Raw genomic sequence first — 57,338 nt, forward strand, 5'->3', positions numbered from 1 at the left:
CGCCTGGAACACGGCCGGCCCTACCGCCTCACCGCCGACGGCCCCGAGATCGTCCACGACGTCACCGACCCCGACCCCACCCGCGCCTTCGCCCTCTCCCGGCTGAACGAACCCACCCCCATCGGCGTCCTGCGCGCCGTCGAGCGGCCGGCGTACGACCACCAGCTCAACGCACAGGTGCAGCAGGCCGTCGACGAGCGCGGCCAGGGCGATCTGTCGGCCCTGCTGACCGGCTCCGACGCGTGGACGGTCCACGCCTGAATGCTCCGATGAAATCGATTGTCTCGCGTGCGAATTGGCGCGCTATTATCCCTGGCTGCTCCGTGAAGCTCCGGCAGGAGCGTCACTGGTCACGCGAATGGGGATGAAATGCGCGCGAGCAATTCAGGCAGACCGAGAGAAACACCAGGGAATCGGGGGATATCCGCGCCGGGCGGTGTGCGGCCCGGCGGGATCGTGGTCCTCCTGCTGGCCATGGTGCTCGCTCTCCTCGGGCAGACCACCATGGCGAGCGCCGCCACCGGGGTGGCCGGACAGGCGTCCCCGGTGGCGAAGGCGGCGCCGGCCTCGGCCAAGAGCCCCTCGGCCAAGAGCCCCTCGGCCAAGCGCCCCTCGGCCAAGCCGCTCACGCTGCCCAAGCCGCGCGTGCCCGTCACGCTCCTGACCAAGCCGGTGCCGCCGGCCAGGACGCACCTCCCCGCTCGTCCGAGCACGGGTGCGTCGGCGCGTGAGCGTGTGGCTGCGGTGCGCGCCGCCCTTGCCCACGCCCGTACGTCGGCGAGCGTCTGCTCCGGTGCCGTGACCCCCGACACCGTGTACTCCTGCACGACCCCCTCGGCCACCGGCACGGACAGCTACACGCTGACTCTGAGCCAGGCTCCGGACCTGCTGCTGATCCGGGCACAGGGCACCGGGGGCACGGCACTGGCGACCACGGTCACCGCCCCGGACGGCACGGCGCTCAACTGCCAGGCGTCCAGCTGGTTCCAGCTTCCGCAGTGCCACACCGGCCAGACCGGCACCTACACCGTGCAGGTGCAGAACGGCGGTGGCGCCTACACCTTGTCCTACCTGCCGCTGCTTTCCGACGCGGGGTGCACGGTCGCGGACCCGTCGTTCTCGACGCCGACCCTCCAGGGCAGCCTGGCCGCCGGTGCCGCGGGTGCCTGCTACAGCCTGGCCATGCCGTCAGGGCACGTGCTGCACGCCAACTCGTTCTCGGCCACCGGCCAGAACCTGCTCATCACGGTCTACGACGCGACCGGAACGCAGGTCTGCTTCGACGACACGGGTGACTGCCCGCTCACCGGCACCGCCCCCTACCGTGTCCTGGCCGACGACGAGTACGGCAACGCCGACCCCTATGCTCTGCAACTGAACGACATCACCCAGCCGCAGGGCTGTCTGGCCGCCGAGCAGGGGACCTACGGCTCGGACCCGGACGGCAGCTCGACCGACCGTTGCCGCACGCTGCAGGTCGCCACGGCCGGCCAGTACCAGGTGTACGCGGCGAGCCTCGACCAGAGCGGGCTCGCCGGAACGCTGTACGCCGCCGACGGCTCCGTGGCCTGCGCCAACTCCGGGCCCACCTGCCGGCTGACTGCCGGGACCTACGAGTTCGTCGCCAGCCCGTGGCTCGGCTCCGTCGCCCACTTCGCGCTGGTCTTCATCGCCGCGAACGAGAGCCGCGGCTGCACCGCGACCACGGACACCGGCTTCTCCGCCGGCCCCGCGACCGGCACGTTCACCGGCGTCGGCGAGGAGATCTGCCGGACCCTGCCCACCGCCTCGGGCAAGGCCGACTACGTCTTCGACCAGCCCACGGCCGACGGTTCGGCGCCGCAGGCCCAGATCGTCGACGCGACCGGCGCCCAGCAGTGCCCGAACGCCTCGTTCACCTACGCCACCTGCGCCCTGTCCGGCACCGCCCCGTTCCGGGTGATCCTCTTCGGGCAGGCGCCGAAGGGCGGCTACCGGCTGCTGTCCCAGCGCACCGACTCGCAGGCGGGCTGCGGCGTCTGGCCCCAGTCCGGCTTCGGGGGCTCCTGGGGTGCGACGGTCACGCTGACCCCCTCCTCGGACGTCGCCTGCCTCGCGATCCCGGCCAAGCAGCACTCGACCGGCGAGATGATCGACTACGTGAACAACGCCAACGTGGTCGACGGGGCGACGTACGTCAACGACCCCACGGGCACCCAGGTCTGTGTCGGCAACAGCGCCAGTGTCTGCAGCTACCGGACAGGCGTCGCCTACACCGCGCTGGTGATCACGGTCGCTCCCAAGGGAGACACCTACCACCTGGTCCGCCGTGACGTCTCGCGTACGGCGTCCTGTGCGACGCCCGCGTCCCTCGTCCCTGGTGGGCCGTCCACGACGCTGCTGCTCACGTCCGCGCTCGACGCCCGCTGTCTGCGGGTGACCGGTGCCACGGCGGACAAGTACGCCTTCGGCGTCCGGGCGCTCGCGCCGGGGCAGGCCGGAGCCGTACTTCAGGTCGCCGACCAGAACGGCGCCATCGTCTGCTGGCAGTCCGGCCCGTCGTGCAAGGTGACGGGCTCGACCTCCTACCAGGTGCTGGTGGTGGCCGCGGGCTACCAGGGCGTCGCGATCACCGCGCGCGTCGACACCTGGAGGGTGGGCACCGCCGCAGGCTGGGCCCCGCAGTGCACCGCCCACCAGTTGAACGGCGCCACGGGGTGGAAGCCGTTCACGGTGTCGATGTCGGAGTCCGCCGCAGGCTACTGCGCGGTGGTGACGGTCCAGCCGAACGAGGAGTTCTGGCTCGACACGACCGCCCCGTCGAACGGCGGCACACCCGAGTTCGGCATGGAGTCCGCGGCCCACTGGGGCAACTGGCCGATCTCGATGGGTCTGTGCAACGTGTTCGGCGGCTCCGGCTCCGGCTGCCTGATCCCCTCGTCGGACCCGGCCGGGCAGGACCTGATGCTGGTCAACCCGTACCAGGCGCCGCTGCCGCTGTCGTTCTCCGTCCAGGGTGTGTGCAGCCAGGAGTGCTCGTCGACCCCGCCGCCCGCTGTGGTCACCGGGATCTCGCCCGCCGCCGGCCCCTCGGGCAGTCTGAACCTCGTCGTCGTGCACGGCACCAACCTGACGCTCGCGACGCGGATCGACCTGGCCCAGAACGGCATGAACGCCGCCAACTACGCGATCACGTACCCGGTCTCGCTCAGTGCGGACGCCACCGCGCTGACGGTGCGGCTCGACACCCGAGCCATCGCTCCCGGCACCTATGACGTCGTCGAGGACGGCTACGGCTACAGCGTCGGCACTCCGTCCACGGGTTACCTGCCGGGCGCGTACCGGGTGACCGCCGGTCCGGCCGCGCCGCAGAGCGGCACCCTTGTTCCGCTCGGCCCGACGCGGGTGCTCGACACCCGCACCGGGCTCGGCGCGCCGAAGGCCCACGTGCTGCCCGGGCGTTCCGTCCGGCTGCAGGTGCTGGGCGGTGCGGCGAAGGTGCCCACCAAGGGGGTCACCGCGGTCGTCCTGTCCGTCACGGCGGTCGGTCCGACCAGGTCCGGCGCGGTGACGGTCTACCCGGACGGCACGGCCCGCCCGTCCGTCACCGACGTCTCCTTCGGTGCCGGTCAGACGGCCACGTCCGAGGTCACCGTTCCGGTCGTCAACGGCCGGGTGGACCTGGCCAACGACTCGAGCGGTGACCTCGACCTCACCGCCGACCTGGCCGGGTACGTCACCGGCGTCGGGACCCACGCCGGGTTCAACCCGGTCGGGTCGGCCCGGATCCTCAACACCTGGACGGGACTCGGCGCTCCGAAGGCACGCGTCGGCGCGGGCCGGACGGTGCCGGTCACCGTCGACGGTCGCGGCGGCGTTCCCCGCAGCGGTGTCAGCGCCGTCGTGCTGAACCTCACCGCGCTGGCGCCCACGCGGGCCGGGGCCCTGACCGCCTTCGGCTACGGGGCCCGTCGGCCGAACGTCACGCAGCTCTCGTTCACCGCGGGGGTGTCGACCTCGGGCCTGGTCACCGTTCCGGTCGTCAACGGCAGGATCGACCTGTACAACGGGTCGACCGGTACGGTCGGCCTGACCGCCGACGTGGTGGGTTACTACGCGTCCACCGGTTCGTCCTTCGTCGGCGCCGGCCCCGTCCACGTGCTCGACACGCGTACGGGCCTGGGTGGTTCGGGGGAGTCGGTCCTGCCGCACGCCGCAGCGCTGCTCAACGTCAGCAACCTGCCGGGCTGCCCCGGCACGGTCACAGCGGTGGTGCTCAGCGTGACGGTCACCGGTGCCAGGTCTGGCGGTGCGCTGACGGTACTGCCGGACGGGCAGCTCCTCGGCACGGGGGCCATGGCGCCGTTCGCGGCAGGCCGGACCACGACCGCGCAGGTGGTCGTGCCGGTGGTGAACGGCGTGGTCGACCTCTACAACGGCTCGTCCGGCACGGTCCAGGTCACGGCCGACCTGGAGGGCTACTACGCCTCGTGACCCGGAGGTGAACAACGGAACGGGAACGGGCCCCGATCGTCGGACGATCGGGGCCCGTTCCCGTTCCGGGTGGGCGGAGGGCGATCAGAAGAAGTCGCCGTCGTCCCCGTTGTCGAAGCCGCCGCCGAAGTCGTTGCCGCCGCCGAAGCCGCCGTTGTCGAAGTCGCGGCGCTCCTCGTACTCGCGCCCCTCCTCGAAGCCCTCGCGGCGCTCGCGGTCGCCGTCGTCGTCGCTCAGCATCTCGCCGATGAGCGCGCCGCCGATCAGGCCCGCGACACCGGCGCCGACCACGGCGCCGGTGCTGTGGCCCTGGCGGGGCTGCTGCGGGTAGCCGGGCTGCCCGTAGCCCTGCTGGGGGTAGCCCGGCTCCGCGTAGCCGGGCTGGGCGTAGCCCTGCTGCGGGTAGCCGCCGGGGACGTAGCCGCCCTGCTGCGGGTAACCGGCGGCCTGCGGCGGCGTGTAGAACGGCGGGGGCGTGGTCTGGATGCGCTGGGCGCAGGACTGGCAGGTCTGCACCGGACGCGGGACACCCCACTGCGGCTGCCAGACCACGTTGACCGCGCCGTAGCCGTGCGAGGGGTCGAAGAAGCAGGTCACTGAAACTCCCAAGGCCGAACGTTGCACGCCGGTCCGTCAGGAAACGCGGGTACCGGCCAAGGGGGATACGCGTGAACCCCCCGCCATGGTTCCCGGGCGCCCGTCTGTCGTTCTCAGCGGGCGGCGTGGGCGCCGCGACGCGTGGTCAGCAGCCCCTCCAGCGCACCGGTTCGCAGTCGGGCCACCCCCGGCTGCGCCACCCGGCCGAGCACCTTGCTGACCAGGTAGGCCACCGGTACCGCGAGGACGACGGCGCCGAGCACGTCGTGCGGGTAGTGGTCGCCGAGGTAGACCCGGCTGAAGCCCTCCAGCAGCGCGAAGCCGATCGCGATCTTCGCCAGCTGCCGGTCCAGCAGCCACAGCGCCGCGACGGTGGCGGCGGCCGTGGTGGTGTGGCCGCTCGGGAAGGCGTAGTCGGTGCGGACCGGGCAGGCGTCGACGAAGTAGGCGTGCGGCACGGAGTAGCACGGCCGGACCTCGGCCACCAGCTTCTTCGCCACCTCGGCCACGGCGAAGGCCCCCACCACGGCGACGGGTGCGGCCAGCGCCAGCGTCATCGCTGCGGTGTCCCGGCGGCGGGCGCGCAGGAAGCCGAGCACCATGAGCACGGCGAAGACCACCAGGCCGGCGTTGGTCCACAGGTGCATCGGGGTGTTCAGCCACTTCGTGTCCCGGGCGATGCCGGTGATCGTGCCGAAGAGGCCGCCGTCGATGCCGGAGCCGTCGAAGGCCAGGTACTGGTGCATGGGGATGCGGGCTCTCTCGTGTCCGTGGTGTCCGTGGTGTCCGTGGGCAGGCCGTGGCAGACTCTGGCTGCACGAAGTTCTACAGGACCGTAGCAGGTGAAGGGAAGATGGCCGGAAGATGAACGAGAGGCGGCAGATGGGCGCGCTGGAGGCGGAGGTCCTGGAGCTGCTCCAGTCCGCCGCGCCCGAGGCGCTCACCCCCGGCCACGTCCTGGAACGCCTCGGCGGCACCCTCGCCTACAGCACCGTCGTCACCGTGCTGACCCGGATGCACGACAAGGGCCTGCTCAGCCGGGTCAAGCAGGGCCGTGCCTTCGCCTACAGCCCGGTCACCGACCGGCACGGCCTGACCGCCCGTCGGATGCGTCAGGTCCTGGACGCGGACCCGGACCGCCAGGCCGTCCTCGCCCGCTTCGTCGGCGACCTCACCCTCGGCGACGAGGAGATCCTGCGCGGCCTGCTGGCCTCCGGGCTCCCGCCCCGGCAGGACTGAGGGGACGCCGAACATGCCGCACCTCACCCACAGCCTGGACAGCCTGGACGCGCTGCACCTCTTCTTCTACCTGCCGCTGGTCCTGCCCGGCCTGCTGGGCCTGGCCGCGCCACGCCTCGCCGACCGGCTCGAACCGCGCGTCGCCACCTGGCTGCTGGCCGGCTCCGCGGTCGTGCTCGCGGCCGGCAGCACGATCGCGCTCGGCGTCCTGGTCCTGGCCGGGCTGATCCGGGTGCCGCTGGCGGCGTTCTTCGGCCACTGGTCGCTCAGCGCGGTCCGACAGGCCGATCCCGTCTCCAAGGTGGAGGCGGTCCTGGCGGCGGTGGTGCTGGCCGTCGTGCTGGTCACCGCGCTGCGGCTGGCCCGGCGCAGGGTCCGCGCGCTGGTCGCCGCCGGGTTCGAGGCGGCGTGCCTGCCCGGTGCGGGGGAGTACGTCGTCGTCGACGACCCGGCCCCCGAGGCGTACGCCCTCCCGGGGCACCCCGGCCGTCCCGGCCGGATCGTAGTCTCCTCCGGGATGCTGGCCGCGCTCGACGAGCACGAGCGGGAGGTGCTGATCGCCCACGAGCGCACCCACCTCCGGGCCCACCACTACGCCTTCGTCGCCGCCGCGCACCTGGCCGCGGCGGCCAACCCGCTGCTGCGCCCGGTGGGCGCGGCCGTGGCCTACACCGTCGAACGCTGGGCGGACGAGTCCGCAGCCACGGCCTGCGGCGATCGGCGCCGTGCGGCGCAGGCCGTCGGCAAGGCCGCGCTCGCGGCGAAGCACGCACCGCTCCGCAACCCGGCGACGGCGCTCGGCATCGGCGGGGGTGTGCGCCGCGCAGGCCCGGTGCCCCGGCGTGTGGCCGCGCTGCTGGCCCCGCCACTGCGCTCCCACCGCGGGCTGCCCTGGGCACTGCCCTGGGGTGTCCCGTGGCTCCCGGTCCTGTCGACGGGCCTCCTCCTCGCCACCAGCGCGCTCTGCGCGTTCACGGCGGCGCACGACATCCACCTCCTGCTCGACCCGAGGTAGTCGCGCCCGGGGGGAGCGCTGGTCGGGCACCTCAGGAGGTGTCGGTCGCGTGTGCCGGCTTGACGCGCTTTCCCCACGTCAACCGAACTCGGGGGCGGGGGCGCCTTGCGACGCGTCACGACACGTGCGGCGGCGCGACCGCGCAGCAGCAGCCGCTCGGTCAGGTGCTCCGCGACGGTCAGTGCGCCGTCGAGATCGTTCACCCCGGCGCCGAGAGCGACGACCCGTTGCACCCCAACCCGCCTACGACGGGCGGGCCAGGCCCGCGTCGTAGGCGATGATCACCGCCTGGACGCGGTCGCGGGCGCCCAGTTTGGAGAGGACGCGGCTGACGTGCGTCTTCACGGTGGACTCCGAGAGCACCAGACGCGTCGCGATCTCGCTGTTCGTCAGACCCTGCGCCACCGCCTCGAGGACCTCCCGCTCCCGCGTCGACAGCAGCGCGATGCGCGGGTCGGTGTCGGGCTCGCGGGCGGGGACGCCGGAGGTGAAGGCGTCCAGGAGGCGGCGGGTCATGGCCGGGGCGACGACCGCGTCGCCCGCCGCGACCGCGCGGATGCCGGAGAGGAGCTCGTCGGGACGGGCGTCCTTGAGCAGGAAGCCGCTCGCGCCCGCCCGCAGCGCGCCGTAGGCGTACTCGTCGAGGTCGAAGGTGGTGAGCACGAGCACCCGGGAGCGATCGCCGGCGGCGACGATCCGGCGGGTCGCCTCGATGCCGTCCATGCCGGGCATGCGGATGTCCATCAGCACCACGTCCGGCCGCAGCTCGGCCGTCAGCCGGACGGCCTCCGCGCCGTGGCCCGCCTCCCCGACGACGGAGGTCTCGGGGCTGCTCTCCAGCAGCATGCGGAAGCCGAGCCGTTGCAGCGGCTGGTCGTCCACGATCAGCACCGTCGTCACCGGTCGTTCTCGCCTTCTGCTCGCACATCGGGAAGCGGCAGCGTCGCGGCGACCGACCAGCCGCCGCCGGGTCGCGGTCCCGCCGTGACGCCGCCCCCGGCCAGCGCCGCGCGTTCACGCAGCCCGATCAACCCGTGCCCCTGGCCGCCGGGCGCCGGGTGGACGGACGCCTCTCCGCCGCCGCTGTCGTCGACGCGGACCCGCACCTCCCCGGCGCGGACGTCCGCCGCCACCGAGACACGGACGTCGGTGTGCGGACCGGCGTGCTTGAGGCTGTTGGTCAACGCCTCCTGGACGATCCGGTACACGGCCAGCTGTAGGCCGGGAGGGAGCGCGGCGGTATGGCCGGAGGCGGTGTAGGTGACGGTCGGGCCGGCCGCGCGCAGCCGCTCGCACAGCGCGCCGAGGTCAGCCGTTCCGGGCTGGGGATGGAGCTCGACGCCCAGCTGGACCGCCGGGACGTGTGCGGCGCCGTCGCCCGGCCCCTCCGGCGACTCCGGCACCTCCGCCCGCAGCGCGCCGAGCGTGCGCCGCAGCTCGCCCAGCGACTCGCGACCCGTCTCGGCGATGATCCGCAGCACCTCGGGCCCGCGCTCGGGGCGCAGCTCCGCCTGGGCGGCGCCGCCGTCAGCGAGGCCGATGATGACGGCCAGCGAGTGGCCGACGATGTCGTGGAGCTCGCGAGAGACCCGGGCGCGCTCGTCGGCCGTCGCGAGGCGCTCACGCTGCTCGCGCTCGACCTCCAGCGTCGCGGCCCGGTCCGCGAGCGCGGCGAGCTGGCCCTGCCGGATCCGCGCGGCAAGTCCCAGCGCGGCGGCGGCGGTGGCCGCGCAGGCGACGAAGAAGAGGCCCGTCCAGGGCCGGCGGGCCAGCGGTTCGACCCGCCACGCCAGCACCGCGATGCACGGCAGCACGGCCGCCGCCACCCACGAGAGCCGACGCGGCGGCGCGTACCGGGCGACCCCGTACAGGGCGATCATCAGGCTGATGTCGCTGCGCAGCGCGACGCCGATCGCCCACTGGAAGCCGCACACGCCCAGCACCGTCCAGAACACGGTGAGCGGCGCGCGGCGCCGCCACGCGAGCGGCAGCGCCTGCGCGGCGGCGGTCAGGGCGATCACCCACGCCGGAGCGGAGTTCAGCCCGAAGAGGGTCCGGTGCTCGCCGTCGTGGAACAGGTCGGCGAGCCCGATGAGCAGCACGAACAGCGCGATGAGCGAGTCCAGCACCTGGGGGTGCGCGCGGTCCGCCGAGCGCGCGCGGAGCCAGCCGCGGGCCAGGGGGTGGTCCGCGAGGTGGGCCCACAGGGGGTCGGGCGTCGGGTTCGTGCCGCTCATCCGGAGAACTGCCTGTTGCTCGCTGCTAGCTGTCGGAACGCAGCAAACGGTACGCCGCGCCGATCAGTGCCGCCGCCACCCACGCGCACAGGACGGCCAGGCCGGCCCCCGGGCTGAGGGTGCCCGGCTCGGTGTGCAGGGCGATGATCGACCCGCCCGCGCCGCCCTCCAGGCCCGGCAGGTACGGGGAGACGTCCGGCTTCCAGGCGCTGGGCAGGATGTCCAGGAAGACCGGCAGCAGCATCAGCAGGACCACCAGCAGCGAGATGCCGCCGGCGACCGAACGGACCAGCATGCCGAGCGCCGCGCCGAGCACCACGATCAGCGCCAGGTACAGGCCCGCGCCGAACAGGCAGCGCAGCACACCCGAGGAGGCGAGGGTCAGCGCGATGGGCTTGCCGTGCAGGAACGGCTCACCGCCCAGGAACGAGGCGAACGCGCCCGCGGTGGCCAGCACGATGACGACGCCGAAGTAGACCAGCACCTTGGCGGCCAGCACCGGCCAGCGCTTGGGCACGGCGGTCAGGGTGGAGCGGATCAGGCCGGTGGTGTACTCGCCGGCCGTGGCCAGCACGCCCAGCACGCCGAGAGCCAGCTGGGCCAGCTCGGTGCTGCGCAGCGCGAGCGTCACGGCGTCGTGCGCGTCGGCGCTGGGCCCGCGCAGGGCCGTCGGGTCGTAGCGGTAGGCCGACATGACGCCGATGCCGACCAGGAACAGGACGGCGATGCCGAGCGTGATCCAGGTCGAGCGCAGCGAGAGGAACTTCGACCACTCGCTGCGCACCACGCGCCCGAAGCCCACCTTGTAGGCGGCCTTCGGCGCGGGGGCGGCGACGCTCCCGGGGGTCGCGGTCAGAGTGGCGCTCATGCGGCCACGCTCCCTTCCGACGCGGCGCTGTCCGTCGCGGTGCCGGCGTTGCTGCGGTACTCGACGGTGTCCCCGGTCAGCGTCATGAACGCCTCCTCCAGGGAGACCGCCTGCGGGGTCAGTTCGAAGACGGCGATGCCGGCGTCGGCGGCCGTCTGGCCGATCGCGCGGGCGCTTCGGCCGGAGACGGCGAGCGTCTCGGACCCGGCCTCGCCGGTGACGGTGACGTCCGGGCCGAGCAGCAGCTCGCGCAGGCGCGAGGCGTCGGAGGAGACGACCTTGACGCTGTCGCCGCCGGCCTGCTCGATGAAGTCCGCGACGGTGGTGTCGGCGAGCAGGCGACCGCGGCCGATGATGACCAGGTTGGTCGCGGTCAGCGCCATCTCGCTCATCAGGTGCGAGGAGACGAAGACGGTGCGGCCCTGGGCGGCGAGATCGGTCAGGAGCGTGCGGATCCACAGCACGCCCTCCGGGTCGAGGCCGTTGACCGGCTCGTCCAGCATGATCGTCTGCGGGTCGCCGAGGAGCGCGGCCGCGATGCCGAGACGCTGGCCCATGCCGAGCGAGAACGCTCCGGCGCGCTTCTTGGCCACCTTGCCCAGACCGGTCAGCTCGATGACCTCGTCGACCCGGCGGCGCGGGATGCCGTGGGTCAGCGCGAGCGCGAGCAGGTGGTTGTAGGCGGAGCGCCCGGGGTGGATGGAACGGGCCTCCAGCAGCGCGCCGACCTCCTGGAGGGGCGAGGCGTGCTGGGCGTAGTGCTTGCCGTTCACGGTGACGCTGCCGCTGGTGGGCGCGTCCAGGCCGACGATCATGCGCATGGTGGTGGACTTGCCGGCCCCGTTGGGGCCGAGGAAGCCGGTCACCACGCCGGGCTTGACGGTGAAGTGCAGGTCGTCGACGGCGGTCTTGTCGCCGTACCGCTTGACCAGATGCTGGAGTTCGATCACACACGACACGCTAGGGGCGGTGTCCTTCGCCGGACCCGGCACGCGGGGACCGTTCCCCGACGGTGGGTGGTACCGCGGTACCACCCACCCCTCAGCCGCGAGAGGTAGCCCGCAGCAGCCGCCTCAGTGCCGCGGGCACCCCGGCACCCGGTTGGCGGGGCGGCATGACCGGTGGGAACACGGGTGGCAGGGGCCGCACTCCGGCAGGCTCTGCGGTGTCGGACGGAGCGTCAACTGATAACGCCGACTGGCGCGATGCGTGCATGCGCGCACGCTAGCACTCAGGGAAGCCGCACTCTCCAGAGCCCCGCGTCCCTGGGGAGTGCAACGGAGCCTGCGCCCTAAAGGAGCTCTTCGACGTAGTTCGGCTGGTCCACCGGGAGCGCCCCTTCGGGGCGGTAGCGGAGGGTGCTCGCCTCCCAGGAGAAGTAGCCGCGCATCCAGTCGCCCATGCCGTCGACGTAGCGCAGGACCGCCGCGCCCTCGTCGCGGCCGAGGCCGAGGGAGACGCAGATCCCCGGGATCAGCCCGGCCAGGCGGAAGAACTCGTCCACCATGGCCTGCGCCTCGCCGCGCACCTGTGCGAACGCCGCCTCGCGGGACAGGCCCTGCTCGCGCTGGGCGATGACCGCGAGGTTGTAGACGTCCCCGCGCGGAGCCTCCTTGGCGTAGGAGTAGACGTCGTTGTTGACCGCGGGGGCGTCCCCGGCGAGCGAGCGCATCAGGGTCAGCTGCGGGTTGTGGAAGGCGGCCGCCGGCACCTCGCCGAGGATGCGTTCGGCCAGGTCCAGGACGGTGTCGACGCCGGACGCACCGCGGCGCAGCACCAGGTAGGCGCTGCGGTCGGGGGAGGTGCCGCCGCCCGCGCGGCCCAGAGCCTCGCTGGGGTGGGCCATGAAGTAGCCCTCCCAGTGGTGGGCCGCCCGGGCCCGCCAGCGGGCGGACATGCCCTGGCTGCCGCGCCGCCACAGGTCGGCGAAGGCGGACTCCACGGGGGAGGGGTCCTCCGGCGCGCGACCGGTGTGCAGGGTGGTGAGCAGAGGTTCGCAGATGCGGGTGACCTCGGCCGGCCGCACACCACGCGCGCCGTCGAACTGGTCGTCGAAGAGGAAGTAGAACGCGCACTGGTCGACCGCGAGGCACAGGTCGGCGAGGTCCGCGTCGGGGAAGCTGGTCGCCGCGAGGGTGGGGATCGACCAGCGGTCGTAGAGGTGGCGGGCGCGTTCCTCGCGCAACATGCCGTGCGCGCGCAGCCACTGGAGGTTGTGCCGGGCAGCGGTGTCCAGCAGCGGGTTGCTGCGGACCGGTCCCGGGATGCGTATGACGTCGTCTGTGTGCGTGGGCCCGTGCATGAGCTCGTGCATCAGCTCGTCCTCCTCTGCCCTGGTGCGGTGGCTCGGTGGTCCCCCCGAACGAACCGATTACGACGCTAGCCGAACCGATCAATCCTGTTTAGATAGTGGTCGGTCATATGCTCAATTATCAACCAGAGTTGGCCAAAGCGATCCGTCATGGGCAATACAAAGGGATCCTCCGTTCCACCGGCGCCGCGTCCCCGCGCTGACTAACCTCGAAGTGGGAGCGCCCTCGTGAGGGCGCGACCGGCGGGGCGGGATCAGAGAACGGGCAGGAGCGGAGCGAGCCGTGGACGAGCGTCACCAGCTCTACGAGCGCGAGGAACTGATCGGTCTGGGCGCAAGGGCCCTCGACCGGCTGCGGGCGGATGCCGCGGTGGGCGACAACAGTCCGGGCGGACTGCTGCTCTACCGGGGCGCGGCGGGCTTCGGCAAGACCAGTCTGCTCAACCGCCTGCGCAACGCCGCCAGCGCCGAACGCGACGCGCAGATCCTGCTCTCCGCCCGTGCCACCGAGCAGTTGCAGGGCGCGCCGTTCCACGTCGCCCGAAGCCTGCTGCAGCCCAAGCTGGCCCAGATGCAGGAGGACGACCGCCGGGCGATGTTCGGCGGCTGGTACGACATCGCGGCGCCCGCCCTCGGTCTCACTCCCGCCCAGTCCGGCAACCCGGCCGACCCGGCCGGTGTCCAGGAGGCGCTGAGCTGGGTGATGACCCAGCTGGCGGTGCGTCAGGGCCCGCTGCTCGTCGTGGTCGACGACCTCCACTGGGCCGACCCGGAGTCGGTGCAGTGGCTCGCGGGCTACATCGGCCAGATTCAGCACTTGCAGATGCTGGTCGCCCTCGCCTATCGCGGCGACGAGCTCGACCCCGCCCTGGAGGACGTGCTGCTGCGCCAGGTCGGCGACCTCGGCACCCGCGGTCACACCGTCGACTTGCAGAAGCTCTCCCCGAACGCGGTCGAGGCGATGGTCCGCGGCCGCCTGGGCGAGGACGCGGACGACGTCTTCTGCCGCACCTGCTGGTCGATCACCAACGGCAACCCGTTCTTCGTCACCAGCCTCATCGACCGCCTCGTCGAGCAGAAGGTCGACCCGGTCGAGGAGAACCAGGACCAACTGCGCGCGCTCGCCGCGCTCAGCGGTGCCCGCGACATCGGCCGCCGCCTGGAGCGGCTCGGCACCGACGTGCAGCGCACCGCGTTCGCCGCCGCCGTCCTGGACAGCTCCTTCGACGTGGAGCTGATCTCCCGGGTGGCGGGGCTGCCGTTCAACCAGGCGCAGACCGCCGTCGACAAGCTCGTCGGCGACCAGATCCTCGGCCGCACCGGCCACGAGTTCGCCTTCGCGCACCCGACGGTCGCCAGCGCCGTGTACCAGTCGATCACCTTCCCGGCGATGCGGACCAGCATCCACAGCAAGGCCGCGGACGAGGTGATCGCCTCCGGCAAGGGCGGCATGGCCGCCGCCTCCCGGCACCTGATCGAGCTCTACCCCGACGACAACCCCGTCGTGGTCCAGCAGTTGCGGCAGGCCGCCCACGAGCACCTCGCCATGGGCGCCCCCGACGCGGCCAAGCGCTGCCTGGAACGCGCGCTGCGCGAGCCCCCGGCCGAGGAGGACGTGGCGGACGTCCGTTACGAGCTGGGCTGCGCCGTGATGCTGCGCGACCCGGAGCTCACCGTCCGCCAGCTCAGGCTGGCCCTCGACGAGATCCCCGGCCTGGAGCCGGAGCGGCGGCTGCAGGCCGTGCTCCGGCTCGGTCAGGCGCTCACCCACAGCAACCGCGTCACCGAGGCGGTCGAGCTGACCCGCGACGAGGTGGCCCGGATGCCCGAGGGCCCCGCGCGGACCCGCCTCCAGGCGGCGTCCTTCATGTGGCGCCTGCTGCGCCGCAACGACCCGGACGGCCGGGAGACCTCCCGGCAGCTCGCCGAGCTGGTCCAGCAGCAGCGCGGCCGCCGCGACCCGGAGGCCCGCTCCGTCCAGGTCCTGCTGGCGTGGGACCTCACCCTGCGCGGCGAGAGCTCCACCGACGCCCTGGCCCTGGCCGACGTCAACACCGAGGCCGGCCGCCCGGTCGACGGGCTCGGCTGGACCAACACCGTGCTCGGCTTCGAGATCCCGGTCATGCTCGGCTTCACCTACATCTACAACGACCGTCTCGACCGCGCCCGGAGCCTCTTCATGGACGCGGCCTACGAGTTCGAGATGATGGGCTGGTCCGGCGGCCATCTGGGCTTCGCCAACTTCTTCCAGGCCCTGGTGATGTTCCGCCAGGGCAAGCTCGTCGACGCGGAGAAGGCGCTGCGCCCGACACTGCTGCGCAAGGCCGAGCGGCTCGGCCCCGGCAACCCGCTGCTGTGGGACGTGGTCGCCACGCTCTGCGACGTCCTGCTCGCCAAGGGCGAGATCGACGAGGCGGTCAAGCTCGCCGAGGACCACGGCATCCGCCCCGGCCAGTACCCGACGGCGGCGGTCATGCCGGACGCGCCCACCCTCGTCGCCCGCCTGCTGCTGGCGCAGGGCCGCACCGAGGAGGCGGTGGCCGAGCTGGAGCGGCACGGCCACGAGCTCGACGAGCGCGGTTGGGAGCACCCCGTCTGGGCGCCGTGGCTCAGCACGCTCGCCCTGGCGCTGGCCGGCACCGACCCGGAACGGGCCCGCAAGCTCGCCCGCGACGCGTACGCGCGCGCGCCCTGCGCGCCGGGACGAACTCCGCGGAGGGCGTCGCCCTGCACGCGTGGGCGCAGGTCGCCGAGCCCGAGAAGGAGCTGGAGCTCCTCAAGGGCGCGGTCAAGGCGCTCGGGCAGTCGCCTGCCGCCTACGAGCACGCCTCGGCCCTGGTCGACTACGGCGCGGCGCTGCGCCGCGAGGGCCGCCTGCGCGACGCGGTGGCGGCCCTGGAGCAGGGCCTGGACATCGCCCGCGACTCGGGCGCGCTGGGCCTCGCGGAACGCGCCCGCCGCGAGCTGAAGGCCGCCGGCGTCAGCCCCCACCGGCTGCGTCCGCAGCCCTCCCGAGACCTCACCGCGCTGCAGCTGCGCGCCGCGCAGCTGACGGCCGCGGGCCGCGACCGTCACGAGGTGGCGGAGTCCCTCTCGGTGAGCCCGGCCCGCGTGGACGAACTCCTCGCGGCGGTCTACCGCACCCTCGGTACCGACGCCAAGGGCCTCCCGGAGACCCTCAACGAGGACGACTAGTCGCACTACCCCAGGAGGCGCAGCCTCCAGGGGCGCGGGGAACTGCGCGAGAAACCACCCTGTGCGGATGGCCCTGCTCGATGAGGACCATCTGCTCATCAGTGGCTTGTCGCGCAGTTCCCCGCGCCCCTAGCGTGCTGCAACTGGCTCGCCGGAATAGCGTGAGGGTCGTCTCCGTTCTGAGGACAGGCCGGGAAGCGGCCGGAAAGCAGGGAGCAGGGCATGGCCACCGTTGAGCTGACCAAGGACAACTTCAACGAAATCGTCGAGCAGAACGACTTCGTTCTGATCGACTTCTGGGCGTCCTGGTGCGGTCCGTGCCGGCAGTTCGCGCCCGTCTACGACAAGGCCGCCGAGGAGAACCCGGACGTGGTCTTCGCCAAGGTCGACACCGAGGCGCAGCAGGAGCTGGCCGCCGCGTTCGACATCCGGTCGATCCCCACGCTGATGGTGATCCGCGACCGCACGGTGATCTTCGCGCAGCCCGGCGCGCTCCCCGCGCCCGCCCTCGCCGAGGTGATCAGCCAGTCGCGCGCCGTGGACATGGACGAGGTCCGTGCCAAGGTGGCCGAGCAGCAGGCGCAGCAGCAGGCCGACGAGGCCTGAGCCCGTAGCGGGCGACTACCGGCCGCGCGCGGCGACGCTGCGGCGCGGCCGGTACTCCATGAGGGTGAGCGCCAGCTCGACGTGCCGGTCGACCAGCGCGTCGAGCGTGAGCGGGCCGTCGGGCCGGTACCACTGGGCGACGGCGTTGCACATCGCGATGACCGCGCGGCGCGCCTCGTCGGGGTAGTGCGTGTGGAACTCGCCGGAGGCGATGCCGGCCTCTATCGGGTCGCGGAACAGGTTCGTGGCCTCGGCCTGGCGGCGGCTGTAGTCCTCCAGCCGCTCCGGTTCCAGGCTGCGCTCCTCCAGCAGCAGGATGTTGCTGCGCGCCGCGTGCTCCGCGCGGAACCGCGTGGTCGCGGAGACCACCGCGCCGAGGCGGGCGGCGGGGTCGGCGCTCTGGCCGCCGACGGCCTCGAGCTCCGCGTCGACCGAGGCGAAGTACCGGTCCATGCCCTCGTCCAGGAGCGCGTGCAGCAGCTCCTGCTTGCCCGAGTAGTAGTGGTACATCGCGGAGAGGCTCATCCCCGCCCGCGCGGCGATGTTCCGGATCGAGGCGCTGCCGAAGCCCCGCTCGGAGAACTCCTGCCGTGCGGCTTCGAGCAGAGCGTTCTGTCCGGCAGGGCGCATCGAGCCTGTCCTCACTGCATCACTGAGCGATCGTTCGGGGATTCTACCCGGATCGCGCTCCGCCGGCCCACTGGACAGCAGCGCCATTCGCCTCTAGCTTAACGATCGTTCGTGAAGGTTGGAGGAGGCAACTGATGGCGGGCGTCACGACCACCGATCCGGCCGAGGTCTACCGCGACGGGCTGGCCCACGGCGAGCTGCGCTACCAGCGGTGCCAGTGGTGTGCCACGCGGTTCTCCCAGGTCAGTCTGCTCTGTGCGACCTGCGGCGGGACCGACTTCGTGTGGGAGCGCAGCAGCGGGCACGGCCGTATCCACGCTCTGCCGCGCACCGCCGCCCCCGCCGACTGGCAGGAGTGCGCCGCCGTGGTCGAGCTCGACGAGGGCTTCCGGATGCAGGCGCGGCTCGCGCCCACGGCCGCCCACCGGATCTGGCGGGGCGCCCCCGTGCAACTGGAGGTCGCCGAGACCCACGACGGATCGCTGCGCCCGCTCTTTCGCCCCGTGGCCGCCTGACCGCCGGCCCCCTGGCCATCTCCAGGCCGTCTCCTGGCCGTCTCCCGACCGTCGTCCGACCCCCCCGGCGACCCCCGGTCGAACGCCTGACTACCGACCTTCGGCCGGTTGTACCGGCCCCCTCGGATCTGTCACTCTCGGCACGCCCGGCGCGTCCCGAAGCAGACGCGCCAGGAGCATCATCAGTCTGTGACGGATCGAGGATCGTCATGTCCGCACGCCGCGTCTCCGCGCTCATCGCCGCCTCCGCCCTGGCGGCCACCGGTCTCGCGGTCTCGGCCGCCGCGCCGGCCTTCGCCAAGTCGTCGATCGGGCTCCACAGCAGTGTCCGCAGTGTGGCGGCGGGGGAGCGGGTCGTGCTGACCGCCTCCGGCGCCTCCGACGACTTCGGGGGGTCTCCCGTCCGCCTCTGTGTCGAGGAGCACGTGGGCGGCGCCTGGCGCGTCGTCACCTGCGGCCGGGAGGGGACGGTCCGCGCCGACGTCCGCGCCCGCGAGGCCGGGACGCTGGCCTTCCGCGCGCAGCTCGTCGCCCGCAACGGCCACGGACGTCTCGTCGTCGACCGCACCTCCCCGGTGGTCACGGTGCACGTGCGCTGAGGCCGCTCCCGCCGGTCGGAGGGGGCCCGTGCGAGGCCCTCTTGATGACGCTAGTAAGGTATGCCTAAGCTAACCACCGAGGGGTGGTCGGCTGTTGCTGCTGCCGTACGTGTGCGTCCGGGCGAATGGCCCCGGGAGAGGGGCCATGGATGTGGAACGACGCGTTCCCTAGCTTTCTGATCGGGCTACGGGAAGGGCTGGAGGCCGGCCTGGTCGTGTCCATCCTGGTCGCGACCCTCGTCCGCGGGGACGAGAAGGGCCGGCTGCCCCAGGTCTGGACGGGCGTCCTGGCCGCCGTCGGCCTCTCCTTCAGCTTCGGCGCCGTGCTGACCTTCACCTCGGCGAATCTCTCGGCCAAGGCGCAGGAGGCGTTCGGCGGCTGTCTCAGCGTCATCGCGGTGGCCTTCGTCACGGCGATGGTGTTCTGGATGCGCCGCAACGCCCGCAACCTCTCCGGCGAGATCAAGGAGAAGGTGACGGCAGCCCTGGCCATGGGCTCGGGGATGCTGATCGTCACCAGCTTCCTGGCCGTCGGCCGCGAGGGGCTGGAGACCGCGCTCTTCATCTGGACCACCGCGCAGACGGCCGGCGAGTCCACCGGCCCGCTGATCGGCGCCGCGATCGGACTCGTGCTGGCGTCGGGGCTGTGCTGGGGCCTGTACCGGCGCGTGCTGAAGATCAACCTGACGAAGTTCTTCACCTGGACCGGTGCCGGCCTGATCGTCATCGCCGCGGGCGTCCTCGCCTACGGCCTGCGCGACCTTCAGGAGGGCGGCCTCCTTCCCGGCGCCACCGCCTACGCCGTGGACCTGAGCGGCAGCATCGACCAGAACTCCTGGTACGCGACGCTGGTCCAGGGCGTCTTCAACCTCACCACGCAGATGACCTGGCTCCAGGTCGCCGCCTACGTGCTCTACCTCGGCGTCGTCATGACGCTCTTCGTCCGCGGTCTGCGCGCCCCGAACCCCCGGCCCGTCGCCCCGAAGCCCGCCCCCGTCGTGGAGGCGGCGACGGAGGAGGCCACGGAGGAGGCGCCCGCCGAGGCCCCCGCGCCGCGCAACCGGCGCTGGCTGGCCCCCGTTGCTGTCGTCGCCGTACCGGCGGTCGTCGCCGGAGCCGTCATCGTCTCCTCCGACGGCAAGCAGGCCGCCGCCGCGACCGTCTCCGTCTCGCCGACCGAGTGCGGCAAGGGCTTCACCGCCCCGCAGCCGGGTCAGCAGACCTTCCAGATGCACAACACCGGCCCGCAGACCTCCGAGGTCTACCTGGTCAACCCGGCCACCAACGCCGTCTACGGCGAGATCGAGGGCCTGGCCCCGGGGACCACCCGGGCGCTGGTCGCCACCATCGGTTCGGGCCAGTACGCCTGGCGCTGCGTGCCGACCGGCGGAAAGGCCGTCACCTCCGCGGCCGTCAGCGTCACCGGCGGCGGCACCGTCTCCGCCGTGCTGCCCGTCTCCGAGCAGGACCTTTCCGGGCCGCTGGCCCAGTACAAGAGCTACGTCGACGCGGGCCTCGCCACGCTGCAGACGCAGACCGCCAAGCTCGCCGCCGACCTGCACACCGGTGACCTGAACGCCGCCAAGGCGGACTGGCTGACCGCCCACGTGCAGTACTCCTCGCTCGGCGCCGCCTACGGCACCTTCCAGGACTTCGACAAGCGGATCAACGGACGCGCCGACGGCCTGCCCCAGGGTGTGAACGACCCGGACTTCCACGGCTTCCACCGCATCGAGTACGGCCTGTGGCACGGTCAGTCGGCGGCGACGCTCGCGCCGATCGCCGACCAGCTCGCCACGGACGTCACCGGGCTGCGCAAGGCCTTCCCGAGCCAGGACTTCGATCCCACCGACCTGCCGCTGCGCACCCACGAGATCCTGGAGAACACCCTCCAGTTCGAGCTCACCGCCGACACCGACGAGGGCAGCGGCACCAACCTGGCGACCGCGCAGGCCAACGTGGCCGGGACGCAGGAGCTGCTCACGCTGCTCCGCCCGCTGATCGCCAAGCGCAGCCCGCAGCTGCTCGGCACCGTCGACGCCGATCTGACCCGCTTCTCGGGCCTGCTGACGCAGGCCCAGCAGCCGAACGGCACCTGGACGCCGGTGCAGCAGCTCGACCCGACGCTGCGCGCCCAGCTCAACGGCTCCCTCGGCCAGCTGCTCGAAGACCTCTCGCCCATTCCCGACCTGCTCGAGATCCGGAAGTCCGCCTGATGAGCGACATGACCGACCACCAGACTGTGACCGGCTCCTGCCCGTTCGGCTACACGGCCTCGGACCACTCGGGCGCCTCCCGCCGGAGCTTCGTCAAGACCGCCCTCGGAGCGGGCGCGGTCGGTGCCGCGATCGCGGGCGGCGCGCTGACGCTGACCGGAGCCGCCGCCACCCCGGCCGCCGCCGACTCCTCCGACGGATTCAGCACCGGCACCGTCACGTTCCAGGGCGCGCACCAGGCCGGCATCACCACCGCCGCACCGGCCTTCGCCGCTTTCCTGTCGCTGACCGTCATCGCCCAGGACAAGGCCGGGCTGGAGCAGCTCCTCCGCACCCTCACCGACCGCATCCGCTTCCTGACCTCCGGCGGTACCCCGCCGGACCTGGGCGTGGGCGCGCCGCCGTCCGACAACGGCATCCTCGGCCCGGAGGTCCCCGCCGACGACCTCACCGTCACCGTCGGCGTCGGCGCCTCGCTCTTCGACGCCCGCTACGGCCTGGCCAAGCAGCGCCCGGCCAAGCTGACGCCGATGCGGACCTTCCCCAACGACAACCTGAACCCGGCCGAGTGCCACGGCGACCTCAGCCTGCAGATCTGCGCCTCGCGCCAGGACACCGTGCTGCACGCGATGCGCGACATCGCCAAGCACACCCGCGGTCTGATGCAGGTCAAGTGGCGCATCGACGGCTTCCAGTCGGCGCCGCGCCCCACCGGCGCGCAGCGCAACCTGCTCGGCTTCAAGGACGGCATCGCCAACCCGGACGTGGCCTCCGGCCGCGAGATGGACCACCTGGTGTGGGTGCAGCCGGGCTCCGGCGAGCCCGCCTGGGCGGTCGGCGGCAGCTACCAGGTGATCCGGATCATCCGGATGCTGGTCGAGTTCTGGGACCGGGTCTCGCTGACCGAGCAGGAGAAGATGTTCGGCCGCCGCAAGGACACCGGCGCCCCGCTGGACGGCGTGGGCGAGACCGACATCCCCGACTACGCCAAGGATCCGCAGGGCAACGCGATCCCGCTGGACGCCCACATCCGCCTGGCCAACCCGCGCACCGCCAAGACCGACGACTCCCGCATCCTGCGGCGCGGCTTCAACTACGACCGCGGCGTCGACAACGTGGGCAACCTCGACATGGGCCTCGCCTTCTGCTGCTACCAGCAGGACGTGATCCGCCAGTTCGAGGCCACCCAGACGCGGCTGATCGACGAGCCGCTGGTCGACTACATCTCCCCGACCGGCGGCGGCTACTTCTTCGCCCTGCCGGGCGTGAAGGACGACAAGGACTGGCTCGGCCGCGGTCTGCTCACCGCCTGAAAGCCGCCCCGAGCCGACCTGACGGCACGGAGTGTGCGTCTCCCCTCGTGATCAGGCAAGGTAAGAGCCAGAAGTACGAGGGGAGCGGTAGTGCCCGAGGGCGTGCGGCCAGGAGTGCCGGAGCAGGATCCCGACGAGCGGGCCGAGGAGGAGCGGACGGTCACTCCCGGGCTGCTCGGTCCCTCCGGTCCGGTCGGCACCACGCCCGCCTCCCTGGAGGCGCAGGAGGAGGACGCGGACTTCGACGACGAGAGCTGGGCGCGCTTCGGCTACACCCCGACCACCGGCATTCCCGTCGAGGCGCTCCGCCGCGACCTGCGCCGCGGCGCGCCGGGCGAGGCGCCGTGGCCGGACCGGATGCGGACGCTGCTGCGCACCCCGATGTCCGAGCGGCCCGCCTTCGAGCGCACCGAGACCGAGGAGCGCGCGGCCGAGGTCAGCCCGCCCAAGATCGCCCGCGTGCTCGACCTGACGCTGCGCATCGGCGAGCTGCTGCTCGCCAGCGGCGAGGCCGCCGAGGACGTCGAGGCGGCCATGCTCGGCGTCTCGCACGCGCTCGGCCTGGACCGCTGCGAACCGCAGGTCACCTTCACGCTGATCTCCATCACCTACCAGCCCTCGCTGGTCGAGCCGCCGGTCACCTCCGCCCGCGTGGTGCGCCGGCGCGGTTCCGACTACACCCGGCTGGCCTCCGTCTACCGGCTGGTGGCCGACATAACGTCGGAGAAGGTCGGCGTCGAGGAGGCCTACGGCCGCCTCGCCGAGATCCGCCGCAACCGGCACCCCTACCCGACCTGGCTCCTCTCGCTGGCCACCGGCGCCCTCGCGGGCGCCGCGACGCTGCTGGTCGGCGGCAAGGTCGACGGGCAGGCGTGGCTGGTGCTGCTGTGCGCGTTCGTCGCCTCCGTCATCGGCGACCGGCTCGCCTGGCTGATCTCCACCCGCGGCCTGCCGGAGTTCTACCAGTTCGTCGTCGCCGCCACCCCGGCGGCGGCGCTCGGCGTCGGCCTCACCCTGATCGGCTCCGGTCTGCGCGGCTCCGTCGTCATCACCGGTGGCCTGTACGCGCTGCTGCCGGGACGCGCGCTCGTCGCCGCCGTCGCCGACGGGCTGACCGGCTTCTACATCACCGCGGCGGCCCGGCTGCTCGAAGTCCTCTACCTCGTCGTCGGCATCGTGCTCGGCGTCACGCTGGTGCTCTACATCGGCGTGAACTTCGGCGCCAGCCTGCACCCCGAGCAGACCTTCGCGCAGAAGGACGCCCCGCTGGTCCAGCTCCCCGCGGCGATGGCGCTGACGCTCTGCTTCGCCGTGCTGCTCCAGACCTCGCGCCGGGTCCTGCCGGTCGTCACCGTGCTGGGTGGCGTCGGCTGGACCAGCTTCGGCGTGCTGCGGGAGGCGGGCATCTCCGCGATCGTCGCCACGGCGGTGGCGGCCACCCTGGTCGGCCTCTTCGGCCAGATGGCGTCCCGCTACCGCTACGCCTCCTCCCTCCCGTACGTCACCGCCGCGCTCGGCCCGCTGCTGCCGGGCTCGGTGATCTACATCGGCCTGCTCTCCTTCACCCAGAACGAGCCGATCCCCGGCCTGCTCTCGGTCATCCGCGCGGCGGCGCTGGCGCTGGCCCTGGCCGTCGGCGTCAACCTCGGCGGCGAGCTGGCCCGGCTCTTCCTGAAGGTCCCGCAGGGCGAGGGCCCGAAGCCGGTCCGCGGCGCGGCCAAGCGGACCAGAGGCTTCTGAGATGGGCTTCGCGGTGATGCGCGGTCACGGGTGGAGCTACTACGTCCACCACATCCAGGACCCGGGCAAGCAGCCGCTCTTCCTGCTGCTGGTCGGGTTCATCGCCTCGTTCCTGTTCATCCGCTTCAGCGTGCGGATGATCCGGCGGGGTGTGCGGTGGTGGCCCGGCAACGTCACGCCCGGCGGGCTGCACATCCACCACGTGGTCTTCGGCGTCTTCTTCCTGCTGGTCGCGGGGTTCACCGTGTTCGCCACGGACGGTACCCATCCGTGGATCGACGCGGCCGGGCTGCTGTTCGGCATGGGCTGCGGGCTGGTCCTGGACGAGTTCGCGCTGCTGCTGCACCTGGAGGACGTCTACTGGAGCGAGCAGGGCCGCAAGTCCGTCGACGCGGTGATCATCGGCATTCTCTTCGCGGGGCTGCTGCTGGTCGGGTACCTGCCGCTGGGCGTCACCCCGGGCACGCCGATCCGCTGGGGCGCGATCGGGGTCATCTCGGTGAACGCGTGCTTCACGGTGGTGGCGCTGCTCAAGGGCAAGTTCTGGAGCGGGATGCTCGGCATCATGGTGCCGGGTCTGTCCTGGATCGCGGCGGTCCGGCTGGCGCGCCCGCGCAGCCCCTGGGCGCGGTGGCGCTACACCCGCCGCCCCCGCAAGTTCGCTCGCGCGAGGCGCCGGGAGGCCCGCTGGCACCGCCGTTACGACGTGGCCCGCACGTGGTTCTTCGACCTCATCGCCGGCAAGCCCACGCAACCGGGCCAGACGCCCTCCCGTGCCCACCTCTTCGCCGAACGCTGGGCCCACCGGGTGGCAGCCCGCCTGGAGCACGCGGCGTACGCCCCCCTGGACCAGGCCCGCGTCCAGAAGCTCGCCCACCTCAACCGCCTCGCCGCGAAACGCGGGCCCAAGCCCGCGACCGGCACCGCGGAGTCCGCCCGCCGCCGCGCGGCCGCGAAGCGCAGACGCGCGGTCGCGGCGGGGCGCTCGAAGGGTCACCTGTAGGCGAGAGCTGTGGTTGCACCCCCAGGGGCGCGAGGACTGCGCGACAAGCCACCCACGACGGTCGGATCCCGAGCGCGCAGGGCCATCTTCCCGGGGTGGGTTTCTCGCGCAGTTCCTCGCGCCCCTGGGGGTGCAACCGCCTGTGGGAGCATCGCTGACCCTGTCGCGCCCCGCCCCCTGGGGGAGTGCAGCTGACCCACCGTCACTCAGGTGGGCGTCTTGGCGGTGCGACTTTCTGACGGGCGGCCAGACTGGAGAGTGTGAACCGCCGTACCACCTCCCTCGCCGCCGCGACGGTCCTGCTCGCCGCGCTTCTCGCCGCGCCGCAGGCGCTCGCGGACAACCTGCCCGGCCCCTCGGCCGGCCAGTTGAACGCCGCCCAGGGCGCAGCCCGCTCCGCGCAGGCGCAGGTCGACGCCGTCGAGACGCAGCTCCTTGCCGCGCGGGCGACCGAACAGGCGATGAACGTCCGCGTCGAGAGCGCCGTCGAGGCGTACAACGGCGCCGTGCTCGCGCAGCAGCGCGCCGCCGAGCAGGCCACGGCGACCGCCGCGGCCGCCGCGCACGCGGACGCGGCGGAGGCGGCGGCCCGGGAGGCCGTGGGGGAGCTGGCCGCCCAGCAGTACCGGGCCGGGGGTCCCCTGCAACTGGCCGGATTCGCCGGCCTCCTCTCCGCGCGGAACCCCCGCGCGGCCGCGCTCGCGGCCCAGGCGGAGGAGGGCGCGGCGCAGGACGCGGGCGACGCGCTCCGGCAGGCCGCGGCGAGCGCGGCCCAGGCCGCGCGCGCGGACGCGGCGGCCCAGCGGGCGAACGTCGCGGCGGCGGCCGCGACGGCGGAGGTCACCACGGCCCGCACGGCGGCGCAGCAGCAGCTCACCGCGCAGCAGGCCCAGGTCGCCGCGCTGGACGCGCAGCACACCGCCCTGCTCACGGGCCTTGCCGAGGCGCAGCGCGTGGCCCTGCAACTGGAGGAGGCCCACGCCCAGGCGCTGGCCGCGGAGGCGGCCCGCCTGGCCGCGCTCGCCAAGCAGCAGCCGCCCGCGCCCCCCGTGCCCACGCCGGGCGACACCCGCGGCGTCCTCTCCTTCGCCCGCGCGGCCCTCGGCCTCCCGTACGTCTGGGGCGGCGCGGGCCCGCAGGACTACGACTGCTCCGGCCTGACCATGCGCGCCTGGCAGCGCGCGGGCGTCCAGCTCCCGCACTACGCCGCGGACCAGTACGCGCAGTCCCACCCGGTGACGTACCGCCAGCTCCAGCCGGGCGACCTGGTCTTCTGGTCCCACGACGGCAGCCCGCAGGGCATCTACCACGTGGCCCTCTACACCGGCGACGACACGGTCATCGAGGCTCCGCGCACGGGCGACGTCGTCAAGACCGCCTCCCTCTGGATCATGGGCACCCCGGACTTCTACGCCCGCCCCTGAGTACCGGGGCGGGCGCGGCGTCGAGACGGGTGCGGATCGAGTGCTCCGCACCGACGGCTCCCGCCTACCGGGCCAGGCCCAGTGCGCGGAAGGTGACGCGCTGGTCGTACCAGAGCAGGCCGACCGTGGTGGCGGTCATCACGGCCGCCATCGCCAGGTGGCCCGCCGTGCCCTCGACCTGGGTGCCCAGGAGGGCGAGCAGACCGTGGACGCCCACCCGCAGGGCGATCAGGCCGAAGAGGATCTTGCGGCTGCGGCCGTTCTTCAGCATCGCCCGCACCAGCTTGCGGCGCTTCCCCAGGACGGTGAAGCCGACGACCATGTTGACCAGGCCCAGGCCCGACAGCACCATCCACGCGTCCGGGTGGAGCTTGGCCACGTCGTAGGCCGCGCCCATCAGCCCCTCGAAGGCGAAGAACCAGGGGGAGAGCGGCTGGATCTCCTCCTGCCGCAGCGGCTCCCGCGGCGTGCGCTTGAACGGAAGGGCGGTGGTGAGGCTGAGTGCCATGGTGACGGTCCCCCTGAGAGCGATCGGCTCGAACGATGTCGAGCCTCTCGCGCCCAGGGGGTCGCCCGGCAGAATCATCGATCCCGTCTCGGGCAGGACATTTGTCATACCCGAGTCGTGACAGGACCGCTCAGCGGGCGATCAGCAACAGGACCCGCACGTGGGCGAAGTCCTGAGCCTCCTTCACCCGGTAGTGCCCCGCCAGCAGATCGCGGACGGCGGCCGGCATCTGGTCGAAGCTGTGCCCCTGCGCGGTCGTGGAGAAGAGCCAGATGCGGCCGACGCCCGCCGCGCACACCGCGGGGACCTGGCAGTTCGACGGGTCGAACCAGCCCTTGGACTGCGCGCTCTGCGCGGCGAAGACGTCCCGGGGCGGGGTCGCGTCGTGGCGCAGCTGGTAGGCGAGGGCGAGGCGTGGCTCCCGGTAGCCGTTGAAGGCGATGCCGTCGCCCGGGGTGACGTGCTTCAGCATCCAGGCGGTCGCCCCCTGCCAGTCCGGCTCGCCGGGGAGGGGGTTGGCGCGGACGGCGCTCACGTCGCCGAGGGTGCCGAGGGCGAGCGCCGCGGCGGCCAGGGCGGCCGCGAGCGGTACCCGCCAGGCCACCGACGAAGCCCCGGCCGCCGACGTGCGGAAGCCGGGCAGCCTGGCGAGCAGCGCGCACAGCGCCGCCCCGGCCAGCAGCGCCCACGCGGGCAGCGTGAACAGCAGGTACCGGCTGATGAAGAGGTTCAGCACGCTCTGCGTGGCGGCGAGCAGCACCGGCGGCAGCACCGCCCAGCACAGCAGCACGACCGTGGTGGCACCCGCGCCGCGGCGGGCGAACAGCAGGCCGACCAGGCCCAGGCCCATGACCGCCCACGCGGCGACCCCCGAGTGGAACAGGTCGGAGGGGTAGCCCGGCAGTGTCTCCTGCCCGCCCTTGATCCAGGCGATCTGGTCGCTCTGCGCGTGCCCGAGCACCAGCAGCGGCAGCACGGGCAGCAGTCCGACGAGGACCGCGCCCGCCCAGGACAGCAGGCGACGCGTCCCGCCGTGCGTGGTGAGCACGAGCGCCAGGTGGGCGGCGAGGATCGTCAGGGTGACCAGGTGGACGGCGCCCATGCAGGTCACCAGCGCCGCGTAGCCGGCCCATCGGGCCACGGAGGAGCGGTCCAGCGCGCGGTACAGCAGCAGCGTCGCGCCCAGGGCGGCCAGGACGGCGAAGGCGTAGGGGCGGACCTCCTGCGCGTACCGGGTCACCATGGGGATCACGGCGAACAGCAGCCCGGCCGCGAGGCCGACCCGCTTGTCGAACATCCGGCGTCCGAGGGCGACGAGCAGTCCGGCGGCGCCCGCCATCGCCAGTACCGAGGGGATCCGCATCGCGGCCGCGGAGTCGCCGAACGCGGAGATCCACAGGTGCAGCAGGACGTAGTACGGCGCCAGCACGATGTCGACGTTGCCGAGCAGGTGGCCCAGGTCGCTCCAGGAGAGCGTGGCCGCCCACCAGCTGGCGTACTCGTCCTCCCAGGGCTGCCGGTGACCGACGCCGATCAGGCCGAGGGTGAGCGTGAGCACCGCCGGTGCGAGCCAGTAGGCCGTCGGCAGGGGCTCACACACGGGCTCGTCCGTGTGCCCGCGGCGCCGTGAGGGGGGACGGACCACGACCTCGTCCATCAGCTCGTGGTCCCACGCGTGGGTCTCGGCCATCAGGGCGTCCCCTGCCCCGCGCCCGCGTGCGGCCACGCCGTCGTGGGCGGGACGAGGCGGGACACGTCGGCCTTGATGCCGGCCCGGAACGCCCGAAGGCTCGCCGGGTCGGCGTCGAAGCGCCAGTTGCCGGTGCCGCCCGACGAGGGGTCCTTCTCGAACCAGATGAAGCCGATGACGTCCTTGTTCTTCGGCAGCCAGGACAGGAAGTCGGCGATCCACCGGGCCTTCACGGCCGGCAGCGCACCGGTCTCGCTGATCAGGATCGGCTTGTGCGGGGCGACCTTGCGAAGCTGCGTCAGCGTGGCGCCGAAGGTGGCCTGGGCCTTGGTCTCGGAGCCGTAGCCCACCAGCCCGACCCAGTCGACGTAGGCGTTCCCCGGGTAGAGCGGCGCGAGCTTGACGTTCGGCAGCGCGCGGACGATGTTCGGGCTCCAGAGCCAGATCACGTTGTCGGCGCCGGCCTGGGCGAACAGGTCGTGCACGTGGCGCCAGGCCTTCACGTAGTCGCCGCGCTGGTTGCCGTTGGTCTGCTCCGACCACGGGTACCAGTTGCCGTTCATCTCGTGGGCGAAGCGCAGCACCACCGGCATCCTGCTCGCGGCCACCGCGCGGGCGAAGCGGGTGACGTAGGCGTCGTAGGAGCCGTCCGCGATGCGCGCGAGGCGGTAGGCGGGCTGGTCGGTGTCGAACGACGGGGTGCCCTTCCTGCCGCGCTTCGTGGCCGGCAGTCCCTTCCACGGTTCCCAGCTCAGCACCGGCACGGTGCCGTGGCGGTAGGCCGACGCGACGGCCGCCGGATCGAAGTCCTGCGTCCACTTGACGAAGTACTCGGTCATGTCCGGCGCGGCGCCGCTCTCGGTGGTCACCTTCTTCACCTCGGCGCCCGACCAGGGGGCGCTCGGGGTGGCCACGCCGTAGTACAGGCCGCCGGGGTCGAGCAGCTGCTCTTTGGTGGGGATGGCCGACACCGGGGCGGGGTGGGCCGCCTTGGCGCTGTGCCCGGCCGGCACCGCGTCCGAGCTGCCGCCGGGCTGCCCGGCGGCAGCCGAGTGGGTGACCGCGACGGAGACCAGGTAGCAGATCACCGCCAGCGCGGTGATGTTGACGACCATCCACAGCCGGAGCCGGACGCCGTTGCCGCGCCGGAAGGGCGCCCACACCCTGCGGTGCGTCAGGTTCTGCTCAGACACTCATCATCACCGAGCCCGCCAGCATCAGCGCTCCGATCACGTAGGGGACGGCGACCAGGGGGCTGCGGGACCGTTCGCCGGCGAAGCTGTCGGCACGGGTGCCCCAGCCGGCGTTGTGCGCGCAGCGGAAGAAGCCGAAGAGCCGCACCGGGAGCAGCAGCAGCGTGTTGATCACCATGAAGACCGGCAGGAAGACCATGTCCCTGGGCCGGTAGGCGAAGTGGCGACCGAACCGGATGGCGATCGACAGCAACGACATCACGGCCGCGAGGCCGACGATGACCAGGCCCGCCTGCCAGGGGGTGTGCGGCAGCGGCAGCTGGTCGTACAGGCCGGGGCGCGAGCCCTGGAAGAAGGCGGCGATCCAGGCGCCGAAGGTGCCCAGCAGCACGAACGGCACGGCGATGTCGGCCACGTAGAACAGGCAGAGCATGCGGGCGTGCACGAGCATCCAGCCGAGCATGCGCAGGGTGTTGTACTGCGAGCCGCGGGCCCAGCGGTACTGCTGCTTCGTCAGCTTCTTCAGCTGGAGCGGCGCGTCGGTGTAGACCAGCGAGGTGGACTGGTAGACCGTCTTGTACCCGGCCATCAGCGTGTAGTTGGTGAGCGTACGGTCGTCGCTGACCTCGAGGAAGACGCCGAGGAACTTCTCGGTGAGGAAGCGGTCCATGCAGTCGGCCAGGATCGAGCTGCGGAAGGCGATGGTGCGGCCGGGCAGGCAGCCCACCGTGCCCAGCGCGCTCATGGCGGGCATCGAGTACTGGCAGCGGACGCTCTCCAGCCAGTCGGCCCAGCGGGTCAGCACCGAGCGGCCTGGGTCGAGGATGCGCTGACGCGTCGTCACGCCGCCGACCTCGGGGTCACGGAACGGCTTGACCAGCTCGGAGAGCGTGTTCGCGGTCCACACCGTGTCGGAGTCGACCAGCACGGCGATCTCTCCGGTGGACGCCGCGAGGCCCACCTTCAGCGCGTTGCGCTTGCCGGGGATCTCGGTCCAGCTCCAGAAGACGCCGAGGTCGTCGCAGATCCGCTCCAGGTTGGGATTGCGCGGGCCGTTGATGACCACGATGACCTCGGTGGGCCGTTGCGCGCTGATCCGGCCCAGCACGTCGCGGAAGAGGTCCTCCGGCTCGTCCACCACGGGGATGATGACCGAGGTCGTCGTCTCGTAGGGCCGCAGCCATGGCCGGTACCGCCGGGCCAGGATGATGCGGACCACCCAGAGCACCCATATCGAGGCCATGAAGACGGCGAAGGGGTAGACCGTCCCCACCCGCCACCACTGTCGGCACTCCAACAAGAAAGCCAGCAAGTGCTATCACCTGATCGCTGAAGGATCGGCAGAGTGCTCGATCGAGCGCCGATGGCGACCGATGCTAGCGATCAGCTGTGGGGGATGAACGGGATCAAATAGTGCCGAACCTGACATCCATGAGGAGTTGTTATGCATGTGTGACAAGGTCTGGTGAAGGTCATTTCACGTTTTGTTCACGACCTGGCAGGATGCGCCCACCCCGCTGTCACTCGAAGGAACGCGCATGAGGGTCACCGTCATAGGCACCGGCTACCTGGGCGCCACCCATGCCGCCTGCATGGCCGAACTCGGCCACGAGGTGCTCGGTCTGGATGTCGACCCGGACCGGATCGCGGCGCTGGCGGCCGGTCGGCTGCCCTTCTACGAGCCCGGCCTGGACGAACTGATCACCACTCATGTCGCCTCCGGCAGACTCCGGTTCACCACCTCCTATGCCGAGGTCGCCGCCTTCGGTGAGATCCACTTCTCCTGTGTCGGCACCCCGCAGCAGCCCGGCTCCCAGGCCGCGGACCTGCGCTACGTCGAGGCCGTCGTCGAGTCCCTCGCGCCCCACCTGGACCGGCCCACCCTCGTCGTCGGCAAGTCCACCGTCCCGGTCGGCACGGCCGCACGACTCGCCCGTCGCCTCGCCGGGCTCGCGCCTGTGGGCGCGCAGGCGCGCCTCGCCTGGAACCCCGAGTTCCTGCGCGAGGGCTTCGCCGTCGAGGACACCCTCCGTCCCGACCGGCTCGTCTTCGGCCTGGCCGACACCGGCGGGCCCGCCGAGGAGCTGCTGCGTCGCGTCTACGCGCCGGTGCTGGACGCGGGCGTCCCGCTGGTCAGCACCGACTTCCCGACCGCCGAGCTGGTCAAGACGGCCGCCAACGCCTTCCTGGCGACCAAGATCTCGTTCATCAACGCCATGGCCGAGGTGTGCGAGGCGTCCGGCGCGGACGTCACCCTGCTCTCGCAGGCGCTCGCCCACGACGCCCGCATCGGCGGCCGGTTCCTCGCCGCCGGTCTCGGCTTCGGCGGCGGCTGCCTGCCCAAGGACATCCGCGCCTTCGCCGCGCGCGCCGAGGAGATCGGCGCCGGTCCGGCGCTCGGCTTCCTGCGCGAGGTCGACGCGATCAACCTCCGGCGCCGCGACCGGACCGTGGGGCTCGCCCGTGAGCTGGCCGGCGGCAGCCTCGCGGGACGCCGGATCGCGGTGTGGGGCGCGGCGTTCAAGCCGAACTCCGACGACATCCGCGACTCCCCGGCCCTCGACGTGGCGGCCCGGCTGCACCGCGAGGGCGCCGACGTCACCGTCTACGACCCGCAGGCGCTCGACAACGCCCGCAAGGCCCACCCCGTCCTCGGCTTCGCCGCCTCCGCGGTGGACGCCGCGACCGGCGCCGACCTGGTGCTCCATCTGACCGAGTGGGCCGAGTTCCGCGCGGTCGACCCCGCCGAGCTCGCCCGCGTCGTCGCGCGGCCGTGCGTGGTGGACGGCCGCAACGCTCTCGACGCCGACGCCTGGCGGGCCGCCGGCTGGACCTACCGCGCCCTCGGCCGGCCCTGACCGCCCGCCCGGAAGAACGCGAACCGTTCGTCAGACGAGCGTGCGCGCGACACGGAAGCCCACGTCGTCGACCTGGAAGGTCGGGTGGCTGCGGCGTCGCGCGGAGGCCCGGCAACTCCAGTGCTCATCGAACCAACCGCCGCCGCGGAGCACCCGGTAGCTGCCGTAGACCTCGGCGTCGTAGACGTCCCAGCACCAGTCCCAGACGTTGCCGAGCATGTCGTGAAGACCCCACGGATTGGGGCGCTTGCCGCCCACGGCGTGGATCCGCTCCTGCGAGTTGCCGCGGTACCAGGCGATCGTGTCGAGCGGCGCGTACTGCGGCCCGGTCGTGCCGGCACGGCAGGCGTGCTCCCACTCGGCCTCGGTCGGCAGCCGGTACCCGTCAGCAGACGCGTCCCACTCGATGCCTTCGCCGCCCTCGCCGCCCTCGCCGCCCTCGCCGCCCTCGCCGTCGGCATGGAGGCGGTAGGCGGGCGGCAGGCCGTCGTGCAGCGACAGGGCGTTGCAGAACCGCGCCGCGTCCCACCAGGAGACGCTCTCGACAGGCAGTCGGTCCCCGTGGGCGGCGCTCGGCCTCTGACCGGTGATCTGCGCGTACAGCGCCTGGGTGACCGGGAAGGCCGCGAGCTGGTAGGGAGCGAGCTCGACCGACCAGCTGCGCTGCGTGCGCCGGTCCGACAGCGTGACCTGCCCCGGCGGAATGGTGACCATCTCGTTTCCCGTGACCACGTCCATGATCAGGAGAGCCTACCGAGACGTCCCAGAACGCGGTCCCAGAACGCGGGAGCCCAGCGGACTCACGTCCGCCGGGCTCCTGTGCCGCCGCCGTCCGGTGCGGAGGGACGGCGGTGCCGGTCGTGCCTGTTGCCGCTGGTCAGTGGCTTCGGTGGGTCTCGCCGGAGTCGGCGAGACGCTTGATGGAGTTGGTGATCTCCTCCTCGGCCTCCTGGCGACCGACCCAGTGCGCGCCCTCGACGGACTTGCCGGGCTCGAGGTCCTTGTAGACCTCGAAGAAGTGCTGGATCTCGAGGCGGTCGAACTCCGAGACGTGGTGGATGTCGCGCAGGTGCTCCCAGCGCGGGTCCGAGGCCGGGACGCAGAGCAGCTTGTCGTCGCCGCCCGCCTCGTCGGTCATGTGGAACATCCCGATGGCGCGGCACTTGATGACGCAGCCGGGGAAGGTGGGCTCCTCCAGGATGACGAGCGCGTCCAGCGGGTCGCCGTCCTCGCCGAGCGTGCCGTCGACGAAGCCGTAGTCGGCCGGGTAGCGGGTCGAGGTGAAGAGCATGCGGTCGAGGTAGATGCGACCAGTCTCGTGGTCGACCTCGTACTTGTTCCGCGAACCCTTCGGGATCTCGATCGTGACGTCGAACTCCACAGCTCTCCTCCAATATCAGTGCTTGCAGCCAATAGTGTCTCCTACGGCGTGGAGTGCTCTGGAATGGGGAAGGGCCGGATGGGCAACTGGGCGGACCGGGGGACCCGGGCGGTCGCTGCGGCAAGACGGTACGCGGCGCAGACCGCACGGCAGGCGGCGCAGCGGACGGCGCCCGCGCGGCAGTGGACGACGCAGGTGGCGCGGCGTGGCGTCGAGCGGACGGCGCCCGCGCGGCAGTGGACGACGCAGGTGGCGCGGCGCGGTGTCGAGCGGACGGCGCCCGCGCGGGCGTCCGCGTTGCGCTCGGCCAGGCGGGCCGGCCGTGCCTACGCGTACGCGCCGACCCGCTGGGTCGTCGGGGTCGCCGCCGGCAGCGGGCTCGTGCTCGCCGTCGCGTCGATCGCCGCGACCGGCCCGTGGCAGGGCGGCCAGCGTACGCGCGACGCCGCGCTGGCGGCCCGCGGCAACGCCGTCGCCGGAACCGGCCACCACGCCAAGCCGCCCGAGCCGAAGCCCGCGGGCCCGGCCTGGCACAACGCGGCCGACGTGCTCGCCCCGGCGGGTGCCGCCGGGACCCTGCCGACCACGTCGGGCCTCTCCGGCGCGCTGATCGGCCCGATGGGCGCGACCGCGCTCGGCCGGGTCACCGCCTCCGTGGTCGACGTCGGCGACGGCCGCGTCCTGTACGGCGTCGGCGCGGACCAGGACCAGCAGCCGGCCTCCACCAACAAGATCGCCACGGCGACGGCGGCGCTGAGCCTGCTCGGCCCCGACCACCGTTTCACCACCAAGGTCGTCGGGGACGCCGCGACCGGCCTCACCCTGGTCGGCGGCGGCGACCCCACCGTCACCGCCTCCACCGGCCCGGACAGCCTCTCCGCGCTCGCGGCGGCGACCGCGACCGCGCTCAAGACAGCGGCGGCCGCGGCGACCGGAACGGCGGCGCCGACGAGCGGGCACCGCGTCGCACTGCACTACGACCTGTCGCTGTTCTCCGCGCCCGCGCTTCACCCGATAGGCCTCAACGACAACATCGCCCTCGTCCAGGCCCTGACCGTCGACGAGGGCCGCCGCGACCCGACCTCGACGGAGAACGCCCCCCGCTACAGCGACCCGGCCGCGCAAGCCGCCATCGTCTTCGCGGCGGACCTCGCCGCGCACGGCGTGAACGTCGACACCTCCCCGTCCACGGGCACCGCCCCGGCGGGCGCGGCGACGGTCGCACAGATCCAGAGCGCCCCGCTGAGCGACATCGTCGAGCGGATGCTGACCAACAGTGACAACGACATCGCCGAGGCCCTCGGCCACGCCGTTGCCATCGCCGCGGGCAGGCCGGCCACCTTCACCGACGGCGCGGCGGCGGTCACCGCGCAGCTCACCAGGCTCGGCATCCACCTCGGCGCGACCCACCTCGCCGACTCCAGCGGCCTGAGCGGCGCGGACGAGATGCCCGCGGCGGTCCTCACCCAGCTCCTGGTCCTCGACTCCTCCGCGGCCCACCCGGAGCTGCGCAGCGTCCTCAGCGGACTGCCGATCGCCGGTTTCACCGGCACCCTCGACAACCGTTACGGCGGTACGGGCAGTGAGGCCGGTCTCGGCGTGGTCCGCGCGAAGACGGGCTCACTTCAGACGGTCAACACGCTGGCGGGGTTGGTGGTCGACCGCAGCGGCCGGCTGCTCGCCTTCGCCTTCATGTCCAACGGCAGCGGCAACCAGGACGCGGCCCGCGCTGCTCTGGATGTTCTGGCGTCCAGGCTGGCTGCCTGTGGGTGCGACTAGCCAGGCGTCGCACCATCCAGGGCCGCGGGGCACCGCGCGGCAATCCCCGGCCTCCGGCCAGGGGGACCCGCCTCCCACGGTCTTGCGATCCCGAACGCGCGGGGCCGTCCGCCCCGGGTGGGTTTCTCGCGCAGTTCCTCGCGCCCCTGGATGGTGCAACGTACGGTTGAGCGCATGACGAGCGCCAGCGGTAGCAGCGGCAACGGCAATGGCACGGACATGATCGACTGGGACCTCGCGGTCGCCACGGCGACCCGCTTCGTGCGGCCGGGACCGGAGGTGACGCGGGACGAGGCCCGCGCCGTCGTCGCCGAGCTGCGCGAGCACGCGAAGGAGGCCGAGGGCCACGTGCGCGAGTACACGCGCATGGGCGCGCCCGCCGGTGGCACGCCGGTGCTGGTCGTGGACCGGCCGGGGTGGATCAAGGCGAACGTGGCCGGCTTCCGCACCGTCATCAGCCCGCTCACCAGCAAGCTGGCCTCCCGCCGGGCCAATGTCCCGGGTAGCGCCGCCATGAGCGCGGTCGGCAGCAAGATGACGGGGGTCGAGCTCGGTCTCGTCCTCTCCTTCCTCTCCACCAAGGTGCTCGGCCAGTACGAGACCTTCGCCCCGGCCGAGGTCCCGGCCGACCTCTCCGAGATGGGCAAGCCCGCCACCCCGCCGGGACGGCTGCTGCTCGTCGCGCCGAACATCGTCTCCGTCGAGCGGGAGCTGGACGTGGACCCGCACGACTTCCGGCTCTGGGTGTGCCTGCACGAGGAGACCCACCGGACCCAGTTCACCGCCGTGCCGTGGCTGCGGGACCACATCGAGGGGGAGATCCAGGCCTTCCTCGCCGAGACCGAGATCGACCCGGCCACCCTCTTCGAGCGCCTGCGCGAGGCCGTGACCGGCGGCGGGGCCTCCCCCGAGAACATCGTCGAGGTCGTCCAGTCGCCGACCCAGCGGGAGATCCTGGGCCGGCTCACCGCGGTGATGTCGCTGCTCGAGGGCCACGCCGACGTGGTGATGGACGGGGTCGGCCCGCAGGTGGTGCCGTCCGTGGCGGAGATCAGGGAGAAGTTCCAGCAGCGCCGGGCCAAGGGCGCGAGCCGGATGGACCAGCTGCTGCGCCGCCTGCTCGGCATGGACGCGAAGCTGCGTCAGTACCAGGACGGGGCCGTCTTCGTGAACGCGGTGCTGGACTCCGTCGGCATGGAGGGCCTCAACAAGGTCTGGACGTCCCCGAACACGCTCCCCACCAAGGAGGAGATCCACAACCCGGCCGCCTGGGTGGCCCGGATGCACCGCTGACGCGGAGGGTGCCGCGACATTCACCCGTCCGATGGACCGGCTGCCGCGGGACGACGAAGTACCCGCGTGTCGCCCGTGACTTCTGCGACGATGTGCGACCTGGCCGTCACTCTGAGTATGAGACGATGCGGCAGTCCACCCGCCCTGAGGAGTGATCGGTCATGGGCCCCCATCCCGCGGTAGCGGCGATACGCCTGGCGGTGCGCCGGGCGCTCGCCGAGTTCTCCGACGAGGTTCCGGCGACGTTTGCGCAAAACGACGCCGCCGTCCCCCCGCAGTTCATCCGCTCCGTCGGCGACGTCGACCCGCGGCACGCGAAGTACCGCAGGCCGCGCCTGCGGCCGGCCCCCTCCGCGCCCCTCGTGCTGGTGGCCTGTTCCGGCGGGGCCGACTCGATGGCCCTGGCCGCCGCCACCGTCTTCGAGGCCGCCAAGCTGGGCATCCGCGCCGGTGCCGTCACCGTCGATCACGGCCTGCAGAACGGTTCCACCGCCCGCGCGGTGGAGGTCGCCACCCGGCTGCGCGAGCTCGGCCTCGACCCGGTCGACGCGCTCGGCGTGAACGTTCCTGCCGCCCGTGGACACGGCGGCCCGGAGGCCGCCGCCCGGGACGCGCGCTACGCCGCGCTGGAGGCCGCCGCCGAGCGTCACGGCGCCCGCGCCGTGTTCCTCGGCCACACCCGCGACGACCAGGCCGAGACGGTCCTGCTCGGGCTCGCCCGCGGCAGCGGCACCCGCTCGCTGAGCGGGATGCCCGCCACCGCGGGGCGCTACCGGCGGCCCTTCCTGGAGCTGGACCGGGCCACCACCCGCGCCGCCTGTCACGTGCTCGACCTGCCCGTCTGGGACGACCCGCACAACACCGACCCCGCCTACACCCGCGCCCGCGTCCGCCACGAGGTGCTGCCGGTGCTGGAGAAGCACCTCGGCGGCGGCGTGGTCGAGGCCCTGGCCCGCACCGCCCGTCTCTTCCGCGACGACGCCGACGCCCTCGACGTCTGGGCCGCGCAGGTGGAGACGGAGGTCACCCACCCCGACGGCCTCGACCCCGCCCGCCTGGCCGAACTGCCCGCCGCCGTCCGCCGCCGGGTGCTGCGCCGCGCCGCACTGGCCGCGGGATCGCCTGGTGGGGAGCTGTTCGCCCGCCACGTCGAGGCGATGGACCAACTCGTCACCGCCTGGCACGGCCAGGGCCCGGTGCACCTTCCCGGCAATGTCCGGATGCGCCGTCAGGCGGGCCGCGTCGCGTTCCGGCGGGCTTGACCGGGCCTGACCTGGTCGCGCCTCCCGTAAGGTTGAGGAACGCACGCGCAGGGACGACGGACGACGACTCTGCGGGAATCCAGCTTCGAGGAAGTAGCGCGGGTGGACGAGAAGGACATGGGCACCGACCTTGCCAAGGTGCTCATCAGCAAGGACGAGATCGACGCCAAGCTGGCCGAGCTCGGCGCGCAGATCGACCGCGACTACGCGGGCGAGGATCTGCTCATCGTGGGCGTGCTGAAGGGCGCCGTCATGGTGATGGCCGACCTGGCCCGGACCCTGCACTCCGACGTGACCATGGACTGGATGGCGGTCTCCTCCTACGGGATGGGCACCAAGTCCTCCGGCGTGGTCCGCATCCTCAAGGACCTGGACACCGACATCTCCGGTCGCCACGTGCTGATCGTCGAGGACATCATCGACTCCGGTCTGACGCTGTCCTGGCTGCTCAGCAACCTGCAGTCGCGCAACCCGGCCTCGCTCGAGGTCTGCACGCTGCTGCGCAAGCCGGACGCGGCCAAGGTGTCGATCGACGTGCGCTACGTCGGTTTCGACATCCCCAACGAGTTCGTCGTCGGCTACGGGCTGGACTACGCGGAGAAGTACCGCAACCTGCCTTTCGTCGGCACGCTCGCCCCGCACGTCTACGGCGGCTGATTGCTCCGGTCCGGTGGGAACAGTGCTCGGTTTCCCTCCGTTGGACCCTGGGAAGAGCCGTTTGACACGGGAACGCAACCGTTCACATGGAGAATGGCTGCGGTACCGTCCAATTATTCGCTGTTCCTATCGGGACGGTCGAGGACAAACACAGACATAGGACGCACCGCCGGTCGCGAGGCCGTAGGTGCCGCACTTAGTGGCAGGAGGGACGGGGCGGCCGTGGTCGCCCCGCATGGATGGACGTGAAGCGATACTTCCGTGCGCCGGTGATGTGGATTGTGCTCGCCGTCCTCGCCATCGTCGTGCTGATGCAGGTGGTGTCTTCGGCCCAGGGCTACAAGACCGAGGACACCAGCGCGGTCATCAGCGCGATCAACGCGAGCAAGGCCCAGTCAGTCCAGGTCACGACCGGCGACAGCCAGATGATCAAGGTTCAGCTGAAGACCGGCCAGACCGTCGACGGCACGGACATGATCCAGGCTCCCTACGCCTCCGACCAGTTCGCGGCGACGCTGCAGACCGATCTCCAGACGGCCGTCAACGACGGCAAGCTGGGCAGCTACACCGTCAAGGTGGACAAGCAGAACGCGTTCTTCAGCATTCTGATCTCGCTGCTGCCGTTCGTTCTGATCGTCGGTGTGTTCCTGCTGCTGATGAACCAGATGCAGGGCGGCGGCTCCCGGGTGATGCAGTTCGGCAAGTCCAAGGCCAAGCTGATCACCAAGGACACCCCGAAGACGACCTTCGCGGACGTCGCGGGCGCTGACGAGGCGGTGGAGGAGCTCCAGGAGATCAAGGAGTTCCTGCAGGAGCCGGCCAAGTTCCAGGCCGTCGGGGCCAAGATCCCCAAGGGTGTGCTGCTCTACGGCCCGCCCGGAACCGGTAAGACCCTGCTGGCCCGTGCCGTGGCCGGCGAGGCGGGTGTGCCGTTCTACTCGATCTCGGGCTCCGACTTCGTCGAGATGTTCGTGGGTGTCGGCGCCAGCCGTGTCCGCGACCTGTTCGAGCAGGCCAAGGCGAACGCCCCGGCCATCGTCTTCGTCGACGAGATCGACGCGGTCGGCCGCCACCGCGGCGCCGGCCTCGGCGGCGGTCACGACGAGCGCGAGCAGACCCTCAACCAGCTGCTGGTCGAGATGGACGGCTTCGACGTGAAGGGCGGCGTGATCCTGATCGCGGCGACCAACCGTCCCGACATCCTCGACCCGGCGCTGCTGCGCCCGGGCCGTTTCGACCGGCAGATCGCCGTCGACCGTCCCGACCTGGTCGGCCGTCTGGAGATCCTGAAGGTCCACCAGAAGGGCAAGCCGGTCGCCCCGGACGTCGACCTGATGGCCGTCGCCCGTCGCACCCCCGGCTTCACCGGTGCCGACCTCAGCAACGTCCTGAACGAGGCCGCACTGCTCACCGCCCGCGGTGACAAGAAGCTGATCGACAACAACACCCTGGACGAGGCGATCGACCGCGTCGTGGCGGGTCCGCAGAAGCGCACGCGGATCATGTCCGACAAGGAGAAGAAGATCACCGCGTACCACGAGGGCGGTCACGCCCTGGTCGCGGCGGCCTCGCCGAACAGCGACCCGGTGCACAAGGTCACGATCCTCTCCCGCGGCCGCGCCCTCGGTTACACGATGGTGCTGCCGGACGAGGACAAGTACTCGACCACCCGCAACGAGATGCTCGACCAGCTCGGCTACATGATGGGCGGACGCGCGGCGGAGGAGCTGGTCTTCCACGACCCGACCACCGGCGCGTCGAACGACATCGAGAAGGCGACCGCCACGGCCCGGGCCATGGTCACGCAGTACGGCATGACCGAGCGCCTCGGCGCGATCAAGTTCGGGACCGACGCCTCCGAGCCCTTCCTGGGCCGCGAGATGGGCCACCAGCGCGACTACTCGGAAGAGGTCGCCGCCCTGGTGGACGAGGAGGTCAAGAAGCTGATCGAGAACGCCCACAACGAGGCGTGGGAGATCCTGGTCGAGAACCGCGACGTGCTGGACAACCTGGTCCTGGAGCTCCTCGACAAGGAGACCCTGAACAAGGAGCAGCTCGCCGAGATCTTCGCCCCGATCGTCAAGCGCCCGCCGCGTCCCGCGTGGACCGGCTCGCCGCGACGGACCCCGTCCACCCGCCCGCCGGTGCAGTCGCCGCGCGAGCTGGCGCTGACCAACGGTGTCTCCGACACCGTGGGCCCGCTGGACGTCTCGCCGTCCCCGCTGGACCAGCCGGAGCTGTGATCAACTGACGCGTTGATCGGATGAAGGACGCTGCCTCGAGGCTTTAGCCTGGGGGCAGCGTTCTTTTGCTTTTGTCGTACTCGCTGCTGAGGAGCTCTTCACATGATCGATCCGGTGACCGTCGAGGGTTCGGCCGGAGCCGTCCGCGAGTTCGACCAGAAGCGTGCGGAGGACGCGGTTCGCGAGCTCCTCATCGCGGTCGGGGAGGACCCGGAGCGCGAGGGCCTGCGCGACACCCCGGCGCGCGTGGCGCGCGCGTACCGGGAGATCTTCGCCGGCCTCTACCAGCAGCCGGAGGACGTCCTCACCACCGTCTTCGACCTCGGCCACGACGAGCTGGTCCTGGTCAAGGACATCGAGCTGGTCTCCTGCTGCGAGCACCACCTGCTCCCGTTCCACGGCGTGGCGCACGTCGGCTACATCCCGGCCGAGAACGGCAAGATCACCGGCCTGTCGAAGCTGGCCCGCCTGGTGGACGTGTTCGCGCGGCGGCCGCAGGTGCAGGAGCGTCTGACGACGCAGATCGCGGACTCGCTGATGCGGATCCTCGAGGCGCGCGGCGTGATCGTCGTGGTCGAGGCGGAGCACATGTGCATGTCGGTGCGCGGCATCCGCAAGCCCGGCGCCAAGACCATGACCTCCGCGGTCCGCGGCCAACTCCGCGACGGCAAGACCCGCGCCGAGGCCATGTCCTTGATCATCGGGCGGTAGTTGCACCTCCAGGGGCGCGAGGAACTGCGCGAGAAACCACCCTGTGCGGATGGCCCTGTTCAGTGGGGACCATCCGCACGCCGGTGGCTTGTCGCGCAGTTCCTCGCGGCCCTGAGGTGGTGCCACAGGGCGTCAGTGCGACAGCTGGGCGCTGATCCATTCCAGCATCGGGCCCTGTTCCACGGCCCAGGTGCCGAAATTGTGGCCGCCGGTCCGCAGGAGCAGGGGGGTCGCGCGCAGGGGCGCGCGGACCTCGGAGAGGAAACGCTTCGTCGCCGGGTAGTCGCGGTCCTTGACCGCGGTGCCCAGCAGCACGCGGATCGCGGGCTGAGGCAGGTGGGTGAGGCGCCAGCCGAAGTCCGCCTCCTGGAGCAGGCGGTCGCGGTCGGGCCCGGGAGGGCCGAAGAGCGTGCCCGTCTGCCGGTTCTCGTAGAGGCCGTAGTCGCCGCCCAGATCGGCGACCACGCCGTAGACGGACGGGTGCCGCAGGCCGAATGCCAGGGCGCACGTGCCGCCCTCGGAGTAGCCCTCCACCGCCCAGGCGTCCGGGTCCGGCGAGAGCCGGTACGCGCCGCGCAGAGCGGTCGGCAGTTCCTCGGTGAAGAACGTCTCCACCTGCGGCCCGCCCACCGCGTCGACGCAGTTGGTGTCGCGCGGGAGCGCGACGTTCTGGGAGACCAGGACGAGCACCGTCGGCTGCATCCGTCCCTCGGCGATCAGGCGTGCGGCCTGCCGGGGTGGGTCGAGCCGGCCCAGCGTGGTCGCGATGGTGCCGGGAAAGCCGGTCATCATCACCAGCACCGGGAAGCGGGTGCGCGCGTACGCCGGCTGGAAGTACTGCGGGGGCAGGTAGACGTAGGCCTGCTGGTGCAGGCCCGTGCGCGGGCCCAGGACGCGGACGCTGGTGAGGGAGCCGACGGACGTGCGGGCGCCCGGCAGGAACGCGGGGGAGGGGCCGTCGGGGCGCACCAGGCGCGAGCCCGAGGGCGACGCCGGGAGCGCGTCCGCCGCGCCGCCCGTGGGGGTGCCGAAGGTGACCTGCTGGTCGCTGCCGAGCAGGTCGTCCCAGGTGGGGTAGAAGTCGCCGTAGCCGTTGATCAGCAGTGCCGCGACGAGCACCGTGCCGACCTGCGCCGTCAGCAGCACGCCCAGCCGGGCCAGGAGGCGCAGCCAGCCGTTCCCGGCCAGGCGCGGCCACAGCCACGCCGTCGCCCCCGTGACCAGCACGGTGAGTGAGACCACCGTCCAGAGCAGCGCCCCGCTGGTCAGCTCCATCCGCCCGATCCCCGTTCCCGTTCCGCCCGACCGTCGTCCGGTTCAACGACGGACGGTGGGGAACGGGAGCGGCGTCACGCGTTCGCGTTGCCGGGGACGCTCAGCTTGCTCGCGACCCAGGGCAGCGCCAGCGGCGTCTCCTGGTTCCAGGTGTTGAAGTTGTGGCCGCCGCTCTGCAGGTAGAGCGAGGAGATCTGGAACGGCGGCTTGGACTCGACCGCCTTGATGAAGGCCTGGGTGGCCTTGTAGTCGGCCTCCGTCTTGCTGCTGGTGACCAGCAGCGAGACCGGGACGGCCGGGAGGTTCTTGACCCGCCACATCAGGTCGGCCTGGTTGCGCAGGTCCTGGCTGCCGCCGAACAGGTCACCGGTGGTGGAGTCCTCGGCGGCCTTGTAGTAGCCGGAGAGGGAGGCCGCCGCACCGAAGGAGTTCGGCTCGCGCATGGCCAGCGAGAGCGCGCAGTAGCCGCCGGTGGAGTCGCCGATGACGCCCCACGCCTTGCCGTCGGTGGAGATGTTGTAGGCCGAGGCCATGGCGTTCGGCAGGTCCTTGGAGAAGAAGGTCTGCGCCTGCGGGCCGCCGGGTATGTCCTGGCACTCGTTGTCCCGCGGCATCGCCACGGAGGGCCGCAGCAGCACCATGACCGTGGGCGGCATCTTCTTCTGGTAGATCGACTGCGCGGCGATCGTCGGGTACTTCATCCGTGAGATCAGGTTCTCCGGCGTGCCCGGGTACCCGGTGAACACCACCACCACCGGGAACTTCTTGTTCTTGTACGCCGGGTCCTTGTAGGCCGCCGGGAGGTAGACGTAGCCGTCCTCGGTCAGGTTGGTCGTGCCACCGTGGATGGTGACCTCCGAGACGGTGCCGCCGCTCGCGCCCGCCGCGCCGCCGCCCAGCTGAAGGGCCACCGGCTTGGTGTTCTGGATGCTGACGCTGCCGCCGCCGTGGCCGTCCGAGGTCGGCTTGGTGTGGTCGACGATGCTCGGGGTCGGGCCCTGGTCGGTGCCGAAGAGGTCGCTGAAGGAGCTGTAGAACCCGCCCCAGTTGTTCGCGACCAGCGCCAGCGCCATCAGGCTCAGCACCTGGCTCAGCAGCAGCGTGCCCACGCGCCCGAGGACGGACTTCCAGTTCCGCCCGCTCAGCCGCGGCCAGAGGTAGACCGTGCCGACGAAGCTCGCGAGCGCCAGGAGCGCGATGAGCAGCTCCAGTTTCTTGCTGGTGAGTCCCATTCCCCGTTGCCTATGCCTTCGTGCCTGCGTCCCGCTCCGGGGTACCGGCGCGGGCGGGCCCGAGGGTGGTGGCCCGGGTCCGACCTACCAGCATGCCTGAGCGTTACCTGAGAAGCAGCATCAAAAGTCGTATGTGTGATCCATTCATGCCCGGTTCATCACTGGGGGCCGCACGGGTGGGACCAAGTCCTTACCAGTGCGTCTACGCTGTCCTCCCATGAGTGAACCCGTGGCCACCGAGCGACCGACGACCCGCAAGGGCCTGCCGATCCCGAAGGTCTCCCGCCCATGGGTGCCACGAGCTGTCGGCTACGCCACCGCGCTGATCGGCCTGTTCGACATCGTCGCCGGTGTCGCCCCGCACATCCGCGACAGCAAGATGCACCAGCTCGCCTCACTGCTGCCGGGCACCGTCACCACCGTGGCGACCGCGCTCTCCATCGTCATCGGCATCGTCCTGATCATGCTGGCGCACGCGCTGCGCCGGCGTAAGGCGCGCGCCTTCCGTGCGGTCGCGGTGCTGCTGCCGATCGGCTTCGCGGTGGAACTGCTGCGCTGGCACCACACCCCCACCGCGGTGATCACCCTCGTGGTGTGGATCGTGCTGCTGCTCAACCACCGCGAGTTCTACGCCCTCTCCGACCCGCGCACCCGCTGGCGCGCGGCAGCCAACTTCGTGGTGATGCTCACGCTGAGCTTCGGCCTCGGCATGATCATCGTGAGTGCCCACGCGAAGACCACCGTCGGCAACCCGTCGCTGCGCGAGCGGTTCTGGGAGGTCTTCTGGGGCCTGGTCGGCATCGGCGGCCCGATCCACTACAGCACCCCCCGCACCGGCGACCTGGTCTACTACTCGCTGGCCGGCCTCGGCTTCTTCACCGCCGTCAGCACGATCTGGCTGGCGCTGCGCCCGTCCAAGCCGTTCGCGGTGCTGGACGCCTCCGAGGAGCAGCGCGTGCGCGAGCTGCTGAGCAAGCACGGGGCCCGTGACTCCCTCGGCTACTTCGCGCTGCGCCGCGACAAGAGCGTGCTCTTCTCGCCGACCGGCAAGGCGGCCATCGCCTACCGCGTCGTCTCGGGCGTGATGCTCGCCTCCGGCGACCCGATCGGCGACGTCGAGGCCTGGCCCGGTGCGATCAAGGTCTTCATGGAGGAGGCCCACAAGCACGCCTGGGTCCCGGCCGTCATGGGTTGCAGCGAGCAGGGCGGCGAGGTCTGGACCCGCGAGGCCGGCCTGGACGCGCTGGAGATCGGCGACGAGGCGATCGTCGAGGTCGCGGACTTCACCCTGGAGGGCCGCGCGATGCGCAACGTCCGCCAGATGGTCAAGCGCATCGAGCGGGCCGGCTACGAGTGCCGCGTGCGGCGTGTCGAGGACCTCGATGCGCGCGAGCGCGACGCGATCCGCAACGCTGCGGACGCCTGGCGCGGCACCGAGACCGAGCGCGGCTTCTCCATGGCGCTGGGCCGCTTCGGCGACATCCGCGACGAGGGCTGCGTGGTCGTGACCGCCCACAAGGCGATCGAGGGCGCCCCCGAGGGGACCTCGGACATCCGCGCGGTGCTGCACTTCGTGCCGTGGGGCAAGGACGGCATCTCGCTGGACCTGATGCGCCGCGACCGCGACGCCGACCCGGGCCTGAACGAGCTGCTGATCGTCAAGGCGCTGCAGGCCTGCCCCGAGCTGGGTGTGAACCGCGTCTCGCTGAACTTCGCGATGTTCCGCTCGGCGCTGGCGCGCGGCGAGCGCATCGGCGCGGGGCCGGTGCTGCGCGCGTGGCGCGGACTGCTGGTCTTCCTGTCGCGGTGGTTCCAGATCGAGTCGCTGTACAAGTTCAACGCGAAGTTCCGGCCGATCTGGGAGCCGCGGTTCCTGGTCTACCCGAGCAGCACCGATCTGCCGCGCATCGGGATCGCGGCGCTGCAGGCGGAGGCGTTCCTGGTGATGGAGCTCCCGAAGGCGCTGCGCCGCTTCCAGAAGGCGGCTCCGGAGCCGAACGCGCCGATCACGATTCCGGCGCAGGGGTAACCCCGGGGGGCGCGGGGCTCTGGGCGGTTTCTCCCCCAGCCTTCGGCCCGGAGATGCCCCCGCCCACGCAGGGAGAGCCCCGAACGCGCAGGGCCATCCGGTCGTCAGTGGTTGCCCGCGCCCCGCGGCGGAGCCGCTGATCCGCGGAGTCCCGCGCCCCTGGGGTGGTGTGACTTCCCCCGGCGGGATAATCGGGCCATGGAGACTCCGCACCGACACCTTCCCGGACTGCCCGACTGGGGCCGCTGCGGGGTCATGGGCATCGTGAACGTGACCCCCGACTCCTTCTCGGACGGCGGCCTGTGGCTCGACCCCGACAAGGCCATCGCGCACGGCATCGAGCTCACGCGTCAGGGCGCGGACCTGGTCGACGTGGGCGGGGAGTCCACCCGGCCGGGGGCCAGGCGGGTCACCGAGGAGGAGGAGCTCCGGCGCGTCATCCCGGTGATCACCGGTCTCACCGCCGCCGGCGTGGTCGTGAGCGTGGACACGATGCGGGCCGCCGTCGCCGAGGCGTCCGTCGCCGCCGGGGCGAGGGTGATCAACGACGTGAGCGGCGGCCGGGCCGACGCGAACATGGTCAAGGTGGCGGCCGAGACGGGTGTCCCCTTTGTGGTGATGCACTGGCGCGGCCAGTCGACGGAGATGGACGCGCTCGCCCGCTACGAGGACGTGGTCCGCGAGGTCGTCGCCGAGGTCGAGGCGCAGACCGAGGCCGTGGTCACGGCGGGCGTCCGGCCCGGACAGCTGATCGTCGACCCGGGGCTCGGCTTCGCCAAGACGCGCGAGGACGACTGGGCGCTGCTGGCCCGTCTGGACGCGTGGAGCCGGCTCGGGCACCCGCTCCTGGTCGCCGCCTCGCGCAAGCGCTTCCTCGGCACGCTGCTGGCCGACGAGCGCACCGGCGAGCTGCGTCCGGCGCGCGAGCGCGACGCCGCGACGGCCGCGGTCTCCGCGCTGGCCGCCTCGGCCGGGGCCTGGGCCGTGCGGGTGCACGAGGTGGGCGCCACGGCGGACGCCGTCCGCGTCGAGGCGGCGCTGCGCGGCGCGCGGGGCGAGCGGTGACGGGCGTGCCGCGCGGCGGCGAGGCCGAGACCGCCGCGGTCCTGGAAGCCAACGGCGCCCTGTACGCGGCCCTGGAGGCGGGCGACCTGGACGCGCTCACCGACGCGTGGGTCTCCGGCGCCGACGCGGACGACGTGCACGGCTGCGTCTGCGTGCACCCGGGCTGGCCGGTGCTGCGCGGCCGGGCCTCGGTGCTGCGCTCCTACGCGCTGATCATGGCCCACACCGACTACATCCAGTTCTTCCTCACCGACGTCGAGGTCGAGGTCCTCGGGGACGTGGCGCTCGTCACCTGCACCGAGAACATCCTCTCCAGCGGCGACGCCGAGGAGGAGGGGGAGCTCGGTCCCCTGGTCGGGGGAAAGGTGGTCGCCACGAACCTGTTCCGGCGGACGGGTGACGGCTGGCGGCTCTGGTCGCACCACGGCTCACCGGTGCTGACCGGCGGTGACGACGAGGAAGGGTGATCTTTTCGGGCACATCCGGTGAAGGTGTGGGCGCCTGGGAATCAAAAGGGTGCCGTGCGGGATTGTCAGTATTGCAAGGTAGCTTGGTGCCCGTGGGCAACGATGCCTGCGCCGCTCCCGCGTGCGTCCGCCCCGGTACGCCGTACCGGTACGCAGTTGGAGAGCCGGACCTTGGGAGTTCGCAACATGCTCGACCGAATCGCGATCAAGGGCCTGCGTGCCCGCGGTCACCACGGCGTCTTCCCGCGTGAGCGCGAGCTCGGCCAGACGTTCGTGGTCGACGTGGTCCTCGGGCTCGACACCCGCCCTGCCGCCTCCGGCGACGACCTGGAGGCGACGGCCCACTACGGCGTCATCGCCGAGGAGGTCGTGGGCATCGTCACCGGCGATCCGGTCGATCTGATCGAGACCCTCGCGCAGCGCATCGCCGACCAGTGCCTCACCCACGCCGCCGTGCAGGAGGTGGAGGTCGTCGTGCACAAGCCCGACGCGCCGATCACCGTCCCGTTCGACGACGTCACCATCACTATCGTTCGGAGTCGCGGATGAGCCCCATGTCTCCCGATCCCATCGCCACGCCGGTGCCGCCCCAGATCAAGGAGGCGGTCGACTCGGCCGACACCACCCTGCACAACCCGCGCCGCGCGGTCATCGCCCTCGGCAGCAACCTCGGCAACCGCCTGGAGACGCTCCAGGGCGCCGTGGACGCGCTGGAGGACACCCCTGGCGTCCGGGTCAAGGCCGTCTCCGGGGTCTTCGAGACCGACGGCGTCGGCGGCCCCGAGGGGCAGCCCGCCTACCTCAACGCCGTGCTGGTGCTGAAGACCACCCTGCCGCCGCAGTCGCTGCTCGAGCGCGCCAACGCCATCGAGGACGCCTTCGGGCGCGTCCGCGAGGTCCGCTGGGGGCCGCGCACCCTGGACGTCGACATCGTCGCCTACGAGGGCGTCGAGCAGGACGTCCCCGAGTTGGTCCTGCCGCACCCGCGGGCCCACGAGCGCGGCTTCGTGCTCGCCCCGTGGCACGACGCCGACCCGGAGGCGGAGCTGCCGGGCCGCGGCCCGGTCGCCGCGCTGCTCGCCGTCGTCGGCGAGGAGGGCGTCCGCCGCCGCGCGGACCTCACCCTCCACCTGCCGCGCTGACGCGCGGTCACCCTTCCGGGTAGGGCAGGCCCGCCCGTCCGGGTACGGTGGAGCAGATCCTGCTTGGAGGGACCGCTGTGAAGCCGCTTCGCCCGCTCGTGCTGGCCGTGACCACGCTCGTCGCCGGGGTGCTGTCCTGGGCGGGCGCCCGGCTGTGGAACTCCGTGGGTTCGCTGCCGGGTGTTCCGGCCGCGGCCCCGATCGTGCTCGCCGTGATCGCGGTGGTGCTGGCCGCCGCCGCGATCATGCTGCGCGGCCGCCTGGCGGCCCAGCGCGAGCGCCGGCCCGAGGCGAAGGCCGTGGACCCGCTGTTCGCTGCCCGGGCCCTGGTGCTGGGCCAGGCCAGCGCGCTGGTCGCGGCGCTGGTGACGGGCGTCTACGGCGGCATGGGCGTCTTCCTGATCACCCTGTCCGGTGCGTCCCCGGCCCGCCAGAGCCAGGCGCTGACGGCGCTGTTCGCCGTCCTCGCGGGCGTCGCGGTGATGGCGGCCGGGCTCTGGCTGCAGCACATCTGCCGGCTGCCGGAGGACGAGGACCAGGACCACGAGCGGTCCGTTCAGCGCCGGTAAGGCACGTGATTTTGATCTGTCAAGGGTGTTCTTGACCCCTCGCCTGACATAAGTCGGACGATCACGCTAGATTTCTGGCCATGTCTCGTGGTCGCCACCGTCAAGCCTCGCGCCTGGGCCGGGCGCTCCCCTCGCTCGCCAGTGCGGTCCTGGCCGTCGCCGCGCTCGCCGCGGCGCTGCTGACCAGTAGCCCGGGTGTGCTGCGGATCCTGGTGGCGGCCGTCAGCGTCGGCGCCGTCGCCGCCTCGGTTCTGCTGCGCCAGCGTGAGAGCGCCGTGCAGGCCGCCCTCGTCTCCGAACAGGCCGCGCGCGGACGCGACGAGGCCCGCTTCGAGGAGCGGGTCGCCGAGCTCGAGTACCAGGCCGAGGTCGCCGAGGAACAGGTCAAGCGCCTGGAGCGGCGCGTCCTGGCCCAGCGCAGCCAGCTTGCCCACGCTGAGGCCGCGCACGCCCAACTGCTGCGCGACCGCGCCCGCGTCGCGGCGGAGCAGGCCCTGCGCGACGCGGACGCCGTCCAGGCCCTGGAGGCCGCGAAGCGCGGCGTCCGCCCGACGCCCACGGCGTACCTCAAGGCCGCGAACGCGCTGCGCTCGCTGGAGCGGCAGGCTGAGCAGGCCGAGTCCGGCCGCACCCTGAGCCTGCGTCAGCCCGCCCTCCCCGCGGTCCCCGCCGTGCGGGCGGCGGAGACCGCCGTCGAGCGGGTGGTGGAGGCCGAGCCGAAGAAGCGTCAGGAGGACGCTGCCGCGGGCTCGTTCTTCGCCAAGCCGGCCAAGCCGGCCAAGCAGGCCGAGCAGGCCGGGGCCGAGCCGAGCACGGCAGCCACGGTGGCGGAGCCGGCCGAGCCGGCCGTGGACCTCGATGCGCCGCAGGCGCCGGCCCCGTCCGAGAAGGCCGTCGAGGCCGCGCTGCCCGCCCGTACGGCCACCCGGGAGCGCGGGCTGGTCGCGCCCTACATGCAGCCCTCCGCGCAGCCCGCAGCGGCCGCGGCGCCGGCCTGGGCCCGCGCGGCCCTCCCGCCGCTGCGTCCGGCCGCCGCCGTCCCGCCGCCCGCGCTGCCGCGCCAGGGCACGGCGCGCACGACGGGTGCCTTCAACTTCTTCTCCCGCCAGGAGGCCGCGATCGGCCACCAGCTCGGCGCGGACACCGCCGACGTCGTCGGCGAGGAGGCGGTCGAGGCCCAGGCCCGCTACGTGGCCGCGCCCGAGGCCCCGTCGGTCCTCCCGACCCACGCCCACGAGCGCACCGAGCACGCCATCGTCGACCTCACCGCCGAGGACGAGACCGAGCCCATCGACGTCCGCGCCGTCCGCGCCGTCTGAGCCGGTTGCAGCCCGCCAGGGGCGCCCCGCGCCCCTGGGCTGAGGGTGACTACTTGTCGACGTCACCCACGACGAAGAACATCGACCCCAGGATCGCCACCATGTCCGGGACCAGCGTGCCCGGCAGGATCTCGCTCAGCACCTGCAGGTTGTTGAAGGACGCGGAGCGCAGCTTCAGCCGCCACGGCGTCTTGTCGCCGCGGGAGACCAGGTAGTAGCCGTTGATGCCCAGCGGGTTCTCGGTCCACGTGTACGTCGCGCCCTCCGGCGCCTTCAGGACCTTCGGCAGCCGCACGTTCACCGGCCCCTGCGGGAGCCCCGTGACGCGGTCCAGGCACGCGTCGGCCAGGTCCAGGCTGACGTGGAGCTGCTCCAGCAGGACCTCGAAGCGGGCCAGGCAGTCGCCGCTCTGACGGACCGGGACCCGCAGGACGTCGGTGAGCTCGCCGTAGGCGAGGTACGGCTCGTCGCGGCGCAGGTCGAAGTCGACGCCGGAGCCGCGGGCGATCGGGCCGCTGAGGCCGTAGGCGTGGACCAGCTCGGGGGCGAGCACGCCCACCCCCGCCGTGCGGGCGCGGAAGATCTCGTTGCCCGTGACCAGCCGGTCGAAGACCTCGGCCCGGGACCGGACCGCGGCCACAGCCCCGCGCACCCGCTCGTACCACCCGGCCGGCAGGTCCTCCTTCAGGCCGCCGACGCGGTTGAACATGTAGTGCATGCGGCCGCCGGAGGCCTCCTCCAGCACCGACTGGAGCCGCTCGCGCTCGTCGAAGGCGTGGAAGATCGGGGTGATCCCGCCCAGCTCCAGCGGGTAGGAGCCGAGGAACATCAGGTGGTTGAGCACCCGGTTCAGCTCGGCCAGCAGCGTCCGCGTCCACGTCGCGCGCTCGGGGACCTCCATGCCGAGCATCCGCTCGACGGAGAGGACGACGCCGAGCTCGTTGGCGAAGGCGGAGAGCCAGTCGTGCCGGTTGGCCAGCATGATGATCTGCCGGTAGTCGCGGGCCTCGAAGAGCTTCTCCGCGCCGCGGTGCATGTAGCCGATGATCGGCTCGGCCTCGCTGATGCGCTCGCCGTCCAGGCGCAGGCGCAGCCGGAGCACGCCGTGGGTGCTGGGGTGCTGCGGGCCGATGTTCAGCACCATGTCGCTGGTGCCCAGCTCGGTGCCGCTGCCCGCCAGGCCCGCGCCCGCCCCGATGCCGACCGTCGTCTCCGTCATGACACCAGAGTCTGCCATCCCGGTGGCCACCCCATTCGCAGCGATCCCACAGCCTGGACGCCCCACAGGAACGACCCCAGTCCGCCGAGGGCCGTCAGCTCCGCCGCCTCCCCGGCGCCCGCCAGGGCGCGGACGTACCCGGCCGGATCGCTGGACGCGAGTGTCAGCGGCGGGCGGGCGCCGCTGACGCCGAGCTCGTGCAGCGCGGCGCGCTGCGTCGTCCACAGGCTGTGGGTGACGCGCGGGTTCGCCCGCGCGGCGGCGCGCAGGCAGGAGTCGAGGGCGACGTGCGCGGTCAGGTCGCAGGAGCCGTCCGGGACGGGGTCCACCTGCCGTCCCTGCCGGTAGCCGGTGAGCGTGCCGAACACCGGCCGGTCCTCGCGGGTGTGCGCGTAGTCGACGGCCACGGCCAGCCCGTCGCCGACGGCGGCGACCGCCTCGGCCCAGGCGGCGTCCCGCCACCGCCCGAGCTCCGCCCGTTCCCACCCGTCCGGGTACTGCGCCGCCAGCCACGCCGCGTCCTCGGCGTCCAGCGGCTCGCCCGGGCGCTCCGCGCCGGTCGCGGGATCGACCAGGACGTAGCGGGCGGTGCCGGCCTCGTCCAGCTCGGCGACCTCGCAGGGGACGTTGTCCAGCCACTCGTTCGCGAAGAGCAGCCCCGCCGGCACCGGCTCGATCCGGTCCGTCCACGTCACCCAGGTGGGCAGGGTGTCCGGACGGGCGGCGCGTTCCACGGCGACCAGCCGCAGCCGGTCCGCCAGCTCCGGCACCTCCGCCCGGGCCTGCGTGCCGAGCGCGACGAGCAGCTCGGCGCGGCCCGCGCCGACGTCGCAGACGGTCAGCTGCTCCGGACGGCCCAGCCCCTCGTCCACCCGCCGGGTCAACCGCAGCAGGGCCCGCGCGAAGAGCGGGGAGGCGTGCACGGAGGTGCGGAAGTGCGCGGCCGGTCCGGAGCCTTCGCGCACGAAGAACCCCTCAGGGTCGTACAGGGCCCGGTCCATGGCGTCCCGCCAGGGCAGATAGCTCATGCGCCCACCCTCCCAGCCCAGGGCCGTGGCCGCCGCCACCCCCGACGAACGGAGCTGTCCCCTCACCGCGACGAACGATTGGCCCCGGCAACCAACTCCGACTTCCGGAGGAGAGCGGACTCACTCCGCCGACGGAGGGCGGGCCCCTCGGCGCTGCCTAACCTGGAAGCGTGCAACTCCTCTACAGCTGGTTCCGCAGCCGCCCCCTGGTGTCCGACACCTTGTGGGCCGTGCTGCTGTTCCTGCTGTCGCTGCTGGAGTCACTCGCCGAACGCAGCCCCGGCCAGGTGCTGCTCGCGCTCGCGCTCTGCACGCTGGTGGCGTTGCGGCGGCGCTACCCGGACTTCGCGCTGTGGGCGGGCGCCCTGCTCGCCTTCCTCCAGCTCGGGCTCGCGCACAACGTCTACGTCTCCGACATGGCCCTGCTGGTCCTCGGCTACGGCGCGGCCGCGTTCGGCAACAAGTGGACCTCCCGCGCCGCCCTGGCCCTGGGCCTGGTCTCCGGGCCCCTGGCGTTCGTGGCCTTCTCCGACGCCTGGATCGACAAGCCGTCGACCATGTTCTTCTCCGTCGTCGCCTCCACGCCGTTCGTGCTCAGCTGGGTGCTGGGCCGGTTCACCAGCATCCGCCGCGCCTACTACCTGGAGCTGGAGGACCGCGCCGCCCGGCTGGAGCGCGAGCGTGACGCCCAGGCCAAGGTGGCCGTCGCCGCCGAGCGTGCCCGGATCGCGCGGGAGCTGCACGACGTCGTCGCCCACAACGTCTCGGTGATGATCGTCCAGGCCGACGGCGCCTCCTACGTCATGGACGCCGCGCCTGACCAGGCCAAGGAGGCCCTCGGCACGATCGCCGCCACCGGCCGTCAGGCGCTCGCCGAGATGCGCCGCCTGCTGGGCCTGCTGCGCAGCGAGGAGACCACCGGCGAGTACGTGCCGCAGCCGGGCGTCGAGCAGCTGCCGGACCTGCTGGAGCAGGTCCGCAGCGCCGGTCTCCCGGTCGACTTCAGCGTCGAGGGCGACCCGCGCCCGCTGCCGCGCGGCGTCGAGCTGACGGCCTATCGGATCGTGCAGGAGGCGCTGACCAACGCCCGCAAGCACGGCGGTCCGCAGGCCAGCGCCACCGTCCGGATGCGCTTCCAGGACAGCGACCTGGCCATGGTCATCGAGGACGACGGCCGCGGCGCCAGCGCCGAACTGGTCACCACGGGCGGCGAGGACGGCTTCGGTCATGGTCTGATCGGCATGCGGGAGCGCGTCGGCATGGTCGGCGGCAGCCTCGACGCCGGTCCCCGGGTCGGCGGCGGCTTCCGCATCGAGGCCGTGCTGCCGCTCGGCTCCGCCCGCTAGCCCACCACCCAGACTCGTAAGGGAGCACCCGCGTGACCGTCCGGATCATGCTCGTCGACGACCAGGAGCTGCTGCGCACCGGCTTCCGCATGGTGCTGCAGTCCCAGCCGGACATCGAGATCGTCGCAGAGGCCGGCGACGGCGCCCAGGCGCTGGAGGTCCTGGCTGCCGTCGAGGTCGACGTGGTGCTGATGGACGTGCGGATGCCCCGCCTGGACGGCGTCGAGGCCACCCGCCGCATCTGCGACCCGGCCACCGAGCTGGCCTCGCAGCCCAAGGTGCTCATCCTGACCACCTTCGACCTGGACGAGTACGCCTTCTCCGCGCTCAAGGCGGGGGCCAGCGGCTTCCTGCTCAAGGACGTCCCGCCGGTCGAGCTGGTCGCCGCGATCCGCGCGGTCAGCAGCGGCGAGGCCGTCGTCGCGCCGACGACGACCCGCCGCATGATCGACCGCTTCACCGCCGTGCTGCCGGCCGCGGCCGAGCCCAAGCTCACCCCCGAGCTGGAGCGGCTGACCGACCGCGAGCGCGAGGTCCTGCTGCTGGTGGCCCAGGGCCTGTCCAACGGCGAGATCGCCGAACGCCTGGGCCTGTCCGAGGCCACCGTCAAGACGCACGTCGGCCGCATCCTCACCAAGCTGGACCTGCGCGACCGCGTCCAGGCCGTGGTCCTCGCCTACGAGACCGGCCTGGTCCGCGCGTCCCGCTGACGACCGCCGCCTAACGCAGCATCTTCAAGAACTCCCCGAGTGCGTCCTCGATCTCCTCCGGCGACCACTCCAGCGCCGGAGTCATCACGGTGATCTCGGTGAACGCGTAGCCGGGGACCGGCGAGGCGCGCCAGCCGGCGAACAGCGCCCGCTTGGTCTCCTCCGCCTGACGCAGCGTCGTCTCGTGCAGCGCCTCGGCCGCGTAGGGGAGCCAGTACTGGAACTGGTGCGTCTGCGGAACGCCCGGGTGCACCCGGCTGCCCGGCACCGCGGCCAGCGCCTTCGCGACCACCTTGGCATGCGCGATGTACGCGTCCAGCCGCGGCAGCTCCTGGTCCAGCCCGACCAGCGCCGACAGCGCCGCGGGCCACTGCTGCCACAGCTGGCCGCCGTACCGGTGCCGCCACGCCTTCGCCTGCGCGACGAACTCCGCCGGACCGGCCAGCGCGGCGCCGCTGACACCGCCGAGGGTCTTGTAGAAGGAGACGTAGACGGAGTCCGCCAGCTCGGCGATCTCCGGCAGCGTGCGCCCGAAGTGAGCCGTCGTCTCCCACAGCCGCGCGCCGTCGAAGTGCACCACCGCGTCCCGCTCGCGCGTCGCCTCGACGACGGCGCTCAGCTCGTCCCAGCTCGGCAGCACGAAGCCGGCGTCGCGCAGCGGCAGCTCCAGCATCAGCGTGCCGAAGGGCTCGTCGCAGCCGGCCACCTCCTCGGCGCTGGGCAGCCGCGGCTCCTGCGTCGGCCACACGCTGCGCAGACCGCTCAGCTGCGCGAAGGCGTGCCGCTCGTGCACCTCCGGGTGGGCGAGCGGGTGCATCGCCACCAGCGGGTTGCCGGTCCGCTCGGCCCAGCAGCGCAGCGCGACCTGCTGCGCCATCGTCCCGGTGGGGAAGAACGCGGCCGCCTCCATGCCGAGCAGTGCGGCCACCCGCTCCTCCAGCGCGGCCACGATCCCGTCGCCGTACATGTCGGGGCGCCCGTCCAGGTCGTACGCCGCGTGCCCGGCCTCCCCGGACAGTTCGGCGAGCCGCTCCGCGATGCTGCGCGGCCGCGGTCCCGAGAGCAGGCGCTCCGCGCCGCGCAGGGCGGCGAAGCGCCGGGCGGCGGGATCCAACGGGGTCGACTGTTCGTTTGCCATGACGTCAGCCTCCCAGAGAAGTGCCGGTTCGTCGCCGGACGCGGGTTCGTCGGCCCGGTGAGATGACGTACGATCCGCAGCGCCTGTCCCTCCCTCCGTGTAAGGAACGCACGACGTGTCCCAAGCGCTCGCCAAGCTGGTGCTGTCCCCCATGACACGGGCCGTCTACCGGCCGGTCGTCATCGGCCGCGAGAACGTCCCCCGGACGGGGCCGGTCATCATCGCCAGCAACCACCTCGCCGCGATCGACAGTGCGGTCATCCCGCTGGTCGCCCCGCGTCCGGTGGCCTTCCTGGCGAAGGCCGAGTACTTCACCGGCGAGGGGGTGAAGGGCCGGGCCAACAAGGTCTTCTTCTCCTCGATGGGCTCCATCCCGGTCGAGCGCGGCACCCACCGCGCAGCCCAGGCCGCGTTGGACGCGGGCCTGTCGGTGCTCCAGGAGGGCGGGGCGTTCGGCATCTACCCGGAGGGGACGCGCTCGCGCGACGGCCGCCTGTACAAGGGCCGCACGGGCGTCGCCTGGCTCGCCCTGGCCTCCGGCGCGCCGGTGGTCCCGGTGGCGCTGACCGGCACGGAGCGGATCCAGCCGGTGGGCAAGCTGATGCCGCGGATCCGGCGGATCACGGTGCAGTTCGGCAAGCCGCTGGACTTCTCCGACCGCATCGGGATCTCCCCGGTGGGCCCGGTCCGCCGCGCGATCACGGACGAGATCATGGAGTCGATCCACGCCATGAGCGCCCAACCTTGGGCGGACGCCTACAACGAGCCTCCGAAGGAGGCTTCCTGAGGGGCGCGGGGAAACCGCGCGAGAAACCACTGACGTGCGGACGGCCCTGCGCGTTCGGGGGTCTACCTGTGTGGGGGGCCTGTCGCGCCCAGGCGGCGGAGCCGCAAATCGGTACAGCTCGCGCCCCTGTGGCACTGCCGTGCCCTACGCCACAGCGAACGCTCGCCTCCGGGCCGTAAACTTGCCGGGAACGTCTGGTACCCCCTGAGGACTGGAACGGAAACCGCACCATGGACGACCTCGGGCTGCCCGCCTTCGGCGACCCCGATCCCACCGCACCGGACAACCGGCCCGGGCGACTCGCCGTCGGCGTCGTCGGGACGGGGCGCGTCGGCCCCGCGCTCGGCGCGGCGTTGCAGTACGCCGGCCACAAGGTCGTCGCCGCCTCCGGCGTCTCCCTCGCGTCCCAGCGCCGCGCGAACACGCTGCTGCCGGGCGTGCGACTGGTCAGCCCAC

General features: G+C 72.4%; 50 protein-coding genes and 1 pseudogene (1 of these 51 running past the window's edge). 32 read left to right on the forward strand and 19 right to left on the reverse strand.

Going from position 1 to position 57,338, the window contains the following annotated elements:
• A pseudogene (locus ABH931_RS17355) lies at positions 1-261 on the forward strand (2-oxoacid:ferredoxin oxidoreductase subunit beta); the annotation flags it as partial.
• A gap of 213 nt (positions 262-474) precedes the next feature.
• Positions 475-4,473, forward strand: a complete 3,999-nt coding sequence (locus ABH931_RS17360) for a hypothetical protein (RefSeq protein ID WP_370114148.1) — start codon at positions 475-477, stop codon at positions 4,471-4,473.
• Between the two features lie 84 nt (positions 4,474-4,557).
• On the opposite strand, the gene ABH931_RS17365 is transcribed toward ABH931_RS17360, so the two are convergent.
• Positions 4,558-5,082, reverse strand: coding sequence for a hypothetical protein (locus tag ABH931_RS17365; protein WP_370114150.1), 525 nt, complete (start codon positions 5,080-5,082; stop codon positions 4,558-4,560).
• Positions 5,083-5,183: 101 nt separating this feature from the next.
• The gene (locus ABH931_RS17370) at positions 5,184-5,816 is read right to left on the reverse strand and encodes a phosphatase PAP2 family protein (protein ID WP_370114152.1); all 633 of its coding nucleotides are present in this window, start codon (positions 5,814-5,816) and stop codon (positions 5,184-5,186) included.
• Positions 5,817-5,934: 118 nt separating this feature from the next.
• On the opposite strand from ABH931_RS17370, the gene ABH931_RS17375 reads away from it, so the two are divergent.
• Both ABH931_RS17375 and ABH931_RS17380 read left to right on the forward strand, forming a co-directional pair.
• Positions 5,935-6,309 (forward strand): BlaI/MecI/CopY family transcriptional regulator, encoded by a 375-nt coding sequence (locus ABH931_RS17375; protein WP_370114154.1) that lies wholly within the window; start codon positions 5,935-5,937, stop codon positions 6,307-6,309.
• A gap of 13 nt (positions 6,310-6,322) precedes the next feature.
• On the forward strand, positions 6,323-7,324 hold the full coding sequence (locus ABH931_RS17380) for a M56 family metallopeptidase (protein ID WP_370114155.1): 1,002 nt from the start codon (positions 6,323-6,325) through the stop codon (positions 7,322-7,324).
• Positions 7,325-7,567: 243 nt separating this feature from the next.
• Here ABH931_RS17380 and ABH931_RS17385 read toward each other — a convergent pair whose 3' ends face one another.
• The 5 genes from ABH931_RS17385 to ABH931_RS17405 all read right to left on the reverse strand — a co-directional run bounded on the left by ABH931_RS17385 (position 7,568) and on the right by ABH931_RS17405 (position 12,743).
• Entirely contained in the window at positions 7,568-8,224 is a 657-nt protein-coding gene (locus tag ABH931_RS17385) for a response regulator (RefSeq protein ID WP_370114157.1), read from the reverse strand.
• The gene (locus tag ABH931_RS17390) at positions 8,221-9,561 is read right to left on the reverse strand and encodes a sensor histidine kinase (protein ID WP_370114159.1); all 1,341 of its coding nucleotides are present in this window, start codon (positions 9,559-9,561) and stop codon (positions 8,221-8,223) included. The genes ABH931_RS17385 and ABH931_RS17390 overlap by 4 nt, the downstream gene beginning before the upstream one ends.
• Positions 9,562-9,586: 25 nt before the next feature.
• Positions 9,587-10,429, reverse strand: a complete 843-nt coding sequence (locus ABH931_RS17395; protein WP_370114161.1) for an ABC transporter permease — start codon at positions 10,427-10,429, stop codon at positions 9,587-9,589.
• Complete coding sequence (locus ABH931_RS17400) at positions 10,426-11,379, reverse strand: ABC transporter ATP-binding protein (protein ID WP_370114163.1); 954 nt, start codon at positions 11,377-11,379, stop codon at positions 10,426-10,428. Before ABH931_RS17400 ends, ABH931_RS17395 begins: the two co-directional genes overlap by 4 nt.
• 341 nt (positions 11,380-11,720) lie before the next feature.
• On the reverse strand, positions 11,721-12,743 hold the full coding sequence (locus ABH931_RS17405) for a terpene cyclase (RefSeq protein ID WP_370114165.1): 1,023 nt from the start codon (positions 12,741-12,743) through the stop codon (positions 11,721-11,723).
• A gap of 280 nt (positions 12,744-13,023) precedes the next feature.
• Between ABH931_RS17405 and ABH931_RS17410 the strand changes: the two genes are divergently transcribed.
• The 3 genes from ABH931_RS17410 (at position 13,024) to trxA (ending at position 16,541) form a co-directional block, all read left to right on the forward strand.
• Positions 13,024-15,708 carry an AAA family ATPase gene (locus ABH931_RS17410; protein ID WP_370114167.1) on the forward strand — a complete coding sequence of 895 codons (2,685 nt, stop codon included), beginning with the start codon at positions 13,024-13,026 and terminating at the stop codon, positions 15,706-15,708.
• The gene (locus ABH931_RS17415) at positions 15,627-15,935 is read left to right on the forward strand and encodes a hypothetical protein (protein ID WP_370114169.1); all 309 of its coding nucleotides are present in this window, start codon (positions 15,627-15,629) and stop codon (positions 15,933-15,935) included. Before ABH931_RS17410 ends, ABH931_RS17415 begins: the two co-directional genes overlap by 82 nt.
• A gap of 222 nt (positions 15,936-16,157) precedes the next feature.
• On the forward strand, positions 16,158-16,541 hold the full coding sequence (gene trxA, locus ABH931_RS17420) for a thioredoxin (RefSeq protein WP_370114171.1): 384 nt from the start codon (positions 16,158-16,160) through the stop codon (positions 16,539-16,541).
• 15 nt (positions 16,542-16,556) lie between these two features.
• Here trxA and ABH931_RS17425 read toward each other — a convergent pair whose 3' ends face one another.
• Positions 16,557-17,171: a TetR/AcrR family transcriptional regulator gene (locus ABH931_RS17425; RefSeq protein WP_370114173.1), complete on the reverse strand. Its 615-nt coding sequence runs from the start codon at positions 17,169-17,171 to the stop codon at positions 16,557-16,559.
• A 134-nt stretch (positions 17,172-17,305) separates the two neighbouring features.
• On the opposite strand from ABH931_RS17425, the gene ABH931_RS17430 reads away from it, so the two are divergent.
• The 7 genes from ABH931_RS17430 to ABH931_RS17460 all read left to right on the forward strand — a co-directional run bounded on the left by ABH931_RS17430 (position 17,306) and on the right by ABH931_RS17460 (position 25,981).
• A complete protein-coding gene (locus tag ABH931_RS17430) occupies positions 17,306-17,686 on the forward strand; it encodes a Zn-ribbon domain-containing OB-fold protein (RefSeq protein ID WP_370114175.1) in 381 nt (126 codons plus the stop codon).
• A 209-nt stretch (positions 17,687-17,895) separates the two neighbouring features.
• On the forward strand, positions 17,896-18,285 hold the full coding sequence (locus tag ABH931_RS17435; RefSeq protein WP_370114177.1) for a hypothetical protein: 390 nt from the start codon (positions 17,896-17,898) through the stop codon (positions 18,283-18,285).
• A gap of 149 nt (positions 18,286-18,434) precedes the next feature.
• Positions 18,435-20,501 (forward strand): iron uptake transporter permease EfeU, encoded by a 2,067-nt coding sequence (gene efeU, locus ABH931_RS17440; protein WP_370114178.1) that lies wholly within the window; start codon positions 18,435-18,437, stop codon positions 20,499-20,501.
• Complete coding sequence (efeB, locus tag ABH931_RS17445; protein WP_370114180.1) at positions 20,501-21,814, forward strand: iron uptake transporter deferrochelatase/peroxidase subunit; 1,314 nt, start codon at positions 20,501-20,503, stop codon at positions 21,812-21,814. Before efeU ends, efeB begins: the two co-directional genes overlap by 1 nt.
• Positions 21,815-21,904: 90 nt before the next feature.
• A complete protein-coding gene (locus ABH931_RS17450; protein WP_370114182.1) occupies positions 21,905-23,554 on the forward strand; it encodes a threonine/serine exporter ThrE family protein in 1,650 nt (549 codons plus the stop codon).
• A gap of 1 nt (position 23,555) precedes the next feature.
• Positions 23,556-24,557, forward strand: a complete 1,002-nt coding sequence (locus ABH931_RS17455) for a hypothetical protein (RefSeq protein WP_370114183.1) — start codon at positions 23,556-23,558, stop codon at positions 24,555-24,557.
• Positions 24,558-24,817: 260 nt separating this feature from the next.
• Complete coding sequence (locus ABH931_RS17460) at positions 24,818-25,981, forward strand: C40 family peptidase (protein ID WP_370114185.1); 1,164 nt, start codon at positions 24,818-24,820, stop codon at positions 25,979-25,981.
• 64 nt (positions 25,982-26,045) lie between these two features.
• On the opposite strand, the gene ABH931_RS17465 is transcribed toward ABH931_RS17460, so the two are convergent.
• The 4 genes from ABH931_RS17465 to ABH931_RS17480 all read right to left on the reverse strand — a co-directional run bounded on the left by ABH931_RS17465 (position 26,046) and on the right by ABH931_RS17480 (position 30,645).
• Positions 26,046-26,489 carry a hypothetical protein gene (locus ABH931_RS17465; protein WP_370114187.1) on the reverse strand — a complete coding sequence of 148 codons (444 nt, stop codon included), beginning with the start codon at positions 26,487-26,489 and terminating at the stop codon, positions 26,046-26,048.
• 130 nt (positions 26,490-26,619) lie between these two features.
• The gene (locus tag ABH931_RS17470) at positions 26,620-28,179 is read right to left on the reverse strand and encodes a glycosyltransferase family 39 protein (RefSeq protein ID WP_370114189.1); all 1,560 of its coding nucleotides are present in this window, start codon (positions 28,177-28,179) and stop codon (positions 26,620-26,622) included.
• Positions 28,179-29,372, reverse strand: coding sequence for a glycoside hydrolase family 26 protein (locus ABH931_RS17475; RefSeq protein ID WP_370114191.1), 1,194 nt, complete (start codon positions 29,370-29,372; stop codon positions 28,179-28,181). Before ABH931_RS17475 ends, ABH931_RS17470 begins: the two co-directional genes overlap by 1 nt.
• Positions 29,365-30,645: a glycosyltransferase family 2 protein gene (locus ABH931_RS17480; protein ID WP_370114193.1), complete on the reverse strand. Its 1,281-nt coding sequence runs from the start codon at positions 30,643-30,645 to the stop codon at positions 29,365-29,367. Before ABH931_RS17480 ends, ABH931_RS17475 begins: the two co-directional genes overlap by 8 nt.
• Before the next feature lie 265 nt (positions 30,646-30,910).
• Here ABH931_RS17480 and ABH931_RS17485 point away from each other — a divergent pair, with 265 nt between their 5' ends.
• The gene (locus ABH931_RS17485) at positions 30,911-32,230 is read left to right on the forward strand and encodes a UDP-glucose/GDP-mannose dehydrogenase family protein (RefSeq protein WP_370114195.1); all 1,320 of its coding nucleotides are present in this window, start codon (positions 30,911-30,913) and stop codon (positions 32,228-32,230) included.
• A 30-nt stretch (positions 32,231-32,260) separates the two neighbouring features.
• On the opposite strand, the gene ABH931_RS17490 is transcribed toward ABH931_RS17485, so the two are convergent.
• Together ABH931_RS17490 and ABH931_RS17495 are read right to left on the reverse strand one after the other, a co-directional pair.
• Positions 32,261-32,968 carry a formylglycine-generating enzyme family protein gene (locus ABH931_RS17490; protein WP_370114196.1) on the reverse strand — a complete coding sequence of 236 codons (708 nt, stop codon included), beginning with the start codon at positions 32,966-32,968 and terminating at the stop codon, positions 32,261-32,263.
• A 139-nt stretch (positions 32,969-33,107) separates the two neighbouring features.
• Positions 33,108-33,611: an inorganic diphosphatase gene (locus ABH931_RS17495; protein ID WP_370114198.1), complete on the reverse strand. Its 504-nt coding sequence runs from the start codon at positions 33,609-33,611 to the stop codon at positions 33,108-33,110.
• A 63-nt stretch (positions 33,612-33,674) separates the two neighbouring features.
• Here ABH931_RS17495 and dacB point away from each other — a divergent pair, with 63 nt between their 5' ends.
• The 6 genes from dacB (at position 33,675) to folE (ending at position 41,556) form a co-directional block, all read left to right on the forward strand.
• On the forward strand, positions 33,675-35,390 hold the full coding sequence (gene dacB / locus ABH931_RS17500) for a D-alanyl-D-alanine carboxypeptidase/D-alanyl-D-alanine-endopeptidase (protein WP_370114201.1): 1,716 nt from the start codon (positions 33,675-33,677) through the stop codon (positions 35,388-35,390).
• Between the two features lie 174 nt (positions 35,391-35,564).
• Positions 35,565-36,683 (forward strand): zinc-dependent metalloprotease, encoded by a 1,119-nt coding sequence (locus tag ABH931_RS17505; protein ID WP_370114203.1) that lies wholly within the window; start codon positions 35,565-35,567, stop codon positions 36,681-36,683.
• 161 nt (positions 36,684-36,844) lie between these two features.
• Entirely contained in the window at positions 36,845-37,945 is a 1,101-nt protein-coding gene (gene tilS / locus ABH931_RS17510; RefSeq protein WP_370114205.1) for a tRNA lysidine(34) synthetase TilS, read from the forward strand.
• 102 nt (positions 37,946-38,047) lie between these two features.
• Positions 38,048-38,602 (forward strand): hypoxanthine phosphoribosyltransferase, encoded by a 555-nt coding sequence (gene hpt / locus ABH931_RS17515; RefSeq protein ID WP_370114206.1) that lies wholly within the window; start codon positions 38,048-38,050, stop codon positions 38,600-38,602.
• A gap of 239 nt (positions 38,603-38,841) precedes the next feature.
• A complete protein-coding gene (gene ftsH, locus ABH931_RS17520) occupies positions 38,842-40,845 on the forward strand; it encodes an ATP-dependent zinc metalloprotease FtsH (RefSeq protein ID WP_370114208.1) in 2,004 nt (667 codons plus the stop codon).
• 102 nt (positions 40,846-40,947) lie between these two features.
• Positions 40,948-41,556 (forward strand): GTP cyclohydrolase I FolE, encoded by a 609-nt coding sequence (folE, locus tag ABH931_RS17525; RefSeq protein ID WP_370114210.1) that lies wholly within the window; start codon positions 40,948-40,950, stop codon positions 41,554-41,556.
• Between the two features lie 132 nt (positions 41,557-41,688).
• Here the strand turns inward: folE and ABH931_RS17530 are convergent, their stop codons facing one another.
• Positions 41,689-42,831: an alpha/beta hydrolase gene (locus ABH931_RS17530; RefSeq protein ID WP_370114212.1), complete on the reverse strand. Its 1,143-nt coding sequence runs from the start codon at positions 42,829-42,831 to the stop codon at positions 41,689-41,691.
• Between the two features lie 74 nt (positions 42,832-42,905).
• On the reverse strand, positions 42,906-44,063 hold the full coding sequence (locus tag ABH931_RS17535; protein ID WP_370114214.1) for an alpha/beta hydrolase: 1,158 nt from the start codon (positions 44,061-44,063) through the stop codon (positions 42,906-42,908).
• Between the two features lie 217 nt (positions 44,064-44,280).
• On the opposite strand from ABH931_RS17535, the gene ABH931_RS17540 reads away from it, so the two are divergent.
• From ABH931_RS17540 to ABH931_RS17570, 7 genes are all read left to right on the forward strand, one after another.
• A complete protein-coding gene (locus ABH931_RS17540) occupies positions 44,281-46,092 on the forward strand; it encodes a phosphatidylglycerol lysyltransferase domain-containing protein (protein ID WP_370114216.1) in 1,812 nt (603 codons plus the stop codon).
• A gap of 198 nt (positions 46,093-46,290) precedes the next feature.
• A complete protein-coding gene (gene folP / locus ABH931_RS17545) occupies positions 46,291-47,157 on the forward strand; it encodes a dihydropteroate synthase (RefSeq protein WP_370114218.1) in 867 nt (288 codons plus the stop codon).
• Complete coding sequence (locus ABH931_RS17550; RefSeq protein WP_370114220.1) at positions 47,154-47,624, forward strand: nuclear transport factor 2 family protein; 471 nt, start codon at positions 47,154-47,156, stop codon at positions 47,622-47,624. Before folP ends, ABH931_RS17550 begins: the two co-directional genes overlap by 4 nt.
• A 186-nt stretch (positions 47,625-47,810) precedes the next feature.
• Entirely contained in the window at positions 47,811-48,173 is a 363-nt protein-coding gene (gene folB / locus ABH931_RS17555) for a dihydroneopterin aldolase (RefSeq protein ID WP_370114222.1), read from the forward strand.
• Positions 48,174-48,178: 5 nt separating this feature from the next.
• Positions 48,179-48,766, forward strand: a complete 588-nt coding sequence (gene folK, locus ABH931_RS17560; RefSeq protein ID WP_370114224.1) for a 2-amino-4-hydroxy-6-hydroxymethyldihydropteridine diphosphokinase — start codon at positions 48,179-48,181, stop codon at positions 48,764-48,766.
• 77 nt (positions 48,767-48,843) lie between these two features.
• Positions 48,844-49,335: a DUF3180 domain-containing protein gene (locus tag ABH931_RS17565; protein ID WP_370114226.1), complete on the forward strand. Its 492-nt coding sequence runs from the start codon at positions 48,844-48,846 to the stop codon at positions 49,333-49,335.
• Between the two features lie 80 nt (positions 49,336-49,415).
• The gene (locus ABH931_RS17570; RefSeq protein WP_370114228.1) at positions 49,416-50,654 is read left to right on the forward strand and encodes a hypothetical protein; all 1,239 of its coding nucleotides are present in this window, start codon (positions 49,416-49,418) and stop codon (positions 50,652-50,654) included.
• A gap of 49 nt (positions 50,655-50,703) precedes the next feature.
• On the opposite strand, the gene ABH931_RS17575 is transcribed toward ABH931_RS17570, so the two are convergent.
• Together ABH931_RS17575 and ABH931_RS17580 are read right to left on the reverse strand one after the other, a co-directional pair.
• Positions 50,704-51,873 carry an NADH-quinone oxidoreductase subunit D gene (locus ABH931_RS17575; protein WP_370114229.1) on the reverse strand — a complete coding sequence of 390 codons (1,170 nt, stop codon included), beginning with the start codon at positions 51,871-51,873 and terminating at the stop codon, positions 50,704-50,706.
• Positions 51,870-52,901, reverse strand: a complete 1,032-nt coding sequence (locus ABH931_RS17580; RefSeq protein WP_370114231.1) for an SAM-dependent methyltransferase — start codon at positions 52,899-52,901, stop codon at positions 51,870-51,872. The genes ABH931_RS17575 and ABH931_RS17580 overlap by 4 nt, the downstream gene beginning before the upstream one ends.
• Before the next feature lie 170 nt (positions 52,902-53,071).
• Here ABH931_RS17580 and ABH931_RS17585 point away from each other — a divergent pair, with 170 nt between their 5' ends.
• The gene (locus tag ABH931_RS17585; RefSeq protein ID WP_370114233.1) at positions 53,072-54,247 is read left to right on the forward strand and encodes a sensor histidine kinase; all 1,176 of its coding nucleotides are present in this window, start codon (positions 53,072-53,074) and stop codon (positions 54,245-54,247) included.
• A 32-nt stretch (positions 54,248-54,279) separates the two neighbouring features.
• A complete protein-coding gene (locus ABH931_RS17590; protein WP_370114235.1) occupies positions 54,280-54,957 on the forward strand; it encodes a response regulator in 678 nt (225 codons plus the stop codon).
• Between the two features lie 10 nt (positions 54,958-54,967).
• On the opposite strand, the gene ABH931_RS17595 is transcribed toward ABH931_RS17590, so the two are convergent.
• Entirely contained in the window at positions 54,968-56,095 is a 1,128-nt protein-coding gene (locus ABH931_RS17595; protein ID WP_370114237.1) for a low specificity L-threonine aldolase, read from the reverse strand.
• Positions 56,096-56,210: 115 nt separating this feature from the next.
• Between ABH931_RS17595 and ABH931_RS17600 the strand changes: the two genes are divergently transcribed.
• Complete coding sequence (locus ABH931_RS17600; RefSeq protein ID WP_370114239.1) at positions 56,211-56,882, forward strand: lysophospholipid acyltransferase family protein; 672 nt, start codon at positions 56,211-56,213, stop codon at positions 56,880-56,882.
• Between the two features lie 230 nt (positions 56,883-57,112).
• Positions 57,113-57,338, forward strand: the beginning of a protein-coding gene (locus ABH931_RS17605) for a Rossmann-like and DUF2520 domain-containing protein (protein WP_370114241.1). It continues 710 nt past the right edge of the window; only the first 226 of its 936 coding nucleotides appear in the window; the start codon lies at positions 57,113-57,115; its stop codon lies off the right edge, out of view.

This window comes from Streptacidiphilus sp. MAP12-33 (assembly GCF_041261265.1).
Lineage (GTDB): Bacteria > Actinomycetota > Actinomycetes > Streptomycetales > Streptomycetaceae > Streptacidiphilus.

Coding starts and splice junctions, on each gene's coding strand:
- ABH931_RS17360 (WP_370114148.1), top strand. CDS start 475: ATGGTGCTCGCTCTCCTCGGGCAGACCACCATGGCGAGCGCCGCCACC.
- ABH931_RS17370 (WP_370114152.1), bottom strand. CDS start 5,816: ATGCACCAGTACCTGGCCTTCGACGGCTCCGGCATCGACGGCGGCCTC.
- ABH931_RS17375 (WP_370114154.1), top strand. CDS start 5,935: ATGAACGAGAGGCGGCAGATGGGCGCGCTGGAGGCGGAGGTCCTGGAG.
- ABH931_RS17380 (WP_370114155.1), top strand. CDS start 6,323: ATGCCGCACCTCACCCACAGCCTGGACAGCCTGGACGCGCTGCACCTC.
- ABH931_RS17390 (WP_370114159.1), bottom strand. CDS start 9,561: ATGAGCGGCACGAACCCGACGCCCGACCCCCTGTGGGCCCACCTCGCG.
- ABH931_RS17395 (WP_370114161.1), bottom strand. CDS start 10,429: ATGAGCGCCACTCTGACCGCGACCCCCGGGAGCGTCGCCGCCCCCGCG.
- ABH931_RS17405 (WP_370114165.1), bottom strand. CDS start 12,743: ATGCACGAGCTCATGCACGGGCCCACGCACACAGACGACGTCATACGC.
- trxA (WP_370114171.1), top strand. CDS start 16,158: ATGGCCACCGTTGAGCTGACCAAGGACAACTTCAACGAAATCGTCGAG.
- ABH931_RS17425 (WP_370114173.1), bottom strand. CDS start 17,171: ATGCGCCCTGCCGGACAGAACGCTCTGCTCGAAGCCGCACGGCAGGAG.
- ABH931_RS17430 (WP_370114175.1), top strand. CDS start 17,306: ATGGCGGGCGTCACGACCACCGATCCGGCCGAGGTCTACCGCGACGGG.
- ABH931_RS17435 (WP_370114177.1), top strand. CDS start 17,896: ATGTCCGCACGCCGCGTCTCCGCGCTCATCGCCGCCTCCGCCCTGGCG.
- efeU (WP_370114178.1), top strand. CDS start 18,435: ATGTGGAACGACGCGTTCCCTAGCTTTCTGATCGGGCTACGGGAAGGG.
- efeB (WP_370114180.1), top strand. CDS start 20,501: ATGAGCGACATGACCGACCACCAGACTGTGACCGGCTCCTGCCCGTTC.
- ABH931_RS17455 (WP_370114183.1), top strand. CDS start 23,556: ATGGGCTTCGCGGTGATGCGCGGTCACGGGTGGAGCTACTACGTCCAC.
- ABH931_RS17465 (WP_370114187.1), bottom strand. CDS start 26,489: ATGGCACTCAGCCTCACCACCGCCCTTCCGTTCAAGCGCACGCCGCGG.
- ABH931_RS17470 (WP_370114189.1), bottom strand. CDS start 28,179: ATGGCCGAGACCCACGCGTGGGACCACGAGCTGATGGACGAGGTCGTG.
- ABH931_RS17485 (WP_370114195.1), top strand. CDS start 30,911: ATGAGGGTCACCGTCATAGGCACCGGCTACCTGGGCGCCACCCATGCC.
- ABH931_RS17490 (WP_370114196.1), bottom strand. CDS start 32,968: ATGGACGTGGTCACGGGAAACGAGATGGTCACCATTCCGCCGGGGCAG.
- dacB (WP_370114201.1), top strand. CDS start 33,675: ATGGGGAAGGGCCGGATGGGCAACTGGGCGGACCGGGGGACCCGGGCG.
- ABH931_RS17505 (WP_370114203.1), top strand. CDS start 35,565: ATGACGAGCGCCAGCGGTAGCAGCGGCAACGGCAATGGCACGGACATG.
- tilS (WP_370114205.1), top strand. CDS start 36,845: ATGGGCCCCCATCCCGCGGTAGCGGCGATACGCCTGGCGGTGCGCCGG.
- ftsH (WP_370114208.1), top strand. CDS start 38,842: ATGGACGTGAAGCGATACTTCCGTGCGCCGGTGATGTGGATTGTGCTC.
- folE (WP_370114210.1), top strand. CDS start 40,948: ATGATCGATCCGGTGACCGTCGAGGGTTCGGCCGGAGCCGTCCGCGAG.
- ABH931_RS17530 (WP_370114212.1), bottom strand. CDS start 42,831: ATGGAGCTGACCAGCGGGGCGCTGCTCTGGACGGTGGTCTCACTCACC.
- ABH931_RS17535 (WP_370114214.1), bottom strand. CDS start 44,063: ATGGGACTCACCAGCAAGAAACTGGAGCTGCTCATCGCGCTCCTGGCG.
- ABH931_RS17540 (WP_370114216.1), top strand. CDS start 44,281: ATGAGTGAACCCGTGGCCACCGAGCGACCGACGACCCGCAAGGGCCTG.
- folP (WP_370114218.1), top strand. CDS start 46,291: ATGGAGACTCCGCACCGACACCTTCCCGGACTGCCCGACTGGGGCCGC.
- folB (WP_370114222.1), top strand. CDS start 47,811: ATGCTCGACCGAATCGCGATCAAGGGCCTGCGTGCCCGCGGTCACCAC.
- folK (WP_370114224.1), top strand. CDS start 48,179: ATGTCTCCCGATCCCATCGCCACGCCGGTGCCGCCCCAGATCAAGGAG.
- ABH931_RS17570 (WP_370114228.1), top strand. CDS start 49,416: ATGTCTCGTGGTCGCCACCGTCAAGCCTCGCGCCTGGGCCGGGCGCTC.
- ABH931_RS17575 (WP_370114229.1), bottom strand. CDS start 51,873: ATGACGGAGACGACGGTCGGCATCGGGGCGGGCGCGGGCCTGGCGGGC.
- ABH931_RS17580 (WP_370114231.1), bottom strand. CDS start 52,901: ATGAGCTATCTGCCCTGGCGGGACGCCATGGACCGGGCCCTGTACGAC.
- ABH931_RS17595 (WP_370114237.1), bottom strand. CDS start 56,095: ATGGCAAACGAACAGTCGACCCCGTTGGATCCCGCCGCCCGGCGCTTC.